Genomic DNA, 57,671 nt, shown 5'->3' on the forward strand with positions numbered 1-57,671 from the left:
CCAGTTATTAATGAGAATGACACGGTTGCCACCAGTGAAATCCGCTATGGCGACAATGATCGCTTAGCCGCGCGCGTTGCAACAATGATGGGCGCAGATTTGCTTATTTTGCTATCTGATATTGATGGGCTTTATACGGCACCGCCGCATTTGGATAAAAATGCTAAATTATTACCAGTGATTGATGCCATTACCCCAGATATTGAGGCCATGGCAGGCGTTGCAGCGTCAGAATTATCACGCGGTGGCATGAAAACTAAGCTTGATGCTGGTAAGATTGCTACTAGCGCCGGCACGGCAATGATTATCACATCGGGCAAGCGGCTTCATCCACTTAAAGCTTTGGATGAGGGTATTCCTTATAGCCTCTTTAAACCATCAGAGCGTCCAGTCAACGCGTGGAAGACGTGGATAGCCGGCCAGATTGAGCCAATGGGTATTTTACAGGTTGATGAAGGCGCAGTACGGGCCTTGCTTGCCGGTAAATCACTTTTACCTGCTGGTGTTGTATCAGTATCGGGTCAATTCCATCGTGGTGATACGGTTGCGATTGTGCGCCCCAATGGCGGCGAAATTGCTCGCGGGCTTATTGCCTATGATAGTGATGAAGCACGCCGCATTGCTGGTCATAAAAGCACGGAGATTGCTGATATTTTGGGTTATGATGCGCGTTCTGCCATAATTCATCGCAATGATATGGTTGTGCATAAATAGGGGGATATAATGCCAGATCATCATCAAAATCATGATATCGCCCGTGCCATGCTTGATATGGGGGTGAAAGCGCGGCAAGCCCAACGCAGGCTAAAATCGGCCTTGCCGGAACAAAAGACTACCGCTTTAAAAGCCATTGCCGATGAAATTTCTAATAATTGCCAAGCCATTCTTGCTGCCAATCAATTAGATATTGAGCAAGGGACAAAAGCTGGCATGTCGGCAGCAATGCTTGACCGTTTACGCTTAGATGAAAAACGCATTGCGAATATTGCTGACAGCGTGCGCATGATTAGCAATTTGCCTGATCCGGTAGGCAGCGTCATTGATGAATGGGATCGTCCCAATGGTTTGCATATTCAAAGGGTGCGCACGCCGCTTGGAGTTATTGGCGTTATTTATGAAAGCCGCCCCAATGTAACCGCCGATGCGGCTGCTCTTTGCCTTAAGGCTGGCAATTGCGTCATCTTGCGTGGTGGTTCGGATTCGTTTCATTCATCAAATGCAATTTATCAAGCAATTAAAGCAGGGTTGTTAGCGGCTGGCTTACCACAAAATGCCGTACAAATGGTTGAGACAACCGACCGCGCTGCGGTTGGCGAAATGCTTAAAGGTCTTAATGGTGCAATTGATGTAATCGTGCCACGCGGTGGTAAAAGCCTTGTCAAGCGCGTGCAAGATGAAGCAAGAGTCCCTGTCTTTGCTCATCTTGAAGGTATTTGCCATATTTATATTGATAAATCTGCTGATAAAAATGTTGCTAATGAGGTTGTACTCAATGCAAAAATGCGCCGTACTGGTATTTGTGGCGCAGTTGAAACCTTATTGGTAGATCGTGATTTTGACATGCAAGCATTGATTGCGATTTTGAATAATCTTGTTGCTAAAGGTTGCGAAATTCGAGGCAGCACTGAAATATTGCAAATATTTGATAAGGCAGTGCCAGCAAGTGATGAGGACTGGTCAACCGAATATCTTGATGCGATTTTGTCGGTGCGTTTTGTTGATGGCATTGATGAAGCGATTGACCATATTGAACATTATTCATCGCATCATACAGAAGCTATTATTGCTGAAGATCCTCAAATTGTTGAAACATTCTTTAATGGCATCGACTCAGCCATTCTAATTCATAATGCCTCGACGCAATTTGCCGATGGTGGTGAGTTTGGTTTTGGGGCGGAAATTGGTATTGCGACGGGTAAAATGCATGCACGTGGGCCAATTGGTGTTGAGCAGCTGACTTCGTTTCAATATCATGTACTGGGCAAAGGGCAAATAAGACCTTGAGCGACAAGCTAGCCGATCATTATTTGAAAATGCCTCATGCGGAAAAAGGCAATATTATCGGCCTTTATGGTGGTTCGTTCAATCCGCCGCATAAGGGGCATGTTTTAGTGGCCGATATTGCAATGACACGGCTACGCCTTGACAAGCTATGGTGGATGGTAACGCCAGGCAATCCGCTTAAAAGCCAAAAGGAATTGCGCCCATTAAGTGAGCGGGTAGGCTTAAGTGAAGGGCTCATCTCTGATCCACATATTAAAGTAACAGCATTTGAACAGGCGATTGAAACACGCTTTTCAGCAGATACTATAAACCATATATTGCAGCGTAATGTCGGTGTGCATTTTGTTTGGGTTATGGGGGCAGATAGTTTGAAAAACTTCCATCAATGGCAGCATTGGCAAGATATAGCTCGTAAAATCCCCATTGCAATTATTGATAGGCCGGGTGCAACAATTGCAGCGCTGTCATCAGTGACGGCACGGCGTTTTGCCCAAAACCGTATTGATGAACGCTTAGCAAGCGGCCTTGCTTTGATGAAACCGCCTGCATGGACCTTTATCCACGGCCCACGCTCAAGCCTTTCATCAACACAATTGCGCCAAAGCTAAATAGTTGATAAGGCATTGGTTAATAATTTATCTTGCCAATTATAATAATTTACGGCACATTTAATAAATGTGATGCGTAACGATATCTTTTATAGAAAGGGACGGCTCTGAAAACCGCAACACACTTAAACGACACCTTGTCGACAAGCGATCCAATCTTGGCTAGTAATCGGCCTGGTCGCAAACCTCATAAAGCTATTCCTCTGCCTGAGCTACAGCTAGAATTTATTATTGAATGCCTAGAAGATGCTAAAGCAGAAGACATCATCCAAATTGATATTAGGGGCAAGTCTGCACTTGGCGATTTCATGGTTATCGCTTCGGGTCGTTCTAGCCGCCATGTCGCCTCTGCTGGTGACCAAATTTTACGCAAACTACGCGAAGAAGGCGTGCGTAATGTAAAAGTTGAAGGACTACCTGATGGTGATTGGGTGTTGATCGATACCGGCGATGTTATTATTCATCTCTTCCGTCCAGAAGTGCGTGAATTTTATAATCTGGAAAAAATGTGGCAACAGCCGGATAATGACAAAAAATAATGAAATATATGCAAGGTTATCTATTGGTTAACCTTGCATTTTATTGTTCCTTTTTAATATATGAATAATAAGCTTTCACCTGAAGCAATATCTGCTATTGTTACTTTTGATTTTAACGCTATCAATCATTGAAAGTTGTTATGGCAAATAGAACTTATTTTTATGGTATTAGCGATTATTCGCCTAAAAAGAATGTTTATCCAGAAGTAGTATTTGGTCTTGGCGACCAACCCTATGCCATTCCCTTTTTTTTTCGCCTTTTGGTAAGCGGTAATCCGCAATGCGTTTCAAGTCTTATTTTTTCACCTGAAGATGATGACGATCAACAACTTATTCCAGCCATTATCGGCGATGGAGATATTGGCTATGCTCGCTTTCAAAAAATCGCTGGTTTAATGAAAGACCTTGCTCGTAATGTCAATCCGTTCATGATTGAGGCTTTTGAGGAAGTGCAAGAGAATCTATCGCAAAAGCGCGTTAAGTATTATTTGCTTGAAACATATGAGATTGATGTATTGGAAAAAACTAATGATTTCACCCTTGTGGAGTGGGTTGAAATGGAATGTAAAATTTGCCAGCAAATAGGAACTGCGGTCGATAATTTAAAGGGGCCAAAATTTTGGCAAAGACGTAAGCTTTCACAAGCAATGCGAAAAAATGATCCAAAAACGCGTTTAAATCATCTCACACTTAGCGATACATTTGACCATATTAATCGTGGTAATGCCATGCTTGGGCTCGCAGCTCTATCTGCGGAGCCTTTTTACATGCCTTATACGCGTGCGGAATTTGAAGCCGAACAGGAAACGAGTAATGAATATAATGGCAATGATCAATAAATAAACATCGCTGCAATACGATATAAAAACATTTTCGCGGAATTGCATGCGAAAGCGTTTGAAACTGAAAAACGATGAAAGCCTGATAAGGAAAAAATCTGTGCAAGTTGGAATTTTTGCTGTTGGCCGCATGAAAAAAGGCCCAGAGCGTGAGCTTGTTGATCGCTATTTTGACCGTTTTACAAAATCGGCTCCGGCCTTAGGCTTAAGTTTTGGCGGCGTTCATGAAATTACCGAAAGCCGTTTTGATAAGGCACAAGCACGCATGGATGAAGAAAGCAATAAGATGCTTGAACGCCTGCAAGATAATGCGCGACTAATTGTACTTGATGAGCGAGGAAAGTCCATTTCATCTCGTCAATTTGCTGATGATATTGCTCAATTTCGCGATGATGGCGCGCGGCAATTATTAATTGCGATTGGTGGGCCAGATGGCCATGGGGATTTGGCACGTCAAAGAGCAGATAGACTTCTATCCTTTGGCTCGATGACATGGCCACACCAGATTGCTCGTATTTTGCTTGCCGAGCAGCTTTATCGGGCGACAACGATTTTGAGTAATCATCCCTATCATCGTGATTAGCGTCAAAAATCTAAATGTTTATAGGTATAAATTTTAGGGTTTTTATATGGAAATTGACAGTATTTTTTATTTAGGCGCTGGTTTTTATCTGGTATGGGCTGGTCTTGCAATTTTAGGATTTTTATTAGCACTTGTAAGACCAGGTTGGTTAACGCGTATTATCGCCTTGCCACTTATCGCGCTGCCCTTTATCTATGTATTTTTATATTTTTCCCAAAATTTACCCTATGGTGAAAATGATGGGTGGCTTACTTATTTTGTTCGAAGTCATGGAGACCCAGACTTATTAGCCAAATATAATCAGATTCCTAAAATAATAACCGGTTTCATGATTCCAGGAATTGAGATAAGCAATCCGCTTATCTGTTGGATGGCGCTTTGTTTGGCGGTCATGTTTATTTCTATAACCTTTCCGAAATTAAAGTTTTTATCTGGAACAGGCACGCCTAGCAAAGGAAAAGTATTCAAAAGACTCGGTCTTTTTTTACTGGTTCTTGCTGCAACATTTGCTTATCATATCCATCAATATGATCCATTAGCTGAGTTGCGTTTTATAAGTCCTAAGACACCGATTGAACAAGGTAGTAAAGAAAAGAAGGAATATCTTTACCTTTCTAACATTAGCAAAAATTTGGGTCGATTAGTTGATAGCGATCGTACAACAGCCTATTTTACGCGAGATATTGCCAATAACGCACGTGAAATCACCGTTTTGGATGTGGGGAAGCTTCGTTATGAGCAGGCACAAATATATCTTGCACAAAAAATGGCCTATAATAATCCTCGAATTTACAATCTTGTACAAGAATATATTGATACTATCGTAGAGTTTTATCCTCTTGCGCGTGAAATGAAAAACCACGCAACGATTAAGGATAATGATGATTTAACATTTATCAAAGAAAATCAGCAAGCCTATATTGATTACCTTCATAAATTTAAATATTTACGGCGCGAAATCGGGCTTGCATTACCGCCGGATTTTTATAATGTCACACAAAATTATCGAAACTCACTAGATCAAGATGACAAAAGGCAATTATACCTTGCTGTTGTCGAAGATTTGTTGGCCTTAACAGTTTTGGCGGATAAGGCGCTGAAAACAAGTCGTTATAGTGATGAGGTTCAACAATTTAAAAATAACGCTGAAAAAATGCGGAATGATTATAATTTATGGCGGCAAAGCTTTGATGCTGCTCGGTTACAATCCTATGGTAATCTGCATGAAAGCATGGTTCATTTTTACAAACGCTTTGCTGACTATATTGGCATGGTGAAAATATATCCACCAAATGAAAAAAATAATTTATCACTTGCGATAATGCGAGATGGTTTGTTGAGTTCGGTTAATCTTATCAATTATAAAGAATATTATTGGGAAGATATTGCACATTAAGACAAAAAAATGGCTTTGGTTAAGTTTACTTTTCCAAAGCCATGATGATTTTAAATATATTTTGGGCAAGATAAATTATTAAGGATCTATTTGGCGTGCTGCCCAAGCATTAACCTCAGCATCGCGATAATCATGAATATTGCCAACGCCATCTTGCTCGCAAGCATTTAAAAGTCCACGTAAAATGTTGCCTGCAAGAAACGGCCCTTCATAAACCATTGAGCTATAAAGCTGCACCAAGTCTGCCCCAGCTTTGATTTTTTCTAATGCTGTTTCACCATTATGTATACCGCCTGCACCAATAATATTATAATCCTTACCAAGACGCTTACGCATTTTTGCAAGTACAATGGTCGAGCGTTCAAAAAGTGGTTTACCCGATAGGCCGCCTGCTTCCTTTGCTTGAACCTTATCTCTTAAGCCGCTGCGTGATAGGGTGGTATTGGATATAATCACACCATTAAACGAACTTGCTAATAGCTCTTCTGCAATATCATCCAAGCTTGCTTCATCAAGATCTGGTGCAATTTTTAAAAAAATTGGAATTTCTTTAGCTATTTTTTGCTGTTGGTTTGCTCGTGCAGTAGTTACGGCATTTAATAATTCATTCAAACTACTACGCGCTTGCAAGTCCCGCAAACCGGGTGTGTTGGGTGAAGAAATATTAACGGTAAAATAATCTGCTACATCATAAAAACGGCTAATACCTTGAACATAATCGTCAATACGGTTTTGAGATGTCTTATTGGCACCGATATTTACACCAACAATACCTTGGCGGCGGCGCGCTAGAAGCCGTTGATGAGCAGCATTGTGGCCATCATTATTAAACCCCATACGATTGATAACCGCTTCATCATCAACTAAACGGAAAAGTCGGGGCTTGGGATTTCCCTCTTGCGGTAATGGCGTCAACGTACCAATTTCGGTAAAGCCAAAACCAAGATGCAAAACAGCGTCTGGTACTTCGGCATTTTTATCAAATCCGGCTGCCATACCAAGTGGATTTTTTAAATTTAAACCGGCAAAGTTACAGTAAAGGCGCTTGTCTTCAATGGGGATACCTTTTGAAAGTCCAGTTTTTAATCCAGATATAGCTAAAGCATGGGCTTTTTCCGGGTCACACTTATAAATAAATGGTTTGATAAGCGACCATGCTAGACTTTGCTTGATTGGAAAATTCATAATAAATCCTCATCCATGGAAAATATGCCATTATCGTCAGGGTTAAATGACCAGACATTTTTTATAAGCTGGCAATCTAAAGTAGCATAAAGATGCGGAAACAATGCCCCACCGCGTGATACTTCATAGCGTAAGGCTTGACCAAGCTTTTCTTCATCAACTTGCACTAACCAAAGATTTTCTTGACCCTTAAAATGCTTATTGGCGGTTTCAGCAACTTGAGCGGCAGTTGAAAAATGGATGAAACCATCAGCAAGATCGATAGGTGCGCCTAAAAATACACCATCTTTTTGGGCTTGTTGCCATTGTGGATCGGTTAAAATTTTATAGATAAAGGCCATATAAAATCTGCCACTTCAAATCTAGTTTCATACTAACAAAATATCGCTGCGTGGCAAAATCATATCATTATCTGCCTTGCGCTTCTATTTCTTTCATATGGCTATAATGGCTAAAATACAATTGGCAAAATGATGCTTATAAAATTTAAGGGGTTTAAATAAAAAAGCGCCAAAGCAAATTGCTTTGACGCCTTTAAAAGCAAAATAGTCAATTAGACCTCTAAATAAAGGTTTGGTTCAATTATTAACGAATTTGAACCGGCACTGTCAGGCCACCAGCACCATCTGGTGGTGTTGGTATAGGAGATGCCATTTGCACTACTTTTAAAGCAATTTCATCCACACGATCATTGCCTGATGAGCGACTAATACGCGCAGATGTCACTCTTCCTGATGCATCATAAGAGAATTTTATGGTTGCTGTACCAGATAAACCACCTGCTTGGCGCTTTAGGCGACCGGCCATGCTACGTAATTTAACCTGCACCCTACCTTTCCAATCGTTAAACAGCTTGCCGCCTAAACCATCGGTCGTACTGGTGCGTGGTGCGGCAAAAGTATCGCCACGTTTTGCATTAACATTTGGTGCAGCAGCCTTCTGGTTGCGATCTGCCTTTTGGGCTTGTTTCTTAGGTGGTGGTGTTTTTTTCTTTGGCTCTGGCTTTTCAACCTTTTTAGGTTCAGGCTTTTGAGGCTTTGGTGTTGGTTTTACCTTTTCCTCTTTAGGCTCTTCCTTTGGCTCTTCCTTCTTTACCTCTTCCACCATATCTGATGGTGGAGTGATAACGGGGTCAGGCTTTACCTCTTCAACAACGGGCTCAGGTTCTGGTAACGGCTCTGGTTCTGGCTCCGGCACTTCTTCCGGCTCTTCTTCAACGTCAGGCTCATTAATTTGCGTTTCAGCCTGCACGTCTTCTGAAACATCTTGGCTATCTGGCGCTGTCACTTCTTCGGCAAACACCAACATCAAAGCAGGTGGGGCGCCAGCAAGACGGTCAGGTTCATTGCCAAAGCGATAAACTGCAACGGCTGCAGCAATATAAAAAAACGTGACAAAAATAGCCGCACCACCCCATAATAGGCATTTCTGCCACCAAGGGGCCGCTGGTAGAATAAAGGGGGACTGCTTTTTCCCTGCACTGTCCTGTCCCGTATTTCCCTGCATTGTATCAACTCCTAATTGGAATGCCTCAATAAGCCGCGTTCCTATTTTTATTGCTCGTATTTACATAATTCTTGCAGCGCATTTTTATATAATGAGCTCTTAATGTCCCGTGCCTGAATTTCACAAATAAGCAAAAACACTATATAATTTTAAAGTCTGCTACTTCCAAAATTTGCAAAAAATGTCTAAATGAAATCCAGTCATGAATGAGACGCTTGCCGTTTGCGCAAAATTGCATAACCGTTACAACTACTAACAAATGGATCACCATTTTTCTGAAGATGGATCTCTCGCAGCTTTATCATCAATTGTCTCATCACCAGATTGCTTTTTTTCCACTTTAGGAAAACTTAACGGAACTGTAAGGGTTCCGCCCCCGTTAATTGGTTTAGGTATAGTTTTCATACGTTGAAATAGAGCTAAGGCATATTGGCTCAGTTTTTCATCGCCTGAAGAGCGCAAAACTTTAACGTCAGTAATTGTGCCCTCTTCATCATATTTAAAACGGATAGTAACCACGCCACCTTCCGTTTCTTCAATGCTTAAAACGCGCCTAAAAAAATTTTTAATCCTAACCTGTACGCAACTTTTCCATGTTATGAAATCTTTTTGACAACGCATTTCATACGCTAAAGCCTCATCCTCAGATGGCGTATTTGGCTTTACCGATGTCACTGGGGGTGAAGCTAGCAATTCTGTAGATTGATTAGCTTCACTTTGATGGTTTGTGTCATCATTTACAATATGTTGGTTATCACTCGTTTGGTTTCGTATTTCTGCAAATGCAAAATGTAATGGCAACAAAAGCAGAAAAGACAAAAACACAGTCAATGACTTTATCACTTTTATGCTTATTTTAAATTTTGCATTTTTTACCATCTTTAAATTTCCAATATATTTAAAGCGCTTATCATTGCGCCGCAGGTGGAGCAGAAGGAGACATTTCAAGCCCAACAAGCCCAATGCTAAAATATCCAGCCGCCCGCAATGAATTGAATAAATCCATCATTGCACCATAATTAACATTAGTATCACCACGGATGAAAATCTTGGTTTCTTTGTTATTTTGACTTTGTCTATCAAGCTCAGCAGCGAGGTTTTCTAGGTTTACTGTAACATCGCCAACAAAAAGTGACTTGTCTTGCTGAACCGAAAGATAGATTGGCTTATCTTCTGGCGGCTGGGCCTGCGTTGTTGATGCTGGTAATTTTACTGGAATATCGCTGGTAGCCAAAGGTGCAGCAACCATAAAAATAATCAGTAGAACCAAAATAACATCAATAAACGGCGTAACGTTAATGTCATGATTGAGGTCTAGTTCGTCACCAATTTCACCAAGTTTTGCAGCCATTATTCTACTCCGCAGCTAAAGGTTGTATGGGGCGCGGCGATTTTCTTTGGGCTTCGCGAAAATCAAGATCACGGCTGACAAGACGCTCAATTCCGGTTGATGCATCGGTTACAATTTGACGATATCCGATAATGGATTTGGCAAGATAGTTATAAATCACCACAGCAGGAATAGCTGCAACAAGGCCGATTGCCGTTGCAAGCAATGCTTCAGCGATACCAGGTGCCACAACCGCCAAATTGGTTACCTGCGATTTAGATATGCCGATAAATGCATTCATAATACCCCAAACAGTACCAAATAGACCAACAAAGGGGCTAATTGAACCAATGGTTGCCAAAATAGCGGAGCCACCAGCCATGCGCCGGCCTGCATGAGCTTCAATACGTGATAAAGCGGATGTTACGCGCTCTTTGACACCGCTGCTACCAGCCCCATCCACTGCATTAATCGACATACGCACTTCATTGGCGGCGGCATTAATGAGGCGGCCGCTGACATTCTTTTTATTAGCAAATTTTTCAATTGCTTCACTAAGGCTATGGGAACTTACAATCTCGCGCACCGCATTTCGTACTTTTGCTTTGGCAATGCTAAGCTCAATCGTTTTAGCAACAAAAATAATCCAAGTGAGCAATGATGCCATTGCAAGACCAATCATCACTGTTTTAACCACCCAGTCGGCTTGCATAAACATGCCATAAGGGGAAAGGTCATGTGGCAGTGTTGACTTATCAACACCAACTGCTGTCTCAGTACCTACTGGCGCGGCATTTGCGTCACTTTGACCACTTTGTAGCAAATTAGTATTTCCATCTGAATTTACTGGCGGTAATGGTTGTACAGGTTGATTGCCCGTAGCTTGATTTGCTTGACTATTTTGCAAATTATTGGCAGGTGCCACAGTTTGCGCACCATTTTCTTGGGAGCCATTATTGGATGGCAATTGCGCATTTTGAGACGTTGCGCTAGCTGGTGCAGAATTCTGACCTATAGGCGCTTGAGGTGTATCAACTGAAGTATTTTGACCACTTACTGTTGCAGTCGATGGCGCAGTTGCTGGTGCAATGGCAGTACCAGCTGCAGGTGTCGTTGCTGGTGGCGTAAGTGTTGGTTGCACTGTAGGTGGTATATTGTTTTGAGAATCAACGGCTTGATTTGGAGTTGATAAAGCCCCACCGCCTTCAGTTGGTTGTGTAGGGGCATTTTGTGCATGGCTATAACCAACCATAACCAATAATATGCCTAGTGTTCCCACAAATTGCTTTATTAAGCCACTCATCATCATGCCTCTTACACATCTCAAATATAATAGGAAATTTGCGGCTATTCTTACCCTTTAATAATATGATAAATCAAGTCATGTTTAAAAAAAATATTGAAAAAGTCAAGTATCAGCTTTTATTCATGATTTTATGCACTAATTATTAGCATTTTTTGTCGGTAAATATATTTTATTCGCCAATACTGGTAAAGTTTATAGATACAACAAATATATCACGCGATATTTTACTAAAATTTACCAATGGGTATCGATAGGTAATGCTGTATCTTATTGAGCTGGCGACTCATTTAGAGGGGATAGCTTTTTGTCCTCGAACAGGAGACAGAAAAACAGCCCCCCCGATAGCCGCCATGCCTATAGTGCCTCATCAGTGCTTTAACGCTTGTCACGCAACTGTTGCGCGTATAGGCTAAAAAGGAGAGGGCTAAATATAGCCTATTTTTTATTGTTCCTAAAGCATTTATAGGGTGTTTAAACGAACCGTTCCAACAAATGAAGTTACTAAAGGTGATTTCAATTTAAGGTCATTTAATGCTACTCGCAATTGGCTAAGTCCAATATAAAGCACTTTATAACTGCTTCTTTCGTTGGCTCGGTGGAACGTATCTTTGCAGTAATTGCAGACAATGACAGATCTTTGGCGGCCACGCGAAGACTTAAATTTTACAGCTTTGATGCATCTAAGCAAATATCTTAAAGAGTAGTTTAAAAATGCTAGGGGTACATAACAGTATAAATATAATAAATTTAAACTGTTATTTTGGTTGTTAGCGTATTGAAGCGGCAGCAAACTTGATTATGATGTCTGTTGCTTATAGTGATTTTAGTACCAATCGTTACTACCCTGTGGGCATGGCAGATTGATTAATATTAAGATAGCAAGGCGCTATAATACCATCTTTTATACCTTAAAGTGGGTTGAATTATATTATGACAATAAATTCCAAAAAAATCATAAAAAATCTTAGAACTATTGCAGATGAAGTTCAGACTAATTTATTGTCTGATGGCTGGAAAAAAACAGTGGAATTGCTTATATTAAATTTGAAAATACAGCAATCATTAGTGCTACACCAAGAGTTCAAACTGAAGAATTAAATGTTTATACCCATTTGGAATATTATAATATTGATTTAAATAATTTGGCTTATTATTTTAGCCTATATTCCATCAATCGTAGTCAAAAAAATGACGTCAAACTTCCTATAAGCAGGCATTTGTTCGGGACAGGAGTTTGCCCACTTTTTTTTACAAGCGAAGATTATATTTATGATGGAATAGATATGGATAGATACGTTAAGCATATCAAAGATCAGGCTTATTTAATGTATGAAAAATATAATAATATCGATAACATTATTAAATTATATGATAATGGAGAATTTTGGGTTCAATATTTAGTCATGAATATGTATACTAAGAATTATAAAAAAGTATGCGATATGATAAAATCAACAGATGGAAAATATTTTATAAAAGATAATGTACAAGTTGGTATTGAAGCATATTTAAAAAATCATGAATTATGTTAAGAACTGTTTTGAGAAAGACCAGTTTTGATAATGAATGGCCGACTTTCCCCTGTTCTATTTTGTGAAAAATTATGCGTGACATAAAATCTTAGCACGAAATAGTTGAAGACGAAAATGTGGTTAAAACCATTAATCGCGCGCGGATGAGGTTGGCAAATTTTAGACTGATGGATTTGATGCTGTTACCACGTATCTTATCGATAAAAATGGCAGTAAAATTGAAGTAATGCAATTTTAGGTTTTTCTGATATTTATCAAGTAGGTACAGATTATATGTTTTTGTTGATCTAGACAGATGAGCACGATAAAAATACCTGTAAAACCACAAAATTGCATGAGCTAAATCATCCCCTTGCTATAGGAATTTTTGCTGGTCTATGCTATTGCATAGCCATTCTTTCCCTCCTTTTTAATAGGGTAATTCTCATGGCTGTCATTTCTAAACATGTTCCCGCTCCTGATTTGCATCGGGTGCGCCGCGCTTTGCTTTCTGTTTCTGATAAACGCGGTTTGATTGATTTTGCAACTAAGCTTGCGGCCCACGGTGTTGAACTTATTTCAACAGGCGGCACAGCCAAAGCAATTAGTGACGCGGGTTTGAAAGTCCGCGATGTGTCGGAAATTACGGGCTTTCCTGAAATTATGGATGGCCGTGTAAAGACCTTGCATCCATCGGTTCATGGCGCATTATTAGCCGTGCGTGACGACCCAGAACATGCCAAAGCTATGCAAGATCATGGCATTGTTGGCATTGATCTTGTCGTTGTTAATCTTTACCCATTTGAAGAAGTTGTCGCCTCTGACGCTGATAATGACACCATTGTTGAAAATATCGACATTGGCGGCCCTGCGATGATTAGAGCATCGGCTAAAAACCATGCCTATACCGCCATTGTCACCGATCCTGATGATTATGACCAAGTTCTTGCTAATCTTGATAAATATGAGGGCAGCCTTAACCTTGAGTTTCGCCGCAAACTAGCGGCTCGCGCTTTTGCTCGCACTGCGTCCTATGATGCTGCTATTTCCAATTGGTTTGCAAAAACATTAGAAATTGATACACCAACATGGCGCGCAACAGCTGGTAAATTGCACACTGTCATGCGCTATGGGGAAAACCCACATCAACAAGCTGGCTTTTATGTTAATGGTGAAAAGCGTTTTGGTGTTGCAACGGCGCAAGTTGTGCAGGGCAAACAGCTTTCTTATAATAACATCAATGATACCGATGCAGCCTTTGAATTAGTTGCCGAATTTTCGCCAGAAAAGCAAGCCGCGGTTGCAATTATCAAGCACGCTAATCCTTGCGGTGTAGCCCAAGGCACAAGTTTAAAGGACGCTTATTTACAAGCCCTATCTTGTGATCCTGTTTCAGCCTTTGGTGGCATTGTTGCATTAAATAGCATTCTTGATGAAGAGGCTGCAGAAGAAATCGTAAAAATCTTCACCGAAGTTATCATTGCGCCAGACGCAACCCCTGCAGCTCGCGAAATCATCGCCGCCAAGAAAAACTTGCGTTTGCTCATTGCCGGTGGCTTACCTGACCCTAAAGCTGCAGGCATTACCTATCGCAGTGTCGCGGGTGGCCTTTTAGTGCAAAGCCGCGATAATGGCATTGTTGATGCCTGTGATTTACAAGTGGTAACTGAGCGCCAACCAACTGAGCGCGAATTAAATGACATGAAATTTGCTTTCCGCGTTGCAAAACATGTAAAATCAAACGCCATTGTTTATGCTAAAAATAGTGCGACCGTTGGCATAGGTGCTGGCCAAATGAGCCGTGTGGATAGCGCCCGTATTGCCGCACAAAAAGCCGTTGATGCCGCCAATGCCCAAGGCTTAAGCGAGCCGCAAACCAAAGGCTCTGTTGTTGCATCAGACGCATTTTTCCCATTTGCTGACGGTTTATTATCCGCGATTGAGGCAGGTGCCACCGCAGTTATTCAACCTGGTGGCTCTATCCGCGATGATGAGGTAATTGCCGCGGCTAATGAACATGATGTTGCCATGGTGTTTACTGGTATGCGTCATTTCCGCCATTAATTTTACCTATAATATTAAAATCCGCTCAATATGCCATTGGGCGGATTTTGCTTTTATAATGGAGGCATAGGATTTGACTTTTATTTATTCCACACCAATATTTTTTGAGTGAAACAGAATAGATAATTGACTTATGGCAAAAAAACGCTAAAAACAAATCCCATAGGAGTTTTCGAAAATGCGTCAGTTATCAGAAAATTTGGCTCAATTTACACACCATTTTGGTGTAAGCCTTGCTGCGCGCTCGTCAACTCTAAAATCTGGCCTCAAGAAAACGACAACCAAAACGGTTTAATGTCCCTTGGCCAACTCGCCCCTCTCCCGGGTAAAGGCCCGGGGAGAAAGCCTGGTGTGGCCGCCGGGTTCTCGTGAAAAGCGGAGAGGGACAGGAGTGACAAAATGGGTTATAAGGTTGCAATTGTAGGCGCGACAGGCAATGTTGGCCGTGAAATGCTTAACATCTTAGAAGAACGCGGCTTTCCTGCAGATGAAATTATTCCTCTCGCTTCAAGACGCAGTTTAGGAACAGAAGTTTCCTATGGTGACAGAACACTTAAAGTTCGCGCCCTTGATAATTATGATTTTTCAGATACTGATATTTGCCTTATGTCTGCTGGTGGTACTATTTCAAAAGAATGGTCACCTAAGATTGCCGCACAGGGCTGTGTCGTTATCGACAATTCATCGGCATGGCGTTATAATTCTGATGTGCCTTTGATTGTGCCTGAAGTTAATCCTGATGCGATTAATGATTTTAAAAAGCGCAATATTATTGCCAATCCAAATTGCTCAACTGCACAGCTTTTAGTCGTGTTGAAGCCTTTGCATGACGCAGCGACCATCAAGCGCGTTGTTGTATCCACCTATCAATCTGTATCAGGTGCAGGTAAGGAAGGTATGGACGAACTTTTTGAACAAGCACGCGGCGTTTTTGTTGGCGATCCAATCTCGGTTAAAAAGTTTACCAAGCGCATTGCTTTCAATGTTATTCCTCATATTGATGTCTTTATGGAAGATGGCTACACCAAAGAAGAATGGAAAATGGTGGCCGAAACCAAAAAGATGCTCGATCCAAAGATCAAGATGACCGCAACAGCTGTGCGTGTTCCTGTCTTTATTGGCCATGGTGAAGCGGTTAATGTTGAATTTGACAAGCCAATTAGCGCTGAAGAAGCCCGCGAATTATTGCGTGACGCTCCAGGTGTTCAGGTAGTTGATAAGCACGAAGATGGTGGTTATGTCACACCCCATGAAGCTGCAGGCGAAGATGATACTTTTGTTAGCCGTATCCGCGAAGATATCACCGTTGAAAACGGCTTATCTTTCTGGGTGGTTGCTGATAATTTGCGCAAGGGCGCTGCTCTAAACGCAGTACAAATTGCAGAACTTCTCGTTGCCAAGGGGCTATTGACACCTAGATCAGCTGCATAAATTATAATAATTTATCCCCAAAATGGCAAACCCATTTTGGGGATTTTTATAGGTGCTTAACGACATCTCATCATTAAGTCTTATTGGTTATTATCCAGCAGCTAAGCCTCAATTGCTTGACTACAAACCGCTTCACACTTTTTCAAAAATTTTTTGTCTGCGCATTTCTTAACGAAAAACCGCTACGCACTTTTTCTAAAATGCTTGCCTCAAACATCAAGACATATATCAATATTATATTCTAAAACCCCATCTTCCTGAAGTGTGGAAAGATTATTGTTAGGATTAATATTAATCAGGCGATAAATAAGGTTATTGTCAATATCGCCGTCATAATTATCGAGTGAATTGAGTCTTTGTTCTCGCCAAACAATATTCAACATATTGCCATCCAAAACGCACCAATATATGCTTATATTTTCAAGTTTAACATTATTGTTAATCGCATCATGAATGAGCCCTTGTATTAAAAGTATCAAGGGAGGTTGGTAAAGCGCGCTCAAAGCAACACGATCGCCTTCAATTGAAATGGCGCTGATATCAGCTACCATTAATGATAATGCATTCTTAATAATGTCCTCAATATCTTTCGATAAGCCCTGCATATCAATAAAAGATGCTTGAACTTCCACCAAGAGATCAAAGCGGCGTTGTAATTCATTTTCAGCGCTTACTGTATCACTTTCACGGCTCAATACCTCATCGACTGAACGCTCAATCATTTTGATTATATCACGAACCACGCTTACCGATTGTTGTTTCAATATGCTAAGATTTTCATGAAAATGCTTACGTTCTGTTACATCTGTTCCCTGCACATAAATGCCAATAATCTCGCCTTCCTTGTCGCGAATAGGATGATGCAAAAAATCCGCGTAGCGAATTTTAAAGTCAGGGCCGTTATTGATAAAAGCACGATAAGGCAACTCTCGCGCCATAAATGGTTTTCCAGTTTTCCAGACGGAATCTAAACGCCCGACTATATCTTTTCGTAATGGCTCAGGTGCAAGTTCTTTAATGCTTAAACCGATTACATCCATGCCACCAAGCATCACTTCTACTTCCTTATTCGTAAAAGCGAACCGGTAATCTTCTCCTAAAAAAATCATTACAAACCCAGGGGCTTGCGCGAGCAAATCCTGTAAAAATGCCAATTCTGGAAGTTTTTTAACGTTAGTCAAAATAAATATCCAATTCAAACAACGCATCTTAAGCCAAGCGAAAAATTGCCGAGCAATGCAGGAAAATAGGTGTGACTTTTGAAGGGAATTCATCTAATTGATTAATTAGAATATAAATAGAGCACTTAAAATATAAGCTCATTCCACAGTAAGTCATGATCGATATGATAACAACGCATAAAGCTGATAATTGGTTGCGCGCTTGTGTGACTTTTATGGAAAGCAAAGCAAATTTTATAGATCAAATATGTGGGCTAGATTTTAACTTTAAGCGATTGCTTTTATGAAAACGACAATTAAAAACTGAATTAACATGCCCTAAACGCGCAAGCCACAAATGATCATCTTAAGTAAATGACCATTCTATTCATTTCTACAGCTAAAGAGTAAGATGATAATATTTCCCTATGCTCATGCATTTTCAAGACATAGGTCAAGTACATATTCAATATTTTGCGGACGTCTTGACGATTTTATCCTATTCTTTTGGTTCAGCGTCATTAGTCTTTTTACAACACTGCCATCAAGGCTTGATAATTGGCACTTTTCCATTTCGATTGCTTTTTCTTGCCAAGCTATATTTAACCTATTTGGGCCGTTTCGCTTCCAACTTATATGGATTTTTTCAGGGGGTACGCCGTTCTTAATAGCATTGCGTGCCATGTCTTGCACCAACAACACCAAGGCAGATTGGTAATTGCGGTCAAGTTCCATTGGCTGCCCACTAATTTCTATAGCTTGCGCATTAGGCATTATCAGCGATATAGCGTTTCGGATAATGTTGTATAGACTTCTATTATCATTCGTATCGCTTAAAAAACTTGCCTGTAACTCTGCCAATAAATCAAAGCGACGTTGCACGTCGTTATAAGCGCTATCCAGATTATCGGCTGTTTCTAATGCATGGTTAACCGAGTTTTCGATCATGGTTATAATATCACGCACAAGGCTTATAGACTGATGTTTTAAAAAGGCCAAATTTTCTTGCGCAATTTTTCGATCGGTAACGTCAATCCCTTGCACATAGACGCCTACCATTTTGCCATCATGGTTTTTAATCGGTTGATGTAAAAAGTCACCATAACGCACAATAATATCGTTCTTGTTCTTATCGTAAGTTCGATAAGCTAAAGATTTAGCCATGAATGGTTTTCCGGTTTGCCAAACGCGGTCAAGTCGCTTTGTAATTTCATGACACAAGTCAGGAGGCAAGGTTTCAAAAACGGTTCGGCCAATAACATTACGTCCGCGCAGCATCACCTCCATGCCTTTATTCATAAAAGCATAGCGATATTCACGGCCCAAAAATACAGTAACAAAACCTGGAGCCTGCGCGACGACTTGCCTTAAAAAATTGAGCTCCGACGAAATTTCTATTGCATACACTCAACATTACCTCATAAATTTAAAATCTAGTCTTAAAGATGCGGCAAAATGAAATTGAATATTGAAAAATAGAAAAATCAATAAATTAGAGACATTTCTTTGGTTTGATAACAGTCAAATATAAGCCTTTTTTATTTCCTAGCTTTGAAAAATATTACAATGCCACACTTAAATTCGTTAGTTATGGCAGTTAAAGACGATTGAAAGGTTTGCTAGGTTAATTTTTCTAAAAATTTATTTTTGATTGAAGTTTAATGATACGCTAATTGGTAAAATATCTTGCAGAGTAGTTTTGACAATTTTGATTCAAACTTTTGTTCAGTCAGATGCGATAAATGAAAGCGAAAAGCTGTTAAATGTTTAAGTATTATTCCCTCAGTCTAAATGATGCTATCGTGATTTTTTATATTTAAAATTGATTCTGTCTTTTGAAATGTTAATGGGGTTGGGCATTTGCGATGGTAAAGGAAAAAGTTATTTCCGACATCAATTTTTTAAGGGAGCTTATCGCACAGGCTCCAGGCTTTGTTATTGTGTATCTTCACCGGCAACATGAGATATATATAACCAACAAAGCCCTAGAAGAGCTTGTTTGGCAAACTGATCTTATCGGCCATACAGTTGATGAAATTGTCCCCGAATTTGCACGAGATGCAGTGCGCGAAAAGCTTGATAGAGTTTGGGAAACCGGCGAGCCATATATTGGTAATGACATACCAATTTTGGTGCAACCCCCAGGTAGTGATCACCCAGTTACCCGCTATGTGGACATGATTCATCAACCATTACGATCCGCCAGCGGTGAAATGATTGGGATCTACGTGCAAGGGGTAGATGTCACAAAACGGCGTGAATATGAAGAAGAAGTAAAGCTGTTAAATGGCGAATCAATTCATCGTATCAAGAACATTATTTCCGTTGCCAAAGCAATTGTATTACAAACCCTAAAAACAAGTGATGATGTTGGCAGTGCCCGACAAAAAATTACCAAACGGCTTGAAATATTAAATTCAGCTCAAAATGCCATTGCTGGTGAAAGTATATTTAAACTTGATCTACGCAACATTATCAAAGATTCTATTGCGACAACCCTTGAAACTTTTCCCAATATCTCAATCGACGGCCCTTCTGTAAATTTGCCAAAACGCTATTGTTTACCGTTAAGTCTCACCTTGCATGAGTTGGCAACCAATGCATTGAAATATGGAGCATTATCGGTGCCCGACGGCATATTATCAATTCATTGGCAACTACAAGAAGATGGTGCAATTGACATTTTATGGGAAGAAAAATTTACAAATAATAATATAAAACAGGAAGACAATTTTGTTAAGCCGGTTAAAAAAGGGAAAAACGGCTTCGGCTCAAAACTTATACAACGCAGTCTTGGCATTGATGTACGCAATAAAATATCCACTGATTATAAAGCTGATGGATTTAGCTGTTTCATCAAACTTTATTTGGATGACTAGAAATTTATGCGCAGTACTCAAAAGGAATAAGTACTAAACAGGAATATGCGTCCAAATTTATCGCCAAAAAAACAAATAAGATATCCATTGCCTTTAAGTAATGCAGAGCTGTGTTCGAATATTATTTTAAACTTGATAATTAAGGCAAATTTTGTGCCATCGCCACTAAATTGGCTTGAACTAGGGCTATAAGGCTTTTAAAAGGCTTTTTGTTAATTAGCAAAGCTGCAAATCACGACAAGTAGATAAGAATGACCGATAAAAATAAGACCTCAAGCGACAATGTAACGCCATTACGTCCGCCTGTACCCTGCCCAGAATGTGGAAAACAGTCCAGCCGCAGCACTTATCCATTTTGCTCTTCAGGCTGTAGATCAATGGACCTTAACCGTTGGCTATCAGGTCGTTATGTCTTACCTGGTAAACCAATAAATGATGAGAATGAAAATTGATTTTTGCTTTTCTTTGTGTTGAGATTTTGTGAAAGCTTTAATTATTAACTTCGTCAATCAATATATCGAATGATTTTTTTCTTTAAAATCAATTGGTTGGCGATTAAGAAAAGTAATGAATTGCGCAAATTAAATATTACTAAATATATAATTCAATTATTTTAGGAAAAATAAGTATTATTGATTGAACCGATTTACTTACCAAATATGTAAGAAAATTTATTTATTGATAAGCCCCCGCATGGCTTATCAAATTTTATACACTAAATGAGCGCATGGTTGCACCAGCAGAATCAGCATCTGGCCCATAATCAGATTCACCATCAACACCTAAAAGCTCTTGTAATCGAATACGGGCGCGACTAACGCGGCTTTTTACTGTACCAACCGCACAACCGCTAATCTCAGCCGCTTCTTCATAAGAGAATCCTGAAGCACCAATAAGAATAATTGCTTCACGCTGATCGGCTGGCAATTGTTCCAAAGCTTTTTTGAAATCTTGTAAATCTAAAGCACCATATTGTGAAGGATGCACAGCCATATTATCGGTAAAGACATTATCTGGGTCTTGAACTTCACGCCCACGCTTGCGCATTTTGCTAAAAAATTCATTACGCAAAATAGTAAAAAGCCAAGCCTTTATATTTGTGCCTGCCTCAAAACTATCTTGCTTGCCCCATGCTTTCATAATGGTGTCTTGCACAAGATCGTCAGCCCGATCATAGGCGCCGGTTAATGATACGGCAAATGCCCGCAATTGCGGCAAAGTTGCCAACATATTTCGTCGAAAATCATTTGCTTCACTAGTCACTTTATTCCCCCTTAAAGCCTTTCGCTTGCCCATTCATTTCTATTTCGTCAAGCTGTTCGAGAAGATCCAAAAACCGATCTGGAATCTCTTCCTCTTGAATCGAAGTATAAAAGGCACGCAACTGATTTGCGATTTGGCTGTTAGAACCAAATAACTCATCAGACACAGGCTGACCCCGATTTTCACCTTTGTCTTCTTTATTTTGCATTTTTTCTAACCTTTTAACTTTAACCACAAATATAAGTGATGTATGTTCTTTACCATCAAAAGATGATAAGTGGTATATGTTCTTTACCACCTATAGATAATAAGTGATATATGTTCTTTATCATCTATGGTTGAACGTGTAAAAATAAAAAAAGTTCCAAATGTATGGAACTTTTTTCCTAGTTAGGCATTGTACCCCTAAAGTTGTATTTTTTAGGGCCAAAAGGAGCTAAATGGCATGTCCCTTTCCACACGGATTGCACCGCATCTTCCCTATTTAAGACGCTTTGCACGCGCAGTTACAGGTTCCCAGCAGTCAGGGGATGCTTATGTTGCTTCAATGCTTGGCGCATTGATAGCAGATATATCGATTTTTCCAAAATCATCTAATGATCGTATTAGTGTCTATCATTTGTTTTGTGGGCTTTTTGACCAAACATCATCAAATATTCCTGAGCCAATGCCGCAAATTGATAAATTTGCCCATCCTGATGCCAAATTATCCTACCTTACACCGCGCGCTCGGCAAGCATTTTTGCTGGTTGCGGTTGAAGGTTTTAACGAAAAGGAAGCCAGTGAAGTTTTAGGCGTTAGCGAAAGCAAATTTCTTGATCTTTTAGGTGAAGCATCAAAAGATATTTCTGAGCAGGTGGCAACAACCATTCTCATAATTGAGGACGAACCCCTTATCGCCATGGATATTGAGCAATTGGTTGAAGGCTTAGGCCACAATGTTGTCGGTATTGCCCGCACCCGTGACGAAGCAGTCAAGTTATTTAACGAATCAAAGCCCGGCATGGTGCTTGCTGATATTCAGCTTGCTGACGGAAGTTCAGGAATAGATGCCGTGAACGATATCCTCGCCGATAAAGCCTTGCCAGTTATTTTTATAACCGCTTTTCCAGAGCGACTATTGACGGGCCTACGCCCTGAGCCAACATTTCTTGTAACCAAGCCATTCAATCCTGACATGGTTAAGGCACTTATAAGCCAAGCTTTGTTTTTTCAGGAAAACGCCCATAATGGGTAGTGATTGCTTAATTTTTTAAAAGCCCTTTTGATAAAATAAAGAACATCTTACTTTATTTTGGGTTTTAACCAAGCAATAGAAATGTAAAAGAATAGCTATACCCTTTTAAATAAACCAAAAAGGGTATAGATTAATTTTGATTTTTCAAAATAAGCTTCAACAGAGAGCTATTAACGTTGGATAATATTATCAATACTTTAATTTAGCATAATATGAAGCTTATCGAACATACACGAAGATGTAGGTTTGTACAAAAATATAGGCGAGCAGCATGGCCATAGAGGTCCTAAAAACAACAAATACTGATCAAGAACAAATTGATGGCCTTATTCAAGCGATCCACAATGCAGATATTTGTGTTTTTTACCAAACTCCCGATTTAATTTTTCAATGGGCGAAAAACTTACCTCCGCAGTTAGAGACATTATGGAAGCCCCATTGCCTTGACGGGGATTTATTTGATGCTGAAACAAGTTCCCTCATGGTTAAAGCTAAAAAATCTGTGCTCGAAAACGGTATTGGCGATACTGTAGAGGTAAAAATAGGCCACGGCGCTAAACCTTCATGGCTTAAGTTCTCAATCGATTGTCACCGCAACGAAAAAAATGAAATTATCGGCTTAATAACCACTGGCATTAATGTTTCAGAACTAAGGCAACGTGAACAGGTTTTAAAAATACTATTGCGTGAAGTTAGTCACCGTTCTAAGAATTTATTAGCAATCATGCAAAGCATTGCATCTCAAACGGCTAGGTTTAGTGATTCCGTTGCTGATTTTTTAAAAAAATATCAAGGGCGTATCCAATCCCTTTCCCATTCCCAAGACCTCGTTACCGATTCAAATTGGCGTGGTGCCTTGTTAAAGGATCTTATTAGCTCGCAAGCTACAGGTTATACTGATCATTCTAACGGACGCTTTATCATTCATGGTGAAAATCCCTATCTTTTTCCGAGTGCTGCTTTGCATATAGGGCTTGCTTTTCATGAGCTTATTATCAATTCGTCTTCATATGGCGCGCTTGCAAGTGATTGCGGTATTGTCAAAATCGACTGTGTTGTAAAAAATAATGAGGATAATAGTCAGTTTATCCAAATAACATGGAATGAAGTTTTTAACTGTCATGACAATAAGAATGAAGGTAATGCCCGCTTTGGGTCAACGGTACTTGAAAGAATCGTTCCAGCATCGGTGGACGGTGTCGCCCAATATGTAATCGACGATGGCATGGTAAACTATTTATTGAATGTACCAGCAGCCAATTATGATTTATAGTTTTTTCGTTTTGCAGCTTATTTTGCCTAACACTACAATTCAAAATAACAATATGTTTTTTAATCGTTTTTTTAAATTTATTGCAACAAACAATAATTGTATTGGAATTTTTTTTGGAAAAACTTTAAAAAAGTTACAATTGCCTATAGACAGAACGAAATTTAATGCTATAACGCAAACCACTTCAGTATATTGAAGCAGTTGCCCAGATAGCTCAGTTGGTAGAGCAGCGGATTGAAAATCCGCGTGTCCGTGGTTCGAATCCGCGTCTGGGCACCACTTTTGATCTTTCCCTTGAAATTTATTTTTAGCCTAATTATCCAGCTTAGTAGCAATTTGTTTTGGCAATTAAAAGCAATATGGGTTTGGTTCAAAATGAAGCATTCACCCACTTATTTTAATCTCTTTGCCAAGCATTGTTTATTGAAGATAAAAGGGTTTATTGAAGATAAAAGGCGGGATTGACCCCGCCTTATTGTTAAAGCTATTGAACTGGAACAGGCAGAGTCATTAAATCTCCATAGAGCTTTAAAAAACGCTCACTATCCATTTGTTTTACAACCTTTATCTTTTGCAATAAATCTGTTGGCTGTTTTTGCCAATAGCCATAGGTTCGGCCATATCCCGGCCCAAAAGCAATATCAACATCGACAAATACTTCATCGGTCTTTATCGCAAGTGTGGGATCAAGCATATAAGCAAGCGCCAAAGTATCAAATACATTGACATTGGCATGAGGATTTTTTGCAAATGCTTTTGCAATCCAACTGTCTTTAAAAAGCGCAGCATTGGGCGCACCTTCAGCGGTGATTTTTTCAAAAGTTGCTTTATCAAGTTGAGTTAAATTGGTTGCATCAAGAGGGATAATCACTTGTGGAATAGCCTCACGCATTATAATACGTGCCGCCTCGGGATCTACCCAAATATTCATTTCAGCTGCAGGAGTTGTGTTGCCATGCACATCAAACGCACCGCCCATATAAACAATTTGCTTGATAAGAGGCACAATTTCAGGATTTTTACGTACAGCTAAGGCAAGGTTCGTTGCGGGACCAATGACTAGGATTGAAACTTCATGGGGATTTTTTTTAATCGTATCAATTATATAATCGACTGCATTTTCATCTCGCAGCTTGGCTTTGGTTGCAAAGCTGCCTAAAGGCGCAATGAGATCTTCTTTCTTAGGTTCAGGCCTATGAAAAGCAGTTAAATAAGATTCTCCAAAACCGAATAATTTTCGTTCGCTGTCAAAACTTTTTGGGTCGTGAACAAGCGGGTAAAGTGCACCGGCATAAACACCAACCTCATCTTCGATCCCTAAGCGTTCTACAGCCTTCAATGCATCAACAACTTCTTGTTGCAACCAGTTATTACCAGTCACTACTGTCACGCCAAGCAATTCAATTTTCTTTTGCTTATGAAGTTGTGCTGCCATAATGAGCGTTTGCCCATCATCGCCGTCAATGCTAAAATCAGTATCCATAATCACTTTCATTGCCGCATTTGCGTTGAAAGAAATGCATGCTAATGAAAAAATAAGAAAAACTATAAAAAGTAGTTTCTTCTGTAAATATTGCATCATCTTATCCTCCACGTTTTGCAATCCAATTGTTATAAACAATCTGGGATAACAATAGAAAAATCCTTTTAATACCATTTGCAAAACAGTATAATAAAGTAATTTATTGACCAATGATACCTTGATGACACCATTTGGGTTTTCATTGTGTCTCATTTATTATAAATTAAAAACCATAATTTGAGGAGATTATAATGAAATTCAAAACATTGTTAATGACAGCAGCTCTTGCTCTTGGCCTTACTGCCCCGTCAATGGCAGCAGAACAAAACAAGCCAGTTGTTGGCTTGATTATGAAATCTTTAGCCAATGAATTTTTTAAAGACATGCTAGATGGCGCTGAAGCCCACAATAAGAAGCTAGGCACTTACGAGCTTAAAAGCTTTGGCATGCAGTCGGAAACCGATATTGAAAGCCAGATTAACGCGGTTGATAATTTTGTGACCCAAGGTGTCAAAGCCATTGTTATTGCGCCAGCTGATTCTCGTGCATTAATTCAGCCTCTAAAACGCGCTATCAATGCAGGTGTGACAGTCATTAATATTGACGTGCAGCTTGATGAAGCCACCTTAAAAGCAAATAAGGTTGAAATTCCTTATATGGGCCCAGATAATCGTGAAGGCGCTCGCATTTCAGGTGAAGTTTTAGCAAAACATGTTGGTAAAGGCGGCAAGGTTGTTATCATTGAAGGTATTCCAGGTGTCGACAATGCCGAACAACGCCGCTTAGGCTTTAATGATGCGATTAAAGAGGGTGAACTTCAACTGGTAACCTCTCAAACCGCTCATTGGGAAACAGAAGAAGCCAATACTGTTTTCACTAATATTTTAACCGCTAATCCTGATATTCAAGGTGTTATGGCAGCCAATGACTCAATGGCATTAGGTGTTGTTCGCGCATTGGATGCAGCCAAGCGCAATGATATTAAAGTTGTAAGCTTTGACAATGTTCCTGCTATTCGTCCTTTAATCAAGGATGGCAAAGTTTTAGCAAGTATTGACCAATTTGGCTCAAGCCAAGCTGCTGATGCCATTGACGCTGCTCTTAAAGTTATTGATGGCGGCGAACCTTTAAAAGGTTGGATCAAGACCCGTGTTGCTCTTATTACCAAAGACAATGTGGAATAATAATCCTATCCTAGCATGGCAAATTTGCCATGCTAGGCGCCTTTTTCAATAAAATATGAAAGCTATTAAAGCATTTGATAAATGAAATATGATCATTTTGCTAAGATATCTTTGATATTAATCCTTCGAATGTTGGAAAAGCTTACAAGACCTCTTCTGCTAGATTAGATCTTGTTTTGACCCTTAACGACAGCTTTTCATTTCATTATTTGCCCGATGATTGGGCAATAGTTTGCGGGCTCCAATGGCATTAAAAAATCAAACTTTGCTACAACTTCAAAATATTGTTAAGCATTTTGGCGGCGTCACTGCACTTGCTGGTGTTGATCTTGCTTTAAAAAAAGGCGCGGTCCATGGCCTTATTGGTGAAAATGGTGCTGGTAAATCAACCTTGATTAAAATTATCTGTGGCATTGAAAAAACCGACCAAGGAACCATGCTACTGGATAGTAATCCATATACTCCTCATTCTCCGGGCGACGCCAAAAAGAAGGGCGTACAGGTTGTTCATCAGGAATTAAACCTTTTGCCGTTTTTATCTGTCGCAGATAATGTATGTTTTGAGCATCTGCCCGCCAATTGGTTTGGTGTTATCCAGAAAAAAAAGATGGAACGGGAAACGCGTGCAGCGCTTGATTTGGTTGGACTTGATCATTTATCCCCATCGGAAACAATCGAAGATCTTGGTATTGCCCAGCAGCAACTAATTGAGATTGCGCGGGCCTTGAAAAGTGAAAGCCGCATTTTAATTCTTGATGAGCCAACAGCAACCCTAACATCAGTTGAATCCGACCGTTTATTTAAATTGGTGCATCAATTGGCGGCAGAAGGCGTTGCGATTTTACTTGTTTCGCACCATCTTGACGAAATTATCAACCATTGTGATGAAGTTACTATTATGCGCAATGGCCGCACTGTCGCCACCCATTCTATTTCAGATGTTACAATTGACAGTCTTATCCAAGCAATGATTGACCGTAAGATTGAGGCAACACCATTAGCCAAAGAAGCTATTGTGCATAAGGATGTCTTGATGCGGGTTGAAAAACTAAGACCGGCAGCAAGCCCCTATAGTGAAGGTATATCAATAACCGTACACAAGGGAGAAATTGTTGGCATCGCCGGCTTAGTGGGAGCTGGACGAACTGAATTTTTACGAGCAATTGCCGGCGCTGATAAAGCGCTATCGGGGCGTGTTGCATTAAATGGTAAGTCTAAGCTCTATGCAACGCCCGGTGCCGCCATTCGTGATGGCATTGCGCTTGTTAGTGAAGATCGCCGTCATGAAGGATTAATTCTTCCCATGCCAATTGCTACCAATATAACCCTAGCTGACACTAAAGACATATCAAAAGCTGGTATTGTGCAAAAGCAGAAAGAGACCGAAATTTCGTTAAAATATGGTCGGGAATTAGCAATTAAATATGGTAAACTGAATGATCCAGTGTCGACACTATCAGGTGGCAATCAGCAAAAAGTCGTTCTAGCAAAATGGATGGCAATAAATCCATCAGTGCTTTTACTTGATGAACCAACGCGCGGCGTTGATGTTGGGGCTAAGGCCGAAATTTATGCCCTAATGCGCGATTTTGCAGCAAAGGATAAAGGCCTATTGGTGGTATCATCAGAAATGCGCGAACTTATTGAATTATGTGATCGCATTTTGGTTATGGCGCATCATCAAATTATTGGTGAATTGCAGCGCGATGAATATTCGCAAGAGCGTATTTTGCAACTGGCCTATCATCAGGCTGCATAAAATATTTTCAACGATAATAAAAAAGACGAATTTTTACAAGGACATATCATGGCAAATGAATCACAAAAAATGAAATCCATATTACGCGATGCGGGAATTGCGTTGGCGCTCCTTGTATTAATTCTTGTTTTTGCTATTACAGCCGAAAATTTTTTGGCACCGGCCAATATAACCAATATTCTTACCCAAGTGACCATTAATCTTATTTTGGCAACTGGTATGACCTTTGTTATTTTAATCGGTGGTATTGATTTATCTGTCGGGTCTATTTTGGCTCTGTGCGCCGTTGTTGGTGGTACGGTGATGAATTTATCCGGCCTTGACGTTGTTTCTGCTGTTTTGTTGGCAACCGTCGTTTCTATCTTGGTGGGCATTGCTTGCGGTATGGCCAATGGTTTAATATCAGCCTATTGGGGCATACCATCCTTTATTGTTACTCTTGGCATGTTCAATGTTGCACGCGGCGCAGCTTTGCAATTTACCCATGCACAGCCAATTTATTCTTTCCCACCAGAATTAATTAATTTTGGCGAAGCGGCCATAAGTTTTTATTATTTTAGTATTCCATTAACGTTTATTGTTGCGCTTATTCTCGTGCTTGTTGCTTGGTTTATTCTCACCAAAACGGTTTTTGGCCGTTTGCTTTATGCGATTGGCAATAATGAAGAAGCTGTGCGTTTAGCAGGCCATCCAGTTTTTTGGTATAAGGTTGCAGCTTTTACAATAGCTGGTGGCATAGTTGGTATTGGCGCAATTATTTATATTGCCCGCTTGAGTATAGCAAGCCCTAATGGTGGTACTGGTTATGAATTGAACGCTATTGCAGCAGTTATTATTGGCGGCACAAGTTTGAATGGTGGGCGCGGTTCAGTTTTTGGGACGCTGGTTGGTGCTATTATTATCAGTGTGCTTGCTAATGGTTTGGTGCTTCTTGGCCTTGGCGATTTTATACGCCAAATGATTACCGGTCTTGTGATTATCCTTGCTGTTGTGCTTGATAAATATCGCGAACGGCTTGCACGCTAAAACCACATTAAGGACGCAACATTTAAAAACATTTCCAGCAAAAAATTATCACTTTTTGCTGGAAATGGCTTAAAGCGAAGTCGTGTTACATATTGGCATTTCAACAATAAATAAACATGTTCAAATATCTGTTTAAGCTTAATAAAATCCTTAACTAAGCCGCTTCAGGTGTATAATCTGCATCAATAATTGCCTGCTTTACTTTATCAGCATCTTGTGTTCCCATCACCGTTACAAGATGGGTTGCAACATCCGCGTTAACTGTTGCATTTGGTATAGCCTCTATAATTGCAGAGGTTACCGACTTAACACAATGCCCGCAGGTCATATCAGCGACACGAAATACAATTTTTTCATTAGTACTCATTTAAATTTCCTTTTTTGTTATTTTTAGCGTTTTGCTACTGTATAAACTTATATGCCACCTTCCAACGCGGCAAGGTCAAGGGCAAAAAATGAAAACTCTATTTATTAATAAAAAGTGCATTGCACTCGATTGATAAATAGGCTTATTACCAATCACCTTTTTAAATGCTCTCACATTGAAAAGGATGAAGTTATTACAATTACATATCCAACTTTAGGAGAGGCAAAATGAGCGAGCCGCGAATATTAACGCGTTCAGATATGAAAACTTTGGGATTATCCTCTTTGGGAGGTGCTCTTGAGTTTTACGACTTTATCATTTTTGTCTTTTTTACCAAAATAATCAGCGCAGTATTCTTTAATCCAGAAACTGCCCCATGGTTAGCCACTTTACAAACTTATAGCATTTTTGCCTCAGGCTATTTAGCCCGCCCGATCGGCGGCATTATTATGGCTCATCTTGGTGACAAGTTTGGGCGTAAAAAGGTCTTTACTTTTTCAATTTTGTTAATGGCATTTTCTACGCTTTGTATGGCACTTGTGCCATCTTATGCATCTATCGGCGTTGCTGCACCTATCTTACTTGCACTCTTTCGAATTTTACAAGGCATTGCCATTGGTGGTGAAATTCCTGGTGCTTGGACTTTTGTATCGGAACATGTGCCATCTCGCTATGTAGGCTTTGCAACAGGTTTTCTCACTTCTGGTCTTTCCTTGGGTATTTTACTTGGTTCATTGGTTGCAACACTGGTTAACCATCTGTTTTCCCCGCAGTTTATAATGGATTATGGTTGGCGTGGTGCATTTATCCTTGGTGGTATATTTGGCCTTTTAGCAGTTTGGTTGCGACAATGGCTGGATGAAACCCCAATTTTCAAGCAAATGCAAAAAGCACGGAGCCTCACCAAGGAAGTGCCGCTAAAAATCGTTCTTAAAAGCCATGGTGAAAGTGTTTTAATTGCCGTATTGCTTACATGGGCCTTATCGGCAACCATTGTTATTTCAACATTGATGACACCTAATTTTATGGAAAATCCACCCTATGGTTATTCCGGTAATACCGCGCTTGCCGCTAATTGTGTCACATCATTATTTTTAATCATTGCAACACCTATTGCTGGGATTTTATGTGATCGTATTGGCAGTGGACGCTTTTTCTTAGGTGGCGGTATCTGCTTTGCCATTACAGCCTATGTCTTTTATAATTATGCTGGCACTTCAACCCTTTCACTCTTTGTATTATCAGCCTTTTTAGGTTTTTTTGCTGGCTATGTTGGTGCAGTTGCTTATGTCATGGTCAAGGCTTTTCCAGCTGCGGTTCGTTTCACCGGCCTTGCCTTTTCTTACAACATGTCCTACGCAATTTTAGGCGGTACAATACCGGTCGTTATCTCTCTCATCAATAGCTTAACGCCAATGGGCCATGTTTGGTATTTGCTCGCCATCGGCATGTTAGCCAGTGGGCTTGGAATTTATTTATTATGCCGTGGTGAAGCACGCCAATTTGACATTGGTGTTGAAGAAAAGCCAAAATAGACAGCTATTGTTGATTGCTTTTCAATATAGCGATTTTGCAAAAGAAAATGTGTTAAAATCGCTATGCAATCTTTGCCACGGCCTCAACTGAAAGTGAACATGATATAATCTATTTATTTACTTTCATCTCTTTATAATATCCGTTCTATTCGTCAATTTTGATTGAGTCTTTCTTTTAAGAAGCGGCATTTTAAATGATTAAAAATGGTATAAAAGCAGCCTTTGCTGCATTGCTTCCTCTATGCGTTATGGGGTTAAGTGGTATAGAGCTTGCAAAAGCCGATGGTTTGGTTTGCCAGAATAATGGGCAAGATCGCAATTTGCCTTTTGTGCAAGATGTTGCCAAGGCGTTAAAGTTTGATAATTTGGCCTTTGCATCGTGTCGTCCATCACCAAACCATATTGACATGACTTATATTACTTTGCTGCGTCCCTCACAAGGGCATGAAAAGTGCGAAAAAAATTGCCGATATGACATTGCCTTTATCTTAGCTGGTACCAAAACCGGTAAAGTAACCAAGCAGCTTATTCAAAAAGATGCAATCATTGAGGGGGATGCTAAATTATCCAGTGTTGCAATTGACGATACGCTTTATCAGCTAAGTCCTGATCAGCGTGCAACGGCCGTCCAGATGAATTTTGAAAGAACAACACCAGATCTTAAAGAAGCACGGCGCGATCTTTATTTGTTAATAGAGCGCGAAAATGAGTTCAAGGCTGGGCTTGGCAATGTTGCAAGCCCTGATGATTCAGAATTGACCAAATTGGTAATGGATAGAACCGTTACCCATGTTAAGCAAAATGACCAATGCTATAGCTATCAAATGGTGTTAAAGCGTAAAATTAGCCTTGGTAGCTATTCTAATGGTTTTCGAGCCCTTGAAATAAATACTGATATTAATGATAAAATTGCCAAGCTGGGAAATGAAAATTGCGTAGAAGTACCCATCACTACGAGTACAGGGCAAACAACGGTACCTTTTAATGGGACAGTATATTTTATCCCAGAATGGATTTCCCATTAATGAGATAAATTTGTATGGATTTCCTATTAATTGAATTCATGATTATCTTTAAAAATTAAATAAAAAACCGCCTCTTTCGAGGCGGTTTTTTGTTTTATTCGGCTTTTTCAGCAAAAACGGGGCTAGGCTTAAAATTAAGCCTATCTGAGCCGCGCAATATATGAACATTGGAGCCGTCCAAGACATCGCCCATCAAAATGCGCTCAGACAAGGGATCTTGCACTTCGCGCTGGATGACGCGTTTAAGGGGGCGCGCACCATAAACTGGGTCATAACCTTTTTCAGCAAGCCATTCACGAGCATCATCATCAACATCCAAAGTGATCTTGCGGTCATCAAGCAAGGACTGCAATCTTTGCAACTGGATATTTACAATTGCCCCCATTTCTGAACGATGCAAGCGATGGAAAAGAATAACTTCATCGACACGGTTCAAAAATTCTGGGCGGAATGCAGAACGCACGACACTCATTACCTGTTCACGAGCTTTTTCTGCCTCTTCATCATCACCAAGCTGGGTCAAATATTCTGCCCCAAGGTTGGACGTCATGATGATTAGGGTATTGCGAAAATCTACAGTGCGCCCTTGTCCATCAGTTAACCGTCCATCATCTAATACTTGCAACAACACATTAAAGACATCAGGGTGAGCCTTTTCAATTTCATCGAAAAGAACAACTTGATAGGGACGACGACGCACAGCCTCGGTTAATGCACCACCTTCTTCATAGCCGACATAGCCAGGAGGCGCACCAATTAGGCGCGATACGGAATGCTTTTCCATATATTCCGACATATCAAGACGCACCATTGCTGTTTCATCTTGAAAGAGGAATGAGGCTAATGCTTTGGTAAGCTCAGTTTTACCAACGCCTGTTGGCCCCAAGAAAATAAACGAACCAATTGGCCGATTAGGATCTTGCAAACCAGCGCGAGCGCGGCGAACCGCACGCGATACAGCTTGCACGGCCTCACCTTGACCAACAACACGCTTACCAATTTCATCTTCCATACGAAGCAAGCGTTCGCGCTCGCCCTCTAACATGGAATCGACCGGAATACCTGTCCAGCGCGAAACCACTTGTGCCACATGTTCTGATGTCACAGTTTCTTCAACCATTGAGGTGCGGCCCTCTTGGCTTTCAGCATCATGCAATTGCTTTTCAAGCTCTGGTATTGTGCCGTAAGCAAGTTCACCAGCTTTTTGAAATTCGCCATTGCGCTGGGCAATAGCCAAAGCATTGCGTGCTTCATCAAGCTGACGCTTGAGGTCGGCTGCATGGCCAAGCTTTTGCTTTTCTGCCTGCCATTTTGCTGTGATCTCATTAGATAATTCCTCAAGCTCAACAAGATCATTTTCAAGTCGCTCTAAACGATCACGCGATGCGGTGTCTTTTTCAACCTTAAGCGCTTCTCGTTCGATTTTGAGCTGCATAACGCGGCGGTCAATCTCGTCAAGTTCTTCTGGTTTTGAGTCAACCTGCATTCTTAGCCGAGATGCTGCCTCGTCAACAAGGTCAATTGCTTTATCAGGCAAGAAGCGGTCGGTTATGTAACGGTTTGACAAGGTTGCCGCAGCAACAAGAGCCGAATCCGAGACACGCACCTTATGGTGTTGTTCGTATTTTTCCTTAATGCCGCGTAAAATTGAGATCGTGTCTTCTACCGTTGGCTCATCAACAAAGATTGGCTGGAAGCGGCGAGCAAGCGCTGCATCCTTTTCCACATATTTGCGATATTCTTCCAAAGTTGTTGCACCAACACAGTGTAATTCACCGCGTGCAAGGGCTGGCTTTAAAAGGTTGGACGCATCCATCGCACCATCAGTTTTACCAGCGCCAACAAGGGTGTGCATTTCATCAATAAATAAAATGACTTGCCCAGCAGCAGCTTGCACTTCTGACAACACGCCTTTTAAACGCTCTTCAAACTCACCGCGATATTTCGCACCAGCAATCATAGCACCAAGATCAAGGGCAAGCAAAGACTTATCGCGCAAGGATTCAGGAACATCTTCATTAATGATACGTAAAGCCAAACCTTCAACAACTGCGGTTTTACCAACGCCCGGCTCACCAATCAATACAGGGTTATTTTTAGTGCGGCGGGACAAGACCTGAATTGTACGGCGAATTTCCTCATCGCGACCAATAACAGGGTCAAGCTTGCCATTACGTGCATCTTCAGTAAGATCACGCGCATATTTTTTCAAAGCATCATATTGGTTTTCTGCAGAGGCAGAATCGGCTGTGCGGCCTTTTCTCATATCATTAATTACCTTATTAAGAGCATTAGGCGTTACACCGCCTTTGGCAATAATCTCATGGGTTTTGGCAGTTTTTTCCATGGCAAGTGCTTGCAATAAACGCTCCACGGTTACAAAACTATCTCCAGCCTTGTCAGCCAGCTCTTCAGCTGTGGTGAAAACTTTTGCCAATGGTTGGGCAAGATAAAGCTGGCCATTGCCGCCGGTAATTTTGGGTATGGCACTAAGCGCTGCATCAAGTGCTGTTTTTATTGCAGAAAGATTGCCGCCAGCCTTTTCAATCAGTGAGGCGCAAAAACCTTCATTATCATCAATCAACACTTTGAGAAGATGCTCTGGCAAAAACTGCTGATTATCAGCAGAAAGTGCGGCATTTTGAGCGGCTTGAATAAAACCGCGAACTCGTTCTGTATATTTTTCCAAATTCATTTTATTTTCCCTTTCCCGCAACCTGAAAACATATTTAAGAAGATTTTAAATATGCTCTGGTTTAACAATGCAGCATTACGGTTGGTGGAAATTGAAAGCTCCCATTATGGCAAGCCTGTTTTCCTAAACTGATATGGGAATGATTTGAAATGACAGCAAGAGATAATCGATAATTTTTTTAAAAAAACTTATCATGATCTGGGGGTGTTTTAAGTTTCGTCATTTTGCAAAAAATAGTCAAAAAGCAATATTTTAACAATAGTTTTGAAGGATTTTCATTCTTATTTAATTACAAATGTTTTATTGTGTGTTTTATTGTGATTAATAAAATTATAACGAAATATACAGCGGATTCGTACTATTAAGCGAATGCCGCTTTATGCTGTGACAGGACCATTTTATATGAGCATTCGCCGGATATTCAAATATCTGTTTTTTACAGTGGCTATTTTGGTGGTGCTTATTATTGGTGCAATTATTGCAATCCCTTATCTTATTTCAACGGATGCAATACGCATACGTCTAGCACAAGACTTAAGTACTTGGACTGGCTATAATGTTCAATTGCGTGAGCCACCAAAAATTTCATTTTTCCCCAAATTGCAAGCCGCCCTTCAAGGCGTTAGCTTAAGTGATGCCAGTGATGATAGTCGGCCGCTTATGGAGGCGGAATGTATAGAAGTTGATTTGTCATTATTAGATGCTTTGCAAGGTAAGGTCAGTTTTTCTGAAACTCGCATCATCCGCCCACATTTTGCGGTTGACGAACCGGTTAAAACTGTTGCTGGCTTTTTTGCTTCATTGGCTCGCTCCGATGGTAGCCTTGGGAATGCTATTCGCCAAGCGCGCGAAATTGTTGCACAAAGTCCCAATAATGCGGATTTATCTAGTTTGCTTAACCAGCCATTTGGCCGGATTTATATTGAAGATGGTACATTATCCTATCCCATTGATCATAACAGTGCCGACAAAAAACCAAGCGCAGAAGCACGTGGAGAAATCAAAGAAATTAATGCAACCGTTACATGGCCAACCTCCACCTATGCGGCATCAATCAAGGCCAATGGTCGTTGGAACAGCGCCTATACCGAAGTAAATTTGCGTGCGGATCAAGCATTAATGTTAATGGCAGGGGGTAAAAGCGCAGTCAGGGTATCGGTTAATTCTAATCGCGGTGGAGTGACTTATACGGGGGATGCCCAGTTTGCGCAGCGTTTTGCTTTAAGCGGTAAAGTTGCCGCTCGATTACCTGCCTTAAATGTTACGATGGACTGGCTTGGACAAGCAAAAAGCTTTGGTGCCGCGATCCAATCACCTGTTGTTTGGGAATCTAGTCTTATTGCAACGCCTGAAAAACTGGAATTGAATGATATAAATCTGACCCTTGGCAATGATAAGGCACGCGGCGCTTTGGAAACGGTATTTATTGGTGATTTGCCATCAACCTCTGGATCATTGGCATTTCAATCACTTGACTTTACTCAAATTTTGCCTGCCTTTATCTCTGCTGGTGACGTTATTCCGGATCTGTCATTTCTTAATCGTTTTTCACTTGATTTACGCGTTTCTGCACCGCAGGGACAAATTGGGGCTATTGCGTTAACCAATTTTGCAGCATCAACCCAATTGCGCAATGGTCGATTAAGCTTTGACATTGGCAATGTTAATGTCTTTGACGGTACGCTACAAAGTAATATCATCATCGGTCTGCTTGACAATGTTACCCAATTGGAAACACGCCTCTCAACTACTAATGTTAATTTGGAGCAGTTAGAAGGTGCGCTTGGCTTAGACGCAAAGTTGAAATGTCCAATCAATTTAACGATGAATGCAACTTCTGATTTTACCCATTGGTCCAAGGCACTTTTAAATGCCAAAGGTGCATTTGATATGAATTGCAATAATGGTTCAATTATTGGGCTTGATTTTGCACGCTTTATCAATGGTATTAATAGTGAAAACGCTTTTCCATTTTTTGGCAGCAATGATGAGTTGTTAAGCTTTGTCCGTTTTGCTGCCAAGGGCAGCATCGAAAATGGTGAAATCAAAGCCGACCTTGTTGGTTTGGCTTTCGACAATCATCTGGTGGATTTTTCTGGTTATGCTTCGCTAGAAAATGGCAATGTTGATTTTACGGGCATTATTGATCGACCAAGGCGTGTTGATGGGCAGTGTATTGATGTTGAATGCCTGCAGTTAAGCTTAAAGCCCTTGCAAAGGTTTGAAGTTAGCGGTCCATGGAACTTACTACAAGCTAAAAAACTTAATATCGATGATCAATAAAAGAAAATTGTTGCGTCACATTTTTATAAAAAGCCTATTTAAAATGTGCAGCAGTCATTAAAACCCCATAGACGAGCATTTCATTCGCATTGGCCAAACCAACAATAAGTGGTTATGAAATAGCTTTAATCTTATCAAAAAGTTTAAAGTTAAAACGGCGGCTACATAAGACTAAAATCAATTACACGATCATATTTTTGGGATATAGTTGGACTTGATAATTTAATAATGCCTAAAATTAAATATTTTAAGCAAAAATGCGTCTTATTTAAAATTTGCGACAATGCGATATTTTATGATAATGATTGATTTCAATTTATTATTGTGGGGTGCTATGCAACAAGAAAATCCAAAAATTCCGTTTAAAAAACAGCAGGAATATAAACTTTCTACAATCATAGAAGCTTTTGCTGAGCCCTTACGCGTGGACCAAGATAATTATTACGACTATAATGGTTTTTGTTTATATTGCAAAGTTGATGCTGATGATCTTGAACTTGATCAACTCTATTATATCGATGATTATGGTGATGACGATGATGATAGTAATCAAGATGTATACCCTGAATTTATAACTCAAAATAATCTTTATTTTGTCTGTCACGGTGAGGCTTTTATTAACGCAATGTCGATGGTTCTTTCAGAAATAGAACAGCCGACATTAGAAAATTTTGTTGATGGCATCAATTATTATTGGAATGCAGGATAATGTTTGGGAATGGGCGATGAGGCAATTTTATGAGTGAAAAAGCGCTAATTGTTATTGATGTACAAAATGATTTTTGCCCTGGTGGTGCATTAGCTGTTGCCCAAGGCGATGATATTATTGCGCCAGTTAATGAACTTATCGCTTGCCATGATCATATTGTTGTTACGCAGGATTGGCATCCTGAAAATCACTCAAGTTTTGCTTCTCAACATAAAGGGTTTGAGCCTTACCAACTTGTTGAAATGCCGTATGGTAAGCAGGTGCTTTGGCCGGATCATTGCATTCAAGGCAGCTATGGCGCAGATTTTCATCCCGATCTTCACTGGCAAAAAAGCGAGCTTTTATTACGCAAAGGCTACAATGCTGCGATTGATAGCTATTCGGCATTTTTTGAAAATGATCATAAAACCCCAACTGGACTTGCAGGTTACTTAGCCGAGCGCCAAATAAAAAAACTGATGCTATGCGGTTTAGCCACCGATTTTTGTGTTGCATATTCAGCAATTGATGGTGTGCGTTCTGGTTTTGAGGTAAGTGTAATTTTAACCGCTTGTCGTGCTATTGATTTAAATGGTTCGCTTGATCATGCAATTAAAGCAATGCAAAACAATGGTGTTGAACTATTATTGACCATATAGGATGTTGATATTGCGATAAATATATAAACAGTCTTTTGAATTTTAAAAAACTTCTTAATATTGCAACTTTTCACATATATTAAAATTTTAAGGCCATTTGCCTTAGAAGAGTCTAAATTTTTGTGTCTTTGGCGTTTGATTTATTCAATAGATGGATTTACCAATCATGAAGTTTTTTGTTAGCCGTTTTTTAATATTGCTGGTATTTGGTGCTTTTTTAAGCGCTTGCACCGATGAACGTGCTATTCTTTGGCATGATAAAATGGCAACAGCTTCATCAATTGCGGCATCAAAAGCTGCACTTATCCAGCCTAAAAAACCAATTGCTGTTCAGCCGGTCTATGTTGCTACAAGTCGGGGTAAAGAAAATAATTTATATTTGCCTTTTGGTTCGAAACGTTCACCGCATTTAAATTTCGCACGTGTTGATGTTGGAATTCCTGCAGCACACCAAAAAGGTGCAGTGGAAGCTAATGGTAATAAGCCAAACTCTGGTGAGCATTTTGCTGCTGTTGCTATGCAAACCTATAAAGATAGGCAAGATTTCAAACAGGCTTTAAATAGTGCTTTAGCAAATTTGCCACAAAAAAATAAAGAAATTCTAGTTTTTATTCATGGTTACAATAATAACTTTGCTGAAAGTACATTTAGAGCCGCGCAAATTGCCTATGATTATCAATTAAATGCGGTAACTGTTCACTATGCTTGGCCATCAGGTGGTGCCTTAGGGCTTTACGTCTTTGATCGAGACAGCGCCGATTATGCTCGTGATGGTCTTGTTGAATTATTGCAATTAGTATCAGAAACAAATGCTAAGCAGGTTAGTGTTGTTGCGCACTCGATGGGTAATTATGTGACTATGGAAGCTTTGCGTACTCTTGCGCTTAAAAATCAACGTGGACCAATCAACCGTATTTCAAATCTATTGCTCGCCGCTCCAGATATTGATGTTGATGTTTTTCAAATGCAGCTAAAAGACATTAATGGATTGCCAAAATCAACCGCTGTTCAGGTCTCCAGCAATGATAAAGCACTTACAGTTTCAGGGACAATCACCGGTGGCCACGCTCGCGTTGGTGATGGGTCGGATATTGCAATGCTGAATAAAGCAGGAATTGCAGTTTTTGACATGTCAAATGTTGATGGTGGCTCACATGCGGTGTTTGCGTCATCACCAACACTGATGGCACTGGTGCAAGATGGTGCGCTTTCTCATTCCGTCCTTAAAGGTGATGAAGACAATGATGATAATGCAGCATTTCTTGCGGACGGTAATTCGGTAATAAAAGGCGCGCGGTCTTTTGTACAAGGAGCCGCTTCATTGATACTTTACACGCCAGCACGTATTTTAAACGTAGCAAATTAATATGCTATTTAACTAGAGCGCATTTCGATCTGATTGGATCAGATCGGCGCTCTAATCCATTGTATGCACTGAGTTTCTTGTCCAAAAACCGCTTCACACTTTTTTGAAAACGCTCTAATCAAAAAAGGTAGCATAATGAGTTAAAAAAAGCCTTTGCAAATCAAATGCAAAGGCTTTTGTGTTATAGGATGTTTAAACTTTTATTAGTTTCTATTGCGCTTCATGGCAATGCGCTGATAATCAATTTTAAACATGCCATCAGCAAAGCGAACGCCGGTTTTTAATTCGGTGATTTGCACTGTTGTTTCTTGGTTTTGCCGATCAATCATGGTCCATTGTCTTAACTCATAGGTCTTGGGGTCAAATATGAGCTTTAGTTTCCCGCCACCCATAGTTTTATCGGCAATTTCCATCACTGCAACATTCTTATCGGCAGAAAAGGCTAATAATTTGCCGCCGCTTAAATCAATTTGATTATCAAGCAATAATTTCATTGGTGTTTGACTAAGCTGATAAAGATCCCATGTATCTAGCTTTTTATTATGAATAACCACCGATTTGCCATCAGCAATCACGCGTATATCTGAGTTTTTATAGGTAAAGCGGATTTGCCCTGGACGCTCCATATAAAATGTGCCCTCGGTCATTTCACCTTTTGGGCCAATTTGAATAAAATCACCAGTCATGGTTTTTATTGATGAAAAGTGGTTGGCAATTTCTTGGGCCGTTACTTGCTGATTTTGGGGCTGGTTTTGGGACCGATTTTGTGCTTGTGCGAACATTGGCGCAGTTGAAACAACACTAAGAGCTAATGGCAAAGCAATAAAAGCAAGGCGTAATTTTTTTAGTAATTTCATCTTCATCCTCTAAAATTTTGCTAAAGCCTTTTTTAGTGTTGTCGATTTCGAGCAATGACATGCTTTGGCTATTTGCAAATGGTCAATGTCATAAAAATCGCAAAACCCGTTATCAACTAGGCTTACATTTATTTTTCTGGTTTTTTCATAGCAATATTTTGATAATTAATTCTAAACATTCCATCAGCAAAACGTACATTACTACGTAAATTGGTAATTTGCACCGTAGTTTCAAGATTTTGGCGGTCAATCATTGTCCATTGTTTAAGCTCATTGGTTTTCACATCAAATATTAAACGTAGCTTGCCACCCGACATGGTCTTATCTGTAAGTTCCATGGTGGCTGCATTTTTATCGCTTACAAAATTTAATAATTTACCGCCGCTTAAATCTATTTGGGTATCGAGTAAAAGTTTCATCGGTGTTTGGCTAAGCTGATATAAATCCCAACTATCTAATTTTTTATTATTGATAACAACCGACTTACCATCAGAAATGATACGGATTGGTGAATTTTTATAAACAAAACGAATTTTGCCGGGGCGTTCTAGGTAGAATGTCCCTTCTGTCATTTTCCCTTTCGGGCTAAATTGAATAAAGTCGCCAGTCATGGTATTTATCGCAGCAAAATGATCGGCAATTTTTTGTGCTGCAGCTTGGTTGCTAGCTTCTTGTCTATTACCTGCTTGGCTCATGCTTGTAGCATTATTTTGCGCCAATAATGGCGATGTGGCAAAGCTGCTTAATAAGACGGCAATTAAACTTGTTTTTATGAATTGGAAGCCATGCATAGAATTACCTCATATTTTTAAGGCGAGTATCTCATATTGCCAATTAATCAAAAGTTTAACTACTGGCTATGGCTGTTTCATGGCGCAAATCTGGTGACTTCGCGGCTTTCATTCTATTTTTATAAAAGACCGCATGATCGCGGTCTTCTTGGTGTTTATGATAATTAAATTTAGGAGCTATTACAAATTTAGTAGCTATCATTGCCATCTTCTATCAATATTTCGCGCTTGCCGGCATGGTTGGCTGGGCTGATAATGCCTTCTTCTTCCATGCGTTCAATGATCGAGGCAGCGCGATTATAACCAATACCAAGGCGGCGTTGGATATAAGATGTTGAGGCTTTTTTATCACGAAGAACAATAGCTACCGCTTGATCATAAGGATCATCACTGCTCGCCATGCCACTATTATTGCTGGCGCTATCGCTTTCGTCATCGCCTTGGTCTTCCATTACCGCATCAAGATATTCTGGCGTGCCTTGGGTTTTAAGGTGATTAACAATGGTTTCCACTTCATGATCGCCAATAAATGGCCCATGAACGCGTTGCGTGCGTCCGCCACCCATCATGAATAGCATATCGCCTTGTCCTAATAATTGCTCGGCACCTTGCTCGCCTAGAATGGTGCGGCTATCAATTTTAGAGGTAACAGAAAAGGAGATACGAGTTGGAAAATTGGCTTTGATCGTACCGGTAATCACATCAACTGAAGGGCGCTGGGTTGCCATAATCACATGGATACCAGCAGCACGTGCCATTTGCGCCAAACGTTGTACTGCACCTTCAATTTCTTTACCGGCAACCATCATTAAATCAGCCATTTCATCAATAATCACCACAATATAAGGCATGATTTTCATGTCGAAATGCTCGGTTTCAAAAATTGGCTTGCCTGTTTCATTGTCAAAGCCAGTTTGCACGGTGCGTGATAGGCTTTCGCCATTTTCTTGGGCTTTTTGCAAACGCTCATTAAAGCCATCAATATTGCGCACGCCAAGTTTTGACATGTTGCGATAACGCTCTTCCATTTCGCGAACAGCCCATTTTAACGCGACAACCGCTTTTTTAGGGTCGGTTACAACAGGCGTTAGCAAATGCGGAATACCGTCATAGACTGACAATTCCAACATTTTTGGGTCAACCATGATTAGGCGGCATTCTTGAGGCGTATGCTTAAACAGCAGCGACATTATCATAGTATTAATGGCGACAGATTTACCCGAGCCAGTTGTACCTGCAACCAGCACATGAGGCATTTTAGCAAGATCGGCAATGACCGCATTGCCATTAATAGTTTTACCCAAGGCAAGACCAAGCTTTGCTTTGCTATCGCGATAATCACGGGTTTCAAAAATTTCGCGTAAATAAACTGTTTCACGGTGCTTATTGGGCAATTCAATGCCAATGGCATTGCGTCCTGCAACGACAGCAATACGGGCTGATACAGCACTCATGGAGCGGGCAATATCATCGGCAAGACTAATAATCCGTGACGATTTTACCCCAGGAGCTGGCTCAACCTCGTAAAGCGTTACCACAGGCCCTGGCCTTACATCAATAATGGTGCCCTTAATGCCGAAATCTTCTAAAACACCGCCAAGACGCTCGGCATTTTGTGCCAATTGCTCTTTTGACAAAGAAGTGTCTTTGAAGGTTTCTTTAGGTTCTGCTAAAAATTCCAAATGGGGCAATTCAAAGCCATTATTGTTAATTTTTTTGGCAATAATGCTTTGGCTCTTTGTATTTTGTGTGCGGCTCGCTGCCCGTGGGCTGCGTGTTGGCGCTTCTGCCGCTAAGCTCGCACTGGTGTTTGTGGGCGTATTATTTTCGTTGCTCTCGTCAATGTCATCAATATCTTGGTTAAAATTTGGCTCAACGCGTTCGCTTGATGTTGTCGTTTGTCTTGCGGGCCGTGCCTCCGCTTGCTTGTTTGATGGCTTAATCTGTTCTTGCTCAGCGATTTTTTCTGCCCGTTTTGCTTTGATGCGTGAGAAAAATGCTTGTACGCGCATGAATAAATGCATGGTCAAGCCAAACATTGTCACAAAAATGCCGGCACGCGGCGCATCTTCATAGTCTTCAGCGCGATTGGATCTTTTGGTCTCCACCAATTTTTGACGCTTTTTAGCTTTATTGCGCCCAATCATTGCACCAGCATAGGCTACAGTTATCAAGGCAAGCGGGGCAAAGACAACGGCAATGACAATATCGCGTATGGCTTTTGGTATGAAGGACAGTAATTGGTCAAAAAAGCCTAAAAACTTGTCACCAACAACACCGCCAAGCCCCATTGGCATTGGCCAGCCAGCAATCGGGGGGATAGTTGCAATAGCGGTTGCAAAGAAAATGCCCGAAAAACCCCACAGGACAATGCGCGTTATTGGTTTTGGAATGTCGCGCTGCATCAGCAATAAAATTGCCCAGAAAAATGGCGGTAATAAATTAACTGGCGCTGCAAGCCCAAAAAACTGTAAGGCAATATCTGCATAAGCCGCGCCCCAAAAACCTAGTTGATTGGTCACAGGATTATTATTGGCAAAACTTAATGAGGGATCGGCAAAATTCCATGTGGCAAGGGCAATAGCTGCAAGCACGACGAGAATGAGCAAGCCAAGCCCTAAAAATGTACCAAGTTGGCGATACAGCACATGGCTAAAACGCGGTGCTTGATAGTCGCTTTCTTCTGGTAAATTATAAGTGGAGTGGCCCTGTTTCATTTGCAAATCCTAAATACGATCCAACCTAAAACGGTTTTAATTTTGCAAATTATAACAAGTGAGAGTTAAGGGCGGATTAATCTAGGGGCAACAATTAATCCGTTTCCTAATTTATGAGATATAATCAATTATTTTTTAAGGCATCGCCCCATTCAAGGCGACGAGCTTGTTTAAATAAATCACCGTCACGGCGCGTAATTTGGCGTATTTCAGCATTGCCTTTATCAGTGCAAAGCTTAAAAGCAAAGCGGCCACTGCTTTTTTGTGGATGGCTTAAAATACGCGCTTCAATCGGTTGTGGCGCAAAATGCGACGCAACAAGATAACAAAACTTTTCATCCTCATAAGGGACTTCTGCTTGCTTGGTAAGGCGATGAAGTTTTGAGCGTGCGAGGCGCACCGAAAAATGACACCAATCCTCTTGAGTTTTGCTGTCAATTTTTTCATTTAACAGCGTTAAAGGGCAGGGGGCTGAATGCGCGCAAGGTGCAGCGATAAAGGCACCAAGCTTTTCAAGGTTTTGCCGCTGGCGTAAAATGCGTTTCCAACCAGCAGGCGTACCCGGTTCAATAATCACCAATGCACCTGCACATTTTTGCCAAAGACTGCCAATCAACCTATCTTGTTGGTCATCATGCAATTCATCAAGAACAAAACCCAAAGTGACAAGGTCAGCAATTGGCAAAGCGTCAAGAGCTGCTTGCTTGCTTAAATCTTCATGGCACCATGTAACCGTTTGATTGGCATTGCTCGTTTTTTGGCATAATTGCTCGCCAATTTTTTGGATGTCACCACTTTGCTCAAAAAGGCTTATAGTTTCAAGGGTTTCAAAAACTTCGCGCGCTGCGAAAAATACTGTTCCGGGTCCAGAGCCGGCGTCAAGCAAAGTTTTAGGGGCAAAATCTCCAAGCACAGCATAAGCTTCATCAAGCGCCTTATAGGCGGCGGCAAAGGTTGCCGGTAGCCGTGCAGCAATATAGGCTTTTGCCGCCATGGAACTATCAAGATGCATGCGGCCATCACGTGTTTCAGAACGATAACGCTGGCTCAATCGCTTTGAGGCATTGCTCAACTCGTTAATTGAAACATTGGCTAAAAGCTCTTCACCAGCTTGTCGCAGATCTGCAGGTAGTTCCATTTGGGTTTAAACTCAATTTTTTAAAATGAAATAGCTTAAGCTTCTGAAAGCACATTCAATAATTCATTGACACAATTAGCCAGTTTTTCATCAATTATATGAAGATATAGCTGCCAATCGTCAATATGGTTGATTTCATGTTTGCCATCAGAAATACCGCGCAAACCAATAAGCGGCAGATTAAATTGTTGGCATGCTCGCAATACTGCATAGGTTTCCATATCAACCATATCTGCATCAATTTCATTATAGGCAGTGCCTGAAACAACATTGCCGCCGGTTGATAGTCTGGCTTTTGGCAGGTTGTTTAAGAAGCATGGCAATTCTATTTCTTTTGGTAGGTCTAAAAATGGCGTTAAACCTTTTTCAACCCCAAATGCGCTTGCATCAATATCGCGCCAAGACACTGATGCGACTTGATAAATGCCCGTTTGCTGCAAATGTTGTGCGCCAGCAGAACCAAGAGAAATGACATAATCAGGTAAGCAATTTTGTGCACTTAAGTTAGATAATGCAATGGCTGTATTTACGGCGGCTTCAACCGGCCCAACACCAATAAAAAGTGGAGTAAAAATCTGTTTTAGTTTTTCCCCATATTCAGCTTGAGCTGCCATGAGAAACAGAAATTTTTTACCCGCTTTTTCAGTTAAGATTGCCTTTATTGCCATTATGCTTTCTTTTCAAGCACGCTTATATAAAACCCATCTGTCTGCGTGCTTTTAGGTGACAAAACAATACCATGTTTTGAAAAATGGGGCGATGGGCTTTTGGTGGACATGCGCTTTTGCCATAGACCTTGCATATCCATTTTTTGCAAATGGGGTTCACGTGCCAAAAGACTGGTTATTTGCTCATCATTTTCAGGCGCAAACAGTGAACAAGTGATATAAACAAGGCGACCATTATCTTTGACAAACTCAAGGGCATTATCAAGCACTTGGCGTTGCTCTTCGACGCGGCGTTCTAGCTGCGTTTCAGTAAGGCGCCATTTTGCATCTGGTCGGCGGCGCCATGTGCCTGTACCAGTGCATGGAGCATCAACCAATACGCAATCCATTTGGCCTTTTAATGGGGTTAATTCTTTAATATTAGCATGGGCTTGGCTATTGCGCACACCAGCACGGCGCAAGCGGTCAAAAATTGGGGCAAGACGACTTTTTTCTGCGTCATAAGCGTGAATTTGACCACGATTATCCATTTGGGCGGCAAGGGCCATGGTTTTACCACCGGCGCCAGCGCAATAATCAAGAATTTGTTCATGGCCGTCAGCATCAACCAAGTGAGCTGCAATTTGCGAGCCAAGGTCTTGCACTTCAAACCAACCTTTTTGGAACGCTGGTTCAGCTTGCACATTTGGGTGGCGACCTAGCCCTTCAATGGGGGCGATGCGAATTGCTTCATTATACCAATCTATGGATTTAGCTTGGGTATCGGCCAATTCTTTCAACACGCGTTCGCGATTAGACTTTAAACTGTTAACGCGCAAATCAAGTGGCGGGCGCTCGCCAAGGGCGGCGGCTTCTTTAATCCAATTAGCACCAAATAGGTCTTGGAAATAAGTTATAGACCATTGTGGAATATCTGCTTGTACATAATCGGCTGCATCAGCGATATTAGCATTTTGCCAATGGCTTCGTGTGCTATCATTCAATTGTTCAGGCGCAAAACGGTCATCATGTAACGCTTCATCAAGGGTTGCGAAATTCATGCCGCCTTCGCTCATTAAAGCGCCAAAGGCTAGTTTTTCAACACTATTATCGCCCATGCGATAAGCAATGGATAGACGGCGACGTAAAGCATCATAAACGATATTACCAATTGCGGCTCTGTCGCCAGATCCAGCAAAGCGATGGGAAAGTCCCCAATCTTTCAATGCGTCAGCTGCGGGACGTTTGCGCGTCTCAATATCTTTTAAAACTTCAATCGCTGCTTGAAGACGGCCGCCCAATCGCATTTTTTTATTCCTATTTTTATCAATGATGTGATGTTACTCGCATCACTGCTTTACGACTTACAAACCACGCATTTATAAAGTATTGCAGTTTATAATTTTTATTCATGCTTGCTATAATGAAAAAATGGAATAAGGGCAAGGGCTGAGAAATTGGTTATGGGTATCCTTTCTGCTGTGTAAAGGCTTTAGTAAATTATGCCTCCATAAATGCCTTTTGTTACAACACAGTCATGCATTTGTGCATTCATGGAGGCCTAGCTTTCAAAAACTATACTAAAAAGCGCGATTATAGGATTTTGGCACAAAATCTATAGGGCTAAAATCTGCACCTTTTTGATTATATTGGGCGTTTAATAGCCAATAGGGATCGCGTAATAAGCCTCTGCCGACCGCAATAAGATCAGCTGCATTGCTACCTAATACAAAATCAGCAACCTGCGGATCATCTAACATGCCAACTGCAATAACCGGCACGCCCGTTGCTTTTTTAACTGCGTCTGCAAGATATACCTGATAACCAGCATGAAAAGTTGGTGTATGGTTAGGGTCTAATTTGCCGTCTCCGCCGCCACTGACGTGAATAACATCTGCCCCAGCTGCAACAAATCGTTTGGCGACTTGGCATCCATAATCAACATCAAAACCATTTTCACCATATTCTTGTGCTGATATTCGTACAAAAAGAGGCATTTCAGCCGGCATGACCTCTTTTGCAGCTTTAATAACGCGCTCACCAAATAGCATTTTGTCTTTGCCATATTCATCATTGCGAAGATTCATTTTAGGCGAATAAAATTGATGAATGAGATAGCCATGGGCGCCATGCAATTCAATGGCATCAAAGCCAGCTTCAACAGCGCGTTTAACAGAATTGCGAAAAGCTACTACCAACTCATCAATTTCATCAAGGCTTAATGCGTGGGGCATTTGATAAGCCCATTTGCCATCCCCTGCGTCAGCACTTCCATCATATATCATGGCTGATGATGAAACGACATTAGCTGTGCCAAGCGCTTTGCGTCCTGCATGGGCAATTTGGATGGCTATTTTTGCGCCTTGTTTATGGGCAGCATCAACAATGGGTTTAAATGCATCTCTTTGTTCATCATTCCACAAGCCTAAGCAGTTGGGTGAAATACGGCCATTGGCTGCCACATTGGTCATTTCAACAATGATAAGCCCAACGCCGCCAACAGCGCGCGATGCATAATGAATATGATGCCAATCATTAGGTATTCCATCTTGCGCGTGGTATTGACACATGGGCGGCATAACGACGCGGTTTTTCAATTCAAGGTTTTTAATATTATATGCTGTGTTGAGATAACGCAATTTTGCCATTTGAATTAGTCCTAACTATCAATAAATCTGCTTGAAGCCTATCTTAGCTGCTGTTATCAGTAAAATAAATGATTTGTATAATTGGTATAAATATGGATAATATCAAGACGCTTGATCTTAATTTATTAAAAGCTTTAAATGCACTTTTAGAAGAATGTAATGTTACAAAAGCTGCCAATAAATTATCGCTGACGCAACCTGCGGTGAGCAGCATGTTAAACCGGTTGCGTGACAAATTTAATGATCCATTATTTGTAAGAAGCTCACACGGCATCGTGCCGACCAACCGCGCTTTAAGCTTGGCAGCGCCTGTAAAGCAAATTTTGTCTGACATTGATAAGCTTGTTCAACCGGTGGTTTTTGATCCAGCATTTTTAGATGTAACTTTTAAAATTGCCGCCAATGATAACGATATGCAGGTTATTGGACTTCCCTTTATTCTTGCATTAAAAAAAATTGCACCTCGGGTAAATCTTTCTTTTATTTCTTACCACCATGTTGATGTGCAATCGATGTTGGCACGCGGTGAACTAGATCTTATTTTAACTGACCCAATAAATTCACCACCATTATTACGCAGTCGTATTATTTATCATGAGCGTTATGTTTGTTTGATGCGTAAAGATCACCCTATGGCGCAAAAACAAAATTTGACGCTTGATGAGTTTTGTTCGCTTGAGCATATTTTGGTGTCGAATGATGGTGGGCAATTTTATGGTGTTACCGATGAAGCATTGGCAAAAATTGGTCGTAAACGCCGAGTGGCTTTATCGGTGACCAGCTTTTTAATGTTACCTAGTATTTTGCAAAAAAGTGATTTTATAACTGTTGCACCCGAACGGTTAGCGAAAACTTTTAGCAATTTGGCATTGCTGCCGCCTCCAGTTGAGGTTGGTGGTTATACAAAAATTATGGCATGGCATGAACGTAACCACCATGATCAGATCCAAAAATGGCTACGTAAACTTATGCTGCAATCCTTTATCGAGCAATTTAATCATGACGCGCATATCGTAGATGAATAGCATATCAAGCGATACAGACGCTTATTATAACAAAGCCATCACTTTGTAAGAGAAAATTAAAGGCAACGTTAAAGACTTGTACGGGCTTTAAGAGCCGCAGCAAGCGTGCCATCGTCTAGATAATCTAGCTCGCCGCCCACCGGTACGCCATGCGCAAGACGTGTTACTTTAATATTAAATTCTTCTATAAGATCCGTGATATAATGGGCTGTTGTTTGCCCTTCTACGGTGGCGTTTACTGCCAATATAACTTCTTTTACATTGCCTTGTGCAATGCGGCTTACTAAGGATTTGATATTGAGTTGGTCAGGCCCAACGCCATCAAGGGGTGATAATCTACCACCAAGGACATGGTATTTGACCGCCATTAAACCGGCGCGTTCGAGCGCCCATAGGTCGGAAACATCTTCAACAACGATTAAAATACCATCATCGCGCTTTGGATCACAGCAAATAGAGCAGGGGTCTTTCGTATCAATATTGCCGCAAACGGAACACACCTTAACATTATCGGCCGCATCTTGCATTGCTTTAGCAAGGGGCACCAATAAGGCCTCCTTTTTTTTCACCAATTGCAAGGCAGCGCGTCGTGCAGAGCGTGGCCCAAGTCCGGGAACTCGCGCCAATAATTGGATAAGGCGCTCAATTTCAGGGCCAGCGATTGTTTTCGACATAAATTTTATTCTCCATCAGCTGTAACTCAAATATAGGATGGACCAGGACATATCAAGAATATAGCTATAAAATTCACCGTTTTTAACTTTTTCTATCAAGTATCGCTTCCGCATCAAAAGCAGCTAAGACGTTGAAGTAAAGATATGGATTTACTTTTAATATATGATAATTTCAATGTTTGTTTGTTCTATAGTTGCTTGGTTGATTTTTTAAACAATAAAGATGATGGTGTTATTAAGCAATTGCTGAAGCAGTCGCTGCTTCATGCATCAAATTTTGCCTTTTTGGGCAGGTTCTTTCATGCCAATACAGTAATCAACAATAGCAATATGCAATTATTTAAATCATTTGATAAAGCTTGTCTTAGAGCCGTTAGGGTCAGGACCTATTAATTTAAATGAAATGGCACAATAAACAGCACAAATATACAAGGAGGAGAGCGAAAAGTGGGTGGTATACCCATTTGAGCTTTACGACGCAGTAGATTACAGCTGTTTTTGTGTCCTTTCAGGATACAAGTAAATTTTCACGATAACTTTGTCGAAGCCCCTTGAAAATATTCATATTTCTCGGCGGATCTTCTCACCTTTAATCTTTGGGTTCTCACAAAAATTTACTCATACCATTTCGTTCAAATTAATAGGTCCTGACCCTAATATTAAAGTCCACTCATATTTTGTTTAGTCTTGCAGATAGGATAATAGTTCATCATAACGGCTTTTGGTGATTGTAATTCCTTCACGTAAGGCTTTTTGGCGTTGTTGATAGCGCTTATCGCCAGGGAGGCGAACATTTTCACCGCTTTCGCGAATGAGGTCGAGAAGCTCTTTAACGCGCTTGCTAAAAACTCGGCCATTACCTCGTTGTGGATCGATAATAATAAAAAGTTGACCCGTTTTGGGCGTTTCTGCTCCTTGATAGTCTTTAAAATCGACCTCTGTAGAAAAGGCCCCGCCAGTAAGGGCCCCAGCCAATATTTCAACCATTAAGATAATAGCAGCACCTTTATGGCCGCCAAAGGGCAATAAAGCTCCGCCATCAAGAATAGCTTTAGGGTCATTTGTGCTATTGCCATTGCTATCAATGCCGGAATTATCAGCAAGCATGTGGCCTTTGCTTGCAGCAATGCGCGTGTCACCATTTGAAAGCGCGCTGGTTGCAAAATCAAAGACTAAAGGATCACTATTGGCAACGGGTGTTGCAAAAGCAAAAGGATTGGTACCGTAAATAGTCTTGCGACCTCCAGGGTGCACAACAACAGCAAGCCCTGCAACAAAACTTAATGCAACAAGCCCCTCGCGCGCAAAAGGTTCAACGTCTGGCCAAAGGGCACTTAAATGATGCGATGAAGCAATGGATAAAACGCAAACACCACTTTCTTTAACCTTTTGTAAAACAAGTGGTTTGGCCTTATCAAGCGAAACCTGCGCAAACCCATTATCAGCATCAACACGAATAAAAGATGCACCGCAATCTTCAATTTTAGGGTTGGCGTTTCCACTTACCCATCCGCATTTTAAGGAAGATAAATACCCCGCAACACGAAAGAGTCCATGGCTAAGAGTTCCATCTGCTTCACAGCTTACGCAGTTATCAGCAATTAGTTTTGCTGTATCTTTTCCTACATTAGCCTTTATCAAAATGCGTTTTACCAAGTCACTCAAATCTTCAAATGATAGTGTTACAGTTTGGTTTGGCATAGTTTTGTCCTAAAGCTTGCATGAGTATATCTACCTTTTAACCAACACACTAAAATGTTTCAAGTAAATGCTGGTTTACTCGTTGCTTTGTTTAATAAGGCATGATCTTTATAGGTGCTGACCCTTAGCCTGCACAAAAAATTCGTTGAAATAAGTGCTATTGTTGAATAGTATAAGCTTTGTGCCATCAACATTAAAAACGCAAATATTTTTCTTCATTGTCAAGAAAATGGAAACAAGTCGTTACGATTTATTAGCTTCACAAATTCTTCTATTGAGTTACTCTAACAACAAGTTATCGTAAACCAAAAGGAATTTTTTATGCGCCTTATCAAGACCCTTGCTACCGTTGCTCTTCTTGCTGTAAGCAGCAGCTTTGCGCATGCTGCTTCAATTGAGGCTCCACAAGGCAATTATTCTTTGGATCCAAACCACACTAATCTGCTTTGGAGTGTTTCGCACTTTGGCCTTTCAAATTACATTGCCCGCTTTGATAAAATTGAAGGTAACCTTGTTCTCGATCCAGCAGATGTTTCAAAATCAACTCTTGAAGTTACTGTAGATCCAGCTTCGGTTGACACCAATCACCAGTCGGAACCTAATAAGTTTAATGAAGAATTAGCTGGCGAAAAGTTCTTTGATGTTGCTCAGTATAAAACCATTACTTTCAAATCAACTGCTATTGAAGTAACTGGCGAAAAGACTGGTAAAGTAACTGGTGATTTGACATTCCACGGTGTAACCAAACCAGTAACTTTGGATGTTACCTTTAATACAGCTCTTACGCCGCATCCTATGACTAAAAAGGCAGCCCTTGGTTTTTCAGCTAAAGGCGTTATTAAACGCTCTGAATTTGGTTTAAGCGCCATGGTGCCAATGGTTAGCGATGATGTAAATCTGGTTATTGAAACCGAATTCCATCAGCAATAATAGTTTAATCCGCCCTATGTTTTAGCCAATTTGGCGCATAGGGCGGATTTTTATTAGAGCGTTTTTAAAAAAGTGTGAAGCGGTTTTCAGACAAAAAACGCGGTGTAAACAATAGATTTGAGCGCCGATCTGATCCAAACAGATCGAAATGCGCTCTAAGCATCTTGTGGTGCGGTTTCTTAATTAATTGCTATTTCTTATGCAGTCCGGCTGCAATAAGATCTTGTTTGCTGACATTGCCTTGTAGCGTGCAAGAAATAGTGACAACTTTTGGTTTTTTACGTTGCTCGATAATAAGCACTTTTTCAGCGACTTCTGGGCTTGGTATAGTGCCGTGCATTGCATTTCTATTTTGCTGCCATTTGCCATTTTTTCCAGTTTTTATCATCGGATTATAAATATAAATCTCTCTATCTTGAATAAGTTTTTTGTTTTTAGAAAGTAAAGAAATAATTTGTTTTAATGATTGAGGTGATTCAAACCCCCAATAATAATATTTGCCCTGTGGTCCGGGCATTCCTTGTTTCTTAAATAAATCAAAATCAGAATAATCAATCACAAATTTATTGATTTTTATACCTTCAGCTGTAGTATAATTTAAAGGTACGGATAAACTTCCCTTCGCTTCGATATTGGTCGTATTTAACTGATTGGAGAGGCCCTTGAAGCTCGGTATTTTTTTTATTTCCTAAAGAAACTGTTGTCGCATTGCATTAACGCGTCAACTGCTGATTGGGGAACCGGTTGGGCGTTTGCACTGCAAAACGCGCCTATAAAGATAAGTGCAAAAGCACTGGTCCAAATTTTCTTCATGTCGTCCTGCTTTAGTTGAAATAATGATATATGGGTAAAATAACATTCTAATCAGTCATTTTAATATATATTTTTTGAGTTCAAAATCACAAATCTTTGGTTTTATATTGCAATAGTTTTCGAGTTGATTTTGATGAAAATGAAATGCCTTCGGGATATAAAAGGCCACTTGCATTTCTTTATGGGTTTTAAAGAAATAGCTTTTTTCTATAATTTTAGATAATTTTTGTTTTATTTCGATAAAGTCCGTTGTAAAAGGCTTTTATGAAACATTATGGAAAAAGTATATTTATAATATGTAGCAGACGAATTGACGGGCGAATTAGTCGCCCGGCCTTTTATCTGGCCGATTAGGTCATGAAAAGGTCCGGGGATTTTTATGCCGTTTAATGGTGGGTAACCATTAAATATAGTCAGCGCTATTGCGCTTTGTTGCCAATTCAAATTTGCCTATATTGATCGTTTCAATATAATAAGCTTATTTCCAATTATATTGTCAAAAAGACAATCAGAAAGATTTTTCAATGACTGATACCAACCAGACAGTTGATTATTCCACCACGCTATTTTTGCCAAAGACCGATTTTCCCATGCGCGCAAGCTTGCCGCAGCGTGAGCCAGAAATTTTGGCAAAATGGCAAGAAATGAATCTTTACAAAGTGTTGCGTGAAGAAGCCAAAGACCGCCCCTTATATGTTTTGCATGATGGCCCTCCTTATGCCAATGGCAATATTCATATTGGCCATGCGCTTAATAAAATTTTGAAAGATGTTATTACCCGTTCTTATCAAATGCGTGGTTTTAATGCCAATTATGTCCCTGGTTGGGATTGCCATGGCTTGCCGATTGAGTGGAAAATTGAAGAAAAATACCGCAATGCCGGTAAAAATAAAGACGATGTTCCAGTCAATGAATTTCGTCAAGAGTGCCGCGAATTTGCAGCCCAGTGGATTGGGCTTCAATCAGAAGAGTTTAAGCGCCTTGGTGTCATTGGTGATTTTGAACAGCCTTATACGACTATGGCTTTCCACGCTGAAGCACGTATTGCTGGCGAACTGATGAAATTTGCTATGAGTGGCCAGCTTTATCGCGGTTCAAAGCCAGTTATGTGGTCGGTGGTTGAACGCACAACTTTGGCTGAGGCGGAAGTTGAATATCATAGCCATGTTTCTGATGCTATTTGGGTTAAATTTCCAGTTAAAAATACGCCAGCAGAAGATCTTAAAGACGCATTTGTTGTTATTTGGACAACGACACCTTGGACAATTCCTGGTAACCGGGCTGTTTCTTTTTCTTCAAAAATTGCCTATGGACTTTATGAGATTGTAGCGGCTGAAAATGATTTTGGGCCGCAGGCTGGCGAAAAGGTTGTTTTTGCTAATAATCTTGCACAAGCCTGCGCAGAAAAAGCAAAGCTTACCTTTAAAAAGTTGCGCGATGTCAATAGTGATGAACTTGGCGCAACTCTCCTATTCCACCCATTGCAAGGTTTTGGCGGCGGCTATGAATTTACTGTACCGCTTCTTGATGGCGATCATGTCACCGATGATGCAGGTACTGGCTTTGTGCACACGGCGCCAAGCCATGGTCGTGAAGATTTTGACATCTGGCTTTCATCAACTCGCAAATTGCAAAGTCTTGGCATTGATCCAAGTATTCCTTTCCCTGTTGATGATGGTGGTTTTTATACCAGTGACGCACCGGGCTTTGGCGCTGATCGTGAAGGTGGAGCGGCCCGTGTTATCGATGATAATGGCAAGATGGGGGACGCCAATAAATCAGTTATGGATGAGTTAATCGCCCGCAATCATCTTTTCGCTCGTGGCCGTATCACGCATGATTATCCCCATAGTTGGCGGTCCAAAAAGCCGGTTATTTATCGCAATACACCGCAATGGTTTGTCTATATGGACAAAGATCTTGGCGATGGAACAACATTGCGTAGCCGCGCCTTAAAGGCGGTTGAAGATACGCGTTTTGTGCCGCAAGCTGGCCAAAATCGCTTATATGCGATGATGAAAGATCGCCCTGATTGGGTGTTGTCACGCCAACGTACATGGGGCGTACCAATTGCTATTTTCGCCAATGAAGACGGCGAGATCTTACTCGATGCAGCAGTAAATTCACGCATTCTAGAAGCCTTTGAAGTGGAAGGCGCAGACGCTTGGTTTAAAGAAGGTGCGCGTGAACGTTTCCTTGGTAGCCGTGCAGGTGAACCTTGGCAGATGGTAAGCGACATTCTTGATGTTTGGTTTGATTCTGGTTCAACTCATACATTCACCTTAGAGGATCGTCCTGATCTTAAATGGCCTGCCGATCTTTATCTTGAAGGTTCAGATCAGCATCGCGGCTGGTTCCACTCATCAATGCTTGAAAGTTGTGCAACACGCGGTCGCGCGCCCTATAATGCGGTTCTAACCCATGGTTTTACCTTGGACGAAAAGGGCCGCAAAATGTCTAAATCTTTAGGCAATGTTGTTGCGCCACAAGAAATCATTAAACAATCCGGCGCTGATATTTTGCGTCTTTGGGTGATGAATACCGATTATTGGGAAGATCAACGTCTTGGTAAAAATACCATTCAAACCAGTGTCGACTCTTATCGCAAGCTACGTAATGTCATGCGGTGGATGCTTGGGACTCTTGCCCATGATAGCGGCGAAGATATTGCCTATGCGGATTTGCCAGAACTTGAAAAACTCATGCTTCATCGTCTTTATGAGTTAGACGAATTGGTGCGCACAGAATATGATGCCTTTGATTTTAAACGCATTAGTCGTGCCTTAGTCGATTTTTGTATTGTAGATTTATCGGCATTTTATTTTGATATCCGCAAAGATGCGCTTTATTGCGATGCTCCATCCTCCATTCGCCGTAAGGCTGCCCTGCAAACCGTGCGCCATATTTTTGAACGTATTGTTACTTGGCTTGCGCCTATGTTGCCGTTCACTTGTGAAGAAGCTTGGCTTGCTCATTATCCAAATGCAAAAACTGTGCATATTGAGCAATTTAGACAAACACCGGCAGAGTGGCGCAACGATGACGTTTCAGAGCGTTGGCGTAAAGTGCGCCATGTGCGTAAAGCGATTACTGGTGCCTTGGAGCTTGAACGCGCTGATAAGCGCATTGGTTCTTCGCTTGAAGCTGCACCAATCGTTTATATCAATGACGTTGAATTGTTGAAAGCAGTTGAAGGGCTTGATATGGCTGAAATTGCTATCACTAGCGATATCATGATCACGAATGCGCCTGCGCCTGATGACGCATTCCGTTTGGATGAGGTTGCCAATGTTGCGGTATTGCCGCAAAAAGCTACTGGCAATAAATGCGCGCGCTCATGGCGTTATACACAGGATGTGGGTAATGATCCCGAATATCCAGATGTCTCATTGCGTGATGCATTGGCATTGCGCGAGTTAAAAGAGTTGGGACTGTTAGCTTAGTAAAAACTTGTGTTGAAAGTTTAATCACTTTCAACGCATTTTGCCTTGCTGCTGCCAGAATTGT

At 40.7% G+C, this 57,671-nt stretch carries 49 protein-coding genes and 1 tRNA gene (1 of these 50 cut by a window edge); 27 read left to right on the forward strand and 23 right to left on the reverse strand.

Going from position 1 to position 57,671, the window contains the following annotated elements:
- From proB to N5852_RS02785, 7 genes are all read left to right on the forward strand, one after another.
- Positions 1-714 carry the 3' portion of a glutamate 5-kinase gene (proB, locus tag N5852_RS02755; RefSeq protein WP_262098883.1) on the forward strand. Its footprint begins 411 nt before the window's first position, so the window shows 714 of its 1,125 coding nt (coding positions 412-1,125); its start codon lies beyond the left edge, outside the window; the stop codon is at positions 712-714.
- 6 nt (positions 715-720) lie between these two features.
- Positions 721-2,004, forward strand: a complete 1,284-nt coding sequence (locus N5852_RS02760; protein WP_410004242.1) for a glutamate-5-semialdehyde dehydrogenase — start codon at positions 721-723, stop codon at positions 2,002-2,004.
- A gap of 29 nt (positions 2,005-2,033) precedes the next feature.
- Positions 2,034-2,612 carry a nicotinate-nucleotide adenylyltransferase gene (locus tag N5852_RS02765; RefSeq protein WP_262099667.1) on the forward strand — a complete coding sequence of 193 codons (579 nt, stop codon included), beginning with the start codon at positions 2,034-2,036 and terminating at the stop codon, positions 2,610-2,612.
- Positions 2,613-2,770: 158 nt separating this feature from the next.
- On the forward strand, positions 2,771-3,151 hold the full coding sequence (gene rsfS, locus N5852_RS02770; RefSeq protein WP_410004225.1) for a ribosome silencing factor: 381 nt from the start codon (positions 2,771-2,773) through the stop codon (positions 3,149-3,151).
- A gap of 140 nt (positions 3,152-3,291) precedes the next feature.
- Positions 3,292-3,990, forward strand: a complete 699-nt coding sequence (locus N5852_RS02775; RefSeq protein WP_262098886.1) for a DUF7822 domain-containing protein — start codon at positions 3,292-3,294, stop codon at positions 3,988-3,990.
- Positions 3,991-4,090: 100 nt separating this feature from the next.
- Complete coding sequence (gene rlmH, locus N5852_RS02780; RefSeq protein WP_262098888.1) at positions 4,091-4,573, forward strand: 23S rRNA (pseudouridine(1915)-N(3))-methyltransferase RlmH; 483 nt, start codon at positions 4,091-4,093, stop codon at positions 4,571-4,573.
- A 46-nt stretch (positions 4,574-4,619) separates the two neighbouring features.
- Positions 4,620-5,969, forward strand: a complete 1,350-nt coding sequence (locus N5852_RS02785) for a hypothetical protein (protein ID WP_262098889.1) — start codon at positions 4,620-4,622, stop codon at positions 5,967-5,969.
- A 78-nt stretch (positions 5,970-6,047) separates the two neighbouring features.
- On the opposite strand, the gene N5852_RS02790 is transcribed toward N5852_RS02785, so the two are convergent.
- The 6 genes from N5852_RS02790 to exbB form a co-directional block, all read right to left on the reverse strand.
- Positions 6,048-7,154, reverse strand: a complete 1,107-nt coding sequence (locus tag N5852_RS02790) for a quinone-dependent dihydroorotate dehydrogenase (RefSeq protein WP_262098891.1) — start codon at positions 7,152-7,154, stop codon at positions 6,048-6,050.
- A complete protein-coding gene (locus N5852_RS02795) occupies positions 7,151-7,495 on the reverse strand; it encodes a DUF952 domain-containing protein (RefSeq protein ID WP_315973233.1) in 345 nt (114 codons plus the stop codon). The genes N5852_RS02790 and N5852_RS02795 overlap by 4 nt, the downstream gene beginning before the upstream one ends.
- Before the next feature lie 244 nt (positions 7,496-7,739).
- Positions 7,740-8,660, reverse strand: a complete 921-nt coding sequence (locus tag N5852_RS02800; RefSeq protein WP_262098893.1) for a cell envelope integrity protein TolA — start codon at positions 8,658-8,660, stop codon at positions 7,740-7,742.
- Between the two features lie 264 nt (positions 8,661-8,924).
- Positions 8,925-9,539 carry an energy transducer TonB family protein gene (locus tag N5852_RS02805; protein ID WP_262098895.1) on the reverse strand — a complete coding sequence of 205 codons (615 nt, stop codon included), beginning with the start codon at positions 9,537-9,539 and terminating at the stop codon, positions 8,925-8,927.
- A gap of 31 nt (positions 9,540-9,570) precedes the next feature.
- Entirely contained in the window at positions 9,571-10,011 is a 441-nt protein-coding gene (gene exbD / locus N5852_RS02810; RefSeq protein WP_262098897.1) for a TonB system transport protein ExbD, read from the reverse strand.
- Positions 10,012-10,015: 4 nt separating this feature from the next.
- A complete protein-coding gene (gene exbB / locus N5852_RS02815; protein WP_262098899.1) occupies positions 10,016-11,293 on the reverse strand; it encodes a tonB-system energizer ExbB in 1,278 nt (425 codons plus the stop codon).
- A gap of 1,286 nt (positions 11,294-12,579) precedes the next feature.
- Here exbB and N5852_RS02820 point away from each other — a divergent pair.
- From N5852_RS02820 to N5852_RS02830, 3 genes are all read left to right on the forward strand, one after another.
- On the forward strand, positions 12,580-12,828 hold the full coding sequence (locus N5852_RS02820) for a hypothetical protein (protein WP_262098900.1): 249 nt from the start codon (positions 12,580-12,582) through the stop codon (positions 12,826-12,828).
- 426 nt (positions 12,829-13,254) lie between these two features.
- Positions 13,255-14,871, forward strand: coding sequence for a bifunctional phosphoribosylaminoimidazolecarboxamide formyltransferase/IMP cyclohydrolase (gene purH / locus N5852_RS02825; protein WP_262098901.1), 1,617 nt, complete (start codon positions 13,255-13,257; stop codon positions 14,869-14,871).
- A gap of 399 nt (positions 14,872-15,270) precedes the next feature.
- On the forward strand, positions 15,271-16,302 hold the full coding sequence (locus N5852_RS02830; RefSeq protein WP_262098902.1) for an aspartate-semialdehyde dehydrogenase: 1,032 nt from the start codon (positions 15,271-15,273) through the stop codon (positions 16,300-16,302).
- 209 nt (positions 16,303-16,511) lie between these two features.
- Here the strand turns inward: N5852_RS02830 and N5852_RS02835 are convergent, their stop codons facing one another.
- Both N5852_RS02835 and N5852_RS02840 read right to left on the reverse strand, forming a co-directional pair.
- Positions 16,512-17,483, reverse strand: a complete 972-nt coding sequence (locus tag N5852_RS02835; RefSeq protein WP_262098904.1) for a PAS domain-containing protein — start codon at positions 17,481-17,483, stop codon at positions 16,512-16,514.
- A 411-nt stretch (positions 17,484-17,894) separates the two neighbouring features.
- On the reverse strand, positions 17,895-18,869 hold the full coding sequence (locus N5852_RS02840; protein ID WP_262098906.1) for a PAS domain-containing protein: 975 nt from the start codon (positions 18,867-18,869) through the stop codon (positions 17,895-17,897).
- A 458-nt stretch (positions 18,870-19,327) separates the two neighbouring features.
- Between N5852_RS02840 and N5852_RS02845 the strand changes: the two genes are divergently transcribed.
- The gene (locus tag N5852_RS02845) at positions 19,328-20,341 is read left to right on the forward strand and encodes an HWE histidine kinase domain-containing protein (protein ID WP_262098908.1); all 1,014 of its coding nucleotides are present in this window, start codon (positions 19,328-19,330) and stop codon (positions 20,339-20,341) included.
- A 251-nt stretch (positions 20,342-20,592) separates the two neighbouring features.
- A complete protein-coding gene (gene yacG, locus N5852_RS02850; protein ID WP_262098910.1) occupies positions 20,593-20,793 on the forward strand; it encodes a DNA gyrase inhibitor YacG in 201 nt (66 codons plus the stop codon).
- A 256-nt stretch (positions 20,794-21,049) separates the two neighbouring features.
- Here yacG and N5852_RS02855 read toward each other — a convergent pair whose 3' ends face one another.
- A complete protein-coding gene (locus N5852_RS02855) occupies positions 21,050-21,637 on the reverse strand; it encodes an RNA polymerase sigma factor (RefSeq protein ID WP_410004226.1) in 588 nt (195 codons plus the stop codon).
- On the reverse strand, positions 21,606-21,812 hold the full coding sequence (locus N5852_RS02860; RefSeq protein ID WP_262098913.1) for a NepR family anti-sigma factor: 207 nt from the start codon (positions 21,810-21,812) through the stop codon (positions 21,606-21,608). Before N5852_RS02860 ends, N5852_RS02855 begins: the two co-directional genes overlap by 32 nt.
- Positions 21,813-22,049: 237 nt before the next feature.
- On the opposite strand from N5852_RS02860, the gene N5852_RS02865 reads away from it, so the two are divergent.
- The 3 genes from N5852_RS02865 (at position 22,050) to N5852_RS02875 (ending at position 24,393) form a co-directional block, all read left to right on the forward strand.
- A complete protein-coding gene (locus N5852_RS02865) occupies positions 22,050-22,841 on the forward strand; it encodes a response regulator (protein WP_262098914.1) in 792 nt (263 codons plus the stop codon).
- Between the two features lie 271 nt (positions 22,842-23,112).
- A complete protein-coding gene (locus tag N5852_RS02870; RefSeq protein WP_262098915.1) occupies positions 23,113-24,114 on the forward strand; it encodes a sensor histidine kinase in 1,002 nt (333 codons plus the stop codon).
- 203 nt (positions 24,115-24,317) lie between these two features.
- Positions 24,318-24,393: transfer RNA gene (locus tag N5852_RS02875), tRNA-Phe, on the forward strand.
- Between the two features lie 205 nt (positions 24,394-24,598).
- Here the strand turns inward: N5852_RS02875 and N5852_RS02880 are convergent.
- Positions 24,599-25,597, reverse strand: a complete 999-nt coding sequence (locus N5852_RS02880; protein ID WP_262098916.1) for a nucleoside hydrolase — start codon at positions 25,595-25,597, stop codon at positions 24,599-24,601.
- A 290-nt stretch (positions 25,598-25,887) separates the two neighbouring features.
- Here N5852_RS02880 and N5852_RS02885 point away from each other — a divergent pair, with 290 nt between their 5' ends.
- The 3 genes from N5852_RS02885 to N5852_RS02895 all read left to right on the forward strand — a co-directional run bounded on the left by N5852_RS02885 (position 25,888) and on the right by N5852_RS02895 (position 29,605).
- Complete coding sequence (locus N5852_RS02885; RefSeq protein ID WP_262098918.1) at positions 25,888-26,820, forward strand: sugar ABC transporter substrate-binding protein; 933 nt, start codon at positions 25,888-25,890, stop codon at positions 26,818-26,820.
- A gap of 244 nt (positions 26,821-27,064) precedes the next feature.
- Positions 27,065-28,579 carry a sugar ABC transporter ATP-binding protein gene (locus N5852_RS02890; RefSeq protein ID WP_262098920.1) on the forward strand — a complete coding sequence of 505 codons (1,515 nt, stop codon included), beginning with the start codon at positions 27,065-27,067 and terminating at the stop codon, positions 28,577-28,579.
- Between the two features lie 48 nt (positions 28,580-28,627).
- Entirely contained in the window at positions 28,628-29,605 is a 978-nt protein-coding gene (locus N5852_RS02895) for an ABC transporter permease (protein WP_262098921.1), read from the forward strand.
- A 154-nt stretch (positions 29,606-29,759) separates the two neighbouring features.
- Here the strand turns inward: N5852_RS02895 and N5852_RS02900 are convergent, their stop codons facing one another.
- Entirely contained in the window at positions 29,760-29,972 is a 213-nt protein-coding gene (locus N5852_RS02900; protein ID WP_262098923.1) for a heavy-metal-associated domain-containing protein, read from the reverse strand.
- Between the two features lie 227 nt (positions 29,973-30,199).
- On the opposite strand from N5852_RS02900, the gene N5852_RS02905 reads away from it, so the two are divergent.
- Positions 30,200-31,507: an MFS transporter gene (locus N5852_RS02905; protein ID WP_262098924.1), complete on the forward strand. Its 1,308-nt coding sequence runs from the start codon at positions 30,200-30,202 to the stop codon at positions 31,505-31,507.
- Between the two features lie 194 nt (positions 31,508-31,701).
- A complete protein-coding gene (locus N5852_RS02910) occupies positions 31,702-32,532 on the forward strand; it encodes a hypothetical protein (protein WP_262098926.1) in 831 nt (276 codons plus the stop codon).
- A 94-nt stretch (positions 32,533-32,626) separates the two neighbouring features.
- Here the strand turns inward: N5852_RS02910 and clpB are convergent, their stop codons facing one another.
- Positions 32,627-35,227, reverse strand: a complete 2,601-nt coding sequence (gene clpB, locus N5852_RS02915) for an ATP-dependent chaperone ClpB (RefSeq protein WP_262098927.1) — start codon at positions 35,225-35,227, stop codon at positions 32,627-32,629.
- 402 nt (positions 35,228-35,629) lie between these two features.
- Between clpB and N5852_RS02920 the strand changes: the two genes are divergently transcribed.
- The 4 genes from N5852_RS02920 to N5852_RS02935 all read left to right on the forward strand — a co-directional run bounded on the left by N5852_RS02920 (position 35,630) and on the right by N5852_RS02935 (position 40,223).
- Positions 35,630-37,510, forward strand: coding sequence for an AsmA family protein (locus tag N5852_RS02920; protein ID WP_262098928.1), 1,881 nt, complete (start codon positions 35,630-35,632; stop codon positions 37,508-37,510).
- Positions 37,511-37,844: 334 nt separating this feature from the next.
- Complete coding sequence (locus tag N5852_RS02925; RefSeq protein WP_262098929.1) at positions 37,845-38,219, forward strand: hypothetical protein; 375 nt, start codon at positions 37,845-37,847, stop codon at positions 38,217-38,219.
- Between the two features lie 29 nt (positions 38,220-38,248).
- Positions 38,249-38,857 (forward strand): bifunctional nicotinamidase/pyrazinamidase, encoded by a 609-nt coding sequence (pncA, locus tag N5852_RS02930; RefSeq protein WP_262098930.1) that lies wholly within the window; start codon positions 38,249-38,251, stop codon positions 38,855-38,857.
- A 166-nt stretch (positions 38,858-39,023) separates the two neighbouring features.
- Positions 39,024-40,223 (forward strand): alpha/beta hydrolase, encoded by a 1,200-nt coding sequence (locus N5852_RS02935; RefSeq protein WP_262098931.1) that lies wholly within the window; start codon positions 39,024-39,026, stop codon positions 40,221-40,223.
- 203 nt (positions 40,224-40,426) lie between these two features.
- On the opposite strand, the gene N5852_RS02940 is transcribed toward N5852_RS02935, so the two are convergent.
- The 7 genes from N5852_RS02940 to N5852_RS02970 form a co-directional block, all read right to left on the reverse strand.
- On the reverse strand, positions 40,427-41,005 hold the full coding sequence (locus tag N5852_RS02940; RefSeq protein ID WP_262099669.1) for a LolA family protein: 579 nt from the start codon (positions 41,003-41,005) through the stop codon (positions 40,427-40,429).
- Positions 41,006-41,208: 203 nt separating this feature from the next.
- Entirely contained in the window at positions 41,209-41,775 is a 567-nt protein-coding gene (locus N5852_RS02945) for an outer-membrane lipoprotein carrier protein LolA (RefSeq protein ID WP_262099670.1), read from the reverse strand.
- A 284-nt stretch (positions 41,776-42,059) separates the two neighbouring features.
- Complete coding sequence (locus N5852_RS02950; protein ID WP_262098932.1) at positions 42,060-44,588, reverse strand: FtsK/SpoIIIE family DNA translocase; 2,529 nt, start codon at positions 44,586-44,588, stop codon at positions 42,060-42,062.
- A 124-nt stretch (positions 44,589-44,712) separates the two neighbouring features.
- A complete protein-coding gene (locus N5852_RS02955) occupies positions 44,713-45,726 on the reverse strand; it encodes a small ribosomal subunit Rsm22 family protein (protein ID WP_262098933.1) in 1,014 nt (337 codons plus the stop codon).
- A 35-nt stretch (positions 45,727-45,761) separates the two neighbouring features.
- Entirely contained in the window at positions 45,762-46,379 is a 618-nt protein-coding gene (locus tag N5852_RS02960) for a 5'-methylthioadenosine/S-adenosylhomocysteine nucleosidase (RefSeq protein WP_262099671.1), read from the reverse strand.
- A 14-nt stretch (positions 46,380-46,393) separates the two neighbouring features.
- Positions 46,394-47,680 carry an RsmB/NOP family class I SAM-dependent RNA methyltransferase gene (locus N5852_RS02965; RefSeq protein ID WP_262098934.1) on the reverse strand — a complete coding sequence of 429 codons (1,287 nt, stop codon included), beginning with the start codon at positions 47,678-47,680 and terminating at the stop codon, positions 46,394-46,396.
- Between the two features lie 273 nt (positions 47,681-47,953).
- Positions 47,954-49,021: an NADH:flavin oxidoreductase/NADH oxidase gene (locus N5852_RS02970; protein WP_262098935.1), complete on the reverse strand. Its 1,068-nt coding sequence runs from the start codon at positions 49,019-49,021 to the stop codon at positions 47,954-47,956.
- Between the two features lie 92 nt (positions 49,022-49,113).
- Between N5852_RS02970 and N5852_RS02975 the strand changes: the two genes are divergently transcribed.
- Positions 49,114-50,046, forward strand: a complete 933-nt coding sequence (locus N5852_RS02975; RefSeq protein ID WP_262098936.1) for a LysR family transcriptional regulator — start codon at positions 49,114-49,116, stop codon at positions 50,044-50,046.
- Between the two features lie 68 nt (positions 50,047-50,114).
- Here the strand turns inward: N5852_RS02975 and recR are convergent, their stop codons facing one another.
- Entirely contained in the window at positions 50,115-50,720 is a 606-nt protein-coding gene (gene recR / locus N5852_RS02980; RefSeq protein WP_262098937.1) for a recombination mediator RecR, read from the reverse strand.
- 681 nt (positions 50,721-51,401) lie between these two features.
- Positions 51,402-52,421: an Ldh family oxidoreductase gene (locus N5852_RS02985; RefSeq protein ID WP_262098938.1), complete on the reverse strand. Its 1,020-nt coding sequence runs from the start codon at positions 52,419-52,421 to the stop codon at positions 51,402-51,404.
- A 321-nt stretch (positions 52,422-52,742) separates the two neighbouring features.
- Between N5852_RS02985 and N5852_RS02990 the strand changes: the two genes are divergently transcribed.
- The gene (locus tag N5852_RS02990) at positions 52,743-53,351 is read left to right on the forward strand and encodes a YceI family protein (RefSeq protein WP_262098939.1); all 609 of its coding nucleotides are present in this window, start codon (positions 52,743-52,745) and stop codon (positions 53,349-53,351) included.
- 190 nt (positions 53,352-53,541) lie between these two features.
- On the opposite strand, the gene N5852_RS02995 is transcribed toward N5852_RS02990, so the two are convergent.
- The gene (locus tag N5852_RS02995; protein ID WP_262098940.1) at positions 53,542-53,910 is read right to left on the reverse strand and encodes a hypothetical protein; all 369 of its coding nucleotides are present in this window, start codon (positions 53,908-53,910) and stop codon (positions 53,542-53,544) included.
- Positions 53,911-54,688: 778 nt separating this feature from the next.
- On the opposite strand from N5852_RS02995, the gene ileS reads away from it, so the two are divergent.
- Entirely contained in the window at positions 54,689-57,607 is a 2,919-nt protein-coding gene (ileS, locus tag N5852_RS03000; RefSeq protein WP_262098941.1) for an isoleucine--tRNA ligase, read from the forward strand.
- Positions 57,608-57,671: the final 64 nt, after the last annotated feature.

It is taken from the genome of Bartonella sp. HY328 (assembly GCF_025449335.1).
Classification (GTDB): Bacteria; Pseudomonadota; Alphaproteobacteria; order Rhizobiales; family Rhizobiaceae; genus HY038.

Bases quoted from the DNA above. Each gene is read 5' to 3' on its own strand.
- N5852_RS02765 (WP_262099667.1), top strand. From the start codon at position 2,034: ATGCCTCATGCGGAAAAAGGCAATATTATCGGCCTTTATGGTGGTTCG.
- N5852_RS02775 (WP_262098886.1), top strand. From the start codon at position 3,292: ATGGCAAATAGAACTTATTTTTATGGTATTAGCGATTATTCGCCTAAA.
- N5852_RS02785 (WP_262098889.1), top strand. From the start codon at position 4,620: ATGGAAATTGACAGTATTTTTTATTTAGGCGCTGGTTTTTATCTGGTA.
- N5852_RS02790 (WP_262098891.1), bottom strand. From the start codon at position 7,154: ATGAATTTTCCAATCAAGCAAAGTCTAGCATGGTCGCTTATCAAACCA.
- N5852_RS02795 (WP_315973233.1), bottom strand. From the start codon at position 7,495: ATGGCCTTTATCTATAAAATTTTAACCGATCCACAATGGCAACAAGCC.
- N5852_RS02800 (WP_262098893.1), bottom strand. From the start codon at position 8,660: ATGCAGGGAAATACGGGACAGGACAGTGCAGGGAAAAAGCAGTCCCCC.
- N5852_RS02805 (WP_262098895.1), bottom strand. From the start codon at position 9,539: ATGGTAAAAAATGCAAAATTTAAAATAAGCATAAAAGTGATAAAGTCA.
- exbD (WP_262098897.1), bottom strand. From the start codon at position 10,011: ATGGCTGCAAAACTTGGTGAAATTGGTGACGAACTAGACCTCAATCAT.
- exbB (WP_262098899.1), bottom strand. From the start codon at position 11,293: ATGAGTGGCTTAATAAAGCAATTTGTGGGAACACTAGGCATATTATTG.
- N5852_RS02820 (WP_262098900.1), top strand. From the start codon at position 12,580: ATGGATAGATACGTTAAGCATATCAAAGATCAGGCTTATTTAATGTAT.
- purH (WP_262098901.1), top strand. From the start codon at position 13,255: ATGGCTGTCATTTCTAAACATGTTCCCGCTCCTGATTTGCATCGGGTG.
- N5852_RS02830 (WP_262098902.1), top strand. From the start codon at position 15,271: ATGGGTTATAAGGTTGCAATTGTAGGCGCGACAGGCAATGTTGGCCGT.
- N5852_RS02845 (WP_262098908.1), top strand. From the start codon at position 19,328: ATGGTAAAGGAAAAAGTTATTTCCGACATCAATTTTTTAAGGGAGCTT.
- yacG (WP_262098910.1), top strand. From the start codon at position 20,593: ATGACCGATAAAAATAAGACCTCAAGCGACAATGTAACGCCATTACGT.
- N5852_RS02855 (WP_410004226.1), bottom strand. From the start codon at position 21,637: ATGGGCAAGCGAAAGGCTTTAAGGGGGAATAAAGTGACTAGTGAAGCA.
- N5852_RS02860 (WP_262098913.1), bottom strand. From the start codon at position 21,812: ATGCAAAATAAAGAAGACAAAGGTGAAAATCGGGGTCAGCCTGTGTCT.
- N5852_RS02865 (WP_262098914.1), top strand. From the start codon at position 22,050: ATGTCCCTTTCCACACGGATTGCACCGCATCTTCCCTATTTAAGACGC.
- N5852_RS02870 (WP_262098915.1), top strand. From the start codon at position 23,113: ATGGCCATAGAGGTCCTAAAAACAACAAATACTGATCAAGAACAAATT.
- N5852_RS02880 (WP_262098916.1), bottom strand. From the start codon at position 25,597: ATGGATACTGATTTTAGCATTGACGGCGATGATGGGCAAACGCTCATT.
- N5852_RS02885 (WP_262098918.1), top strand. From the start codon at position 25,888: ATGAAATTCAAAACATTGTTAATGACAGCAGCTCTTGCTCTTGGCCTT.
- N5852_RS02890 (WP_262098920.1), top strand. From the start codon at position 27,065: ATGGCATTAAAAAATCAAACTTTGCTACAACTTCAAAATATTGTTAAG.
- N5852_RS02895 (WP_262098921.1), top strand. From the start codon at position 28,628: ATGGCAAATGAATCACAAAAAATGAAATCCATATTACGCGATGCGGGA.
- N5852_RS02900 (WP_262098923.1), bottom strand. From the start codon at position 29,972: ATGAGTACTAATGAAAAAATTGTATTTCGTGTCGCTGATATGACCTGC.
- N5852_RS02905 (WP_262098924.1), top strand. From the start codon at position 30,200: ATGAGCGAGCCGCGAATATTAACGCGTTCAGATATGAAAACTTTGGGA.
- N5852_RS02910 (WP_262098926.1), top strand. From the start codon at position 31,702: ATGATTAAAAATGGTATAAAAGCAGCCTTTGCTGCATTGCTTCCTCTA.
- clpB (WP_262098927.1), bottom strand. From the start codon at position 35,227: ATGAATTTGGAAAAATATACAGAACGAGTTCGCGGTTTTATTCAAGCC.
- N5852_RS02920 (WP_262098928.1), top strand. From the start codon at position 35,630: ATGAGCATTCGCCGGATATTCAAATATCTGTTTTTTACAGTGGCTATT.
- N5852_RS02925 (WP_262098929.1), top strand. From the start codon at position 37,845: ATGCAACAAGAAAATCCAAAAATTCCGTTTAAAAAACAGCAGGAATAT.
- pncA (WP_262098930.1), top strand. From the start codon at position 38,249: ATGAGTGAAAAAGCGCTAATTGTTATTGATGTACAAAATGATTTTTGC.
- N5852_RS02935 (WP_262098931.1), top strand. From the start codon at position 39,024: ATGAAGTTTTTTGTTAGCCGTTTTTTAATATTGCTGGTATTTGGTGCT.
- N5852_RS02940 (WP_262099669.1), bottom strand. From the start codon at position 41,005: ATGTTCGCACAAGCACAAAATCGGTCCCAAAACCAGCCCCAAAATCAG.
- N5852_RS02945 (WP_262099670.1), bottom strand. From the start codon at position 41,775: ATGAGCCAAGCAGGTAATAGACAAGAAGCTAGCAACCAAGCTGCAGCA.
- N5852_RS02950 (WP_262098932.1), bottom strand. From the start codon at position 44,588: ATGAAACAGGGCCACTCCACTTATAATTTACCAGAAGAAAGCGACTAT.
- N5852_RS02955 (WP_262098933.1), bottom strand. From the start codon at position 45,726: ATGGAACTACCTGCAGATCTGCGACAAGCTGGTGAAGAGCTTTTAGCC.
- N5852_RS02965 (WP_262098934.1), bottom strand. From the start codon at position 47,680: ATGCGATTGGGCGGCCGTCTTCAAGCAGCGATTGAAGTTTTAAAAGAT.
- N5852_RS02970 (WP_262098935.1), bottom strand. From the start codon at position 49,021: ATGGCAAAATTGCGTTATCTCAACACAGCATATAATATTAAAAACCTT.
- N5852_RS02975 (WP_262098936.1), top strand. From the start codon at position 49,114: ATGGATAATATCAAGACGCTTGATCTTAATTTATTAAAAGCTTTAAAT.
- recR (WP_262098937.1), bottom strand. From the start codon at position 50,720: ATGTCGAAAACAATCGCTGGCCCTGAAATTGAGCGCCTTATCCAATTA.
- N5852_RS02985 (WP_262098938.1), bottom strand. From the start codon at position 52,421: ATGCCAAACCAAACTGTAACACTATCATTTGAAGATTTGAGTGACTTG.
- N5852_RS02990 (WP_262098939.1), top strand. From the start codon at position 52,743: ATGCGCCTTATCAAGACCCTTGCTACCGTTGCTCTTCTTGCTGTAAGC.
- ileS (WP_262098941.1), top strand. From the start codon at position 54,689: ATGACTGATACCAACCAGACAGTTGATTATTCCACCACGCTATTTTTG.